This window comes from Kitasatospora sp. NPDC059160, assembly GCF_042755465.1.
Lineage (GTDB): Bacteria > Actinomycetota > Actinomycetes > Streptomycetales > Streptomycetaceae > Kitasatospora.
Window position 1 is genome coordinate 1 of the sequence record NZ_JBHZCN010000070.1, and the last position, 50,829, is coordinate 50,829.

58 protein-coding genes and 2 pseudogenes are annotated in these 50,829 nt (G+C 74.9%); 28 read left to right on the forward strand and 32 right to left on the reverse strand.

All coding sequences use genetic code 11. The annotated features are described in order from the left end of the window. Positions 1 to 425: 425 nt before the first annotated feature. A complete protein-coding gene (locus ACFXOZ_RS27035) occupies positions 426 to 1,688 on the reverse strand; it encodes an MFS transporter (protein ID WP_380593085.1) in 1,263 nt (420 codons plus the stop codon). 158 nt (positions 1,689 to 1,846) lie between these two features. Further along, complete coding sequence (locus ACFXOZ_RS27040; protein ID WP_380593086.1) at positions 1,847 to 2,632, reverse strand: NAD(P)-dependent oxidoreductase; 786 nt, start codon at positions 2,630 to 2,632, stop codon at positions 1,847 to 1,849. 65 nt (positions 2,633 to 2,697) lie between these two features. On the opposite strand from ACFXOZ_RS27040, the gene ACFXOZ_RS27045 reads away from it, so the two are divergent. Both ACFXOZ_RS27045 and ACFXOZ_RS27050 read left to right on the forward strand, forming a co-directional pair. Then, a complete protein-coding gene (locus tag ACFXOZ_RS27045) occupies positions 2,698 to 3,606 on the forward strand; it encodes a LysR family transcriptional regulator (RefSeq protein ID WP_375896789.1) in 909 nt (302 codons plus the stop codon). 198 nt (positions 3,607 to 3,804) lie between these two features. Continuing rightward, positions 3,805 to 4,365 carry a DinB family protein gene (locus ACFXOZ_RS27050; RefSeq protein WP_380593087.1) on the forward strand — a complete coding sequence of 187 codons (561 nt, stop codon included), beginning with the start codon at positions 3,805 to 3,807 and terminating at the stop codon, positions 4,363 to 4,365. A gap of 61 nt (positions 4,366 to 4,426) precedes the next feature. Here the strand turns inward: ACFXOZ_RS27050 and ACFXOZ_RS27055 are convergent, their stop codons facing one another. Then, a complete protein-coding gene (locus ACFXOZ_RS27055; RefSeq protein WP_380593088.1) occupies positions 4,427 to 5,944 on the reverse strand; it encodes an alpha/beta hydrolase in 1,518 nt (505 codons plus the stop codon). 156 nt (positions 5,945 to 6,100) lie between these two features. On the opposite strand from ACFXOZ_RS27055, the gene ACFXOZ_RS27060 reads away from it, so the two are divergent. Next, the gene (locus tag ACFXOZ_RS27060; protein WP_380593089.1) at positions 6,101 to 6,622 is read left to right on the forward strand and encodes a cupin domain-containing protein; all 522 of its coding nucleotides are present in this window, start codon (positions 6,101 to 6,103) and stop codon (positions 6,620 to 6,622) included. 335 nt (positions 6,623 to 6,957) lie between these two features. On the opposite strand, the gene ACFXOZ_RS27065 is transcribed toward ACFXOZ_RS27060, so the two are convergent. From ACFXOZ_RS27065 to ACFXOZ_RS27080, 4 genes are all read right to left on the reverse strand, one after another. Beyond that, positions 6,958 to 8,271: an RNA polymerase sigma factor gene (locus ACFXOZ_RS27065; protein ID WP_380593090.1), complete on the reverse strand. Its 1,314-nt coding sequence runs from the start codon at positions 8,269 to 8,271 to the stop codon at positions 6,958 to 6,960. Beyond that, positions 8,271 to 8,690 (reverse strand): YciI family protein, encoded by a 420-nt coding sequence (locus tag ACFXOZ_RS27070; protein ID WP_375896843.1) that lies wholly within the window; start codon positions 8,688 to 8,690, stop codon positions 8,271 to 8,273. Before ACFXOZ_RS27070 ends, ACFXOZ_RS27065 begins: the two co-directional genes overlap by 1 nt. A gap of 244 nt (positions 8,691 to 8,934) precedes the next feature. Next, positions 8,935 to 9,144, reverse strand: a complete 210-nt coding sequence (locus ACFXOZ_RS27075; RefSeq protein WP_380593091.1) for a DUF397 domain-containing protein — start codon at positions 9,142 to 9,144, stop codon at positions 8,935 to 8,937. After that, on the reverse strand, positions 9,141 to 10,025 hold the full coding sequence (locus tag ACFXOZ_RS27080) for a helix-turn-helix domain-containing protein (protein WP_380593092.1): 885 nt from the start codon (positions 10,023 to 10,025) through the stop codon (positions 9,141 to 9,143). Before ACFXOZ_RS27080 ends, ACFXOZ_RS27075 begins: the two co-directional genes overlap by 4 nt. A gap of 246 nt (positions 10,026 to 10,271) precedes the next feature. Between ACFXOZ_RS27080 and ACFXOZ_RS27085 the strand changes: the two genes are divergently transcribed. Then, complete coding sequence (locus ACFXOZ_RS27085; protein WP_380593093.1) at positions 10,272 to 10,712, forward strand: ATP-binding protein; 441 nt, start codon at positions 10,272 to 10,274, stop codon at positions 10,710 to 10,712. Positions 10,713 to 10,736: 24 nt separating this feature from the next. Here ACFXOZ_RS27085 and ACFXOZ_RS27090 read toward each other — a convergent pair whose 3' ends face one another. Beyond that, positions 10,737 to 11,084, reverse strand: coding sequence for a transcriptional regulator (locus ACFXOZ_RS27090; protein ID WP_380593094.1), 348 nt, complete (start codon positions 11,082 to 11,084; stop codon positions 10,737 to 10,739). Further along, positions 11,081 to 11,548, reverse strand: coding sequence for a hypothetical protein (locus tag ACFXOZ_RS27095; RefSeq protein ID WP_380593095.1), 468 nt, complete (start codon positions 11,546 to 11,548; stop codon positions 11,081 to 11,083). Before ACFXOZ_RS27095 ends, ACFXOZ_RS27090 begins: the two co-directional genes overlap by 4 nt. A gap of 117 nt (positions 11,549 to 11,665) precedes the next feature. Here ACFXOZ_RS27095 and ACFXOZ_RS27100 point away from each other — a divergent pair, with 117 nt between their 5' ends. Genes ACFXOZ_RS27100 through ACFXOZ_RS27110 form a run of 3 tightly spaced genes read left to right on the forward strand, consistent with a single transcriptional unit; the run spans position 11,666 to position 13,803 of the window. Continuing rightward, the gene (locus ACFXOZ_RS27100) at positions 11,666 to 12,610 is read left to right on the forward strand and encodes an ABC transporter ATP-binding protein (protein WP_380525850.1); all 945 of its coding nucleotides are present in this window, start codon (positions 11,666 to 11,668) and stop codon (positions 12,608 to 12,610) included. Next, entirely contained in the window at positions 12,607 to 13,461 is an 855-nt protein-coding gene (locus ACFXOZ_RS27105) for an ABC transporter permease (RefSeq protein ID WP_375896853.1), read from the forward strand. Before ACFXOZ_RS27100 ends, ACFXOZ_RS27105 begins: the two co-directional genes overlap by 4 nt. Positions 13,462 to 13,491: 30 nt before the next feature. After that, positions 13,492 to 13,803 (forward strand): hypothetical protein, encoded by a 312-nt coding sequence (locus ACFXOZ_RS27110; protein ID WP_375896856.1) that lies wholly within the window; start codon positions 13,492 to 13,494, stop codon positions 13,801 to 13,803. Positions 13,804 to 13,925: 122 nt separating this feature from the next. Here ACFXOZ_RS27110 and ACFXOZ_RS27115 read toward each other — a convergent pair whose 3' ends face one another. Continuing rightward, positions 13,926 to 14,435, reverse strand: a complete 510-nt coding sequence (locus ACFXOZ_RS27115; protein ID WP_380593096.1) for a hypothetical protein — start codon at positions 14,433 to 14,435, stop codon at positions 13,926 to 13,928. Positions 14,436 to 14,596: 161 nt separating this feature from the next. Here ACFXOZ_RS27115 and ACFXOZ_RS27120 point away from each other — a divergent pair, with 161 nt between their 5' ends. Together ACFXOZ_RS27120 and ACFXOZ_RS27125 are read left to right on the forward strand one after the other, a co-directional pair. Further along, positions 14,597 to 15,439: a DUF4253 domain-containing protein gene (locus ACFXOZ_RS27120; RefSeq protein WP_380593097.1), complete on the forward strand. Its 843-nt coding sequence runs from the start codon at positions 14,597 to 14,599 to the stop codon at positions 15,437 to 15,439. A 112-nt stretch (positions 15,440 to 15,551) separates the two neighbouring features. Then, on the forward strand, positions 15,552 to 16,013 hold the full coding sequence (locus ACFXOZ_RS27125) for a hypothetical protein (RefSeq protein ID WP_380593098.1): 462 nt from the start codon (positions 15,552 to 15,554) through the stop codon (positions 16,011 to 16,013). A 25-nt stretch (positions 16,014 to 16,038) separates the two neighbouring features. Here ACFXOZ_RS27125 and ACFXOZ_RS27130 read toward each other — a convergent pair whose 3' ends face one another. The 4 genes from ACFXOZ_RS27130 to ACFXOZ_RS27145 form a co-directional block, all read right to left on the reverse strand. Further along, positions 16,039 to 16,227: a hypothetical protein gene (locus ACFXOZ_RS27130; RefSeq protein WP_375896868.1), complete on the reverse strand. Its 189-nt coding sequence runs from the start codon at positions 16,225 to 16,227 to the stop codon at positions 16,039 to 16,041. A 71-nt stretch (positions 16,228 to 16,298) separates the two neighbouring features. Then, the gene (locus ACFXOZ_RS27135; RefSeq protein ID WP_380593099.1) at positions 16,299 to 17,627 is read right to left on the reverse strand and encodes an MAB_1171c family putative transporter; all 1,329 of its coding nucleotides are present in this window, start codon (positions 17,625 to 17,627) and stop codon (positions 16,299 to 16,301) included. Continuing rightward, positions 17,624 to 18,202, reverse strand: coding sequence for a ParH-like protein (locus ACFXOZ_RS27140; RefSeq protein ID WP_380593100.1), 579 nt, complete (start codon positions 18,200 to 18,202; stop codon positions 17,624 to 17,626). The genes ACFXOZ_RS27135 and ACFXOZ_RS27140 overlap by 4 nt, the downstream gene beginning before the upstream one ends. A gap of 196 nt (positions 18,203 to 18,398) precedes the next feature. After that, on the reverse strand, positions 18,399 to 19,004 hold the full coding sequence (locus ACFXOZ_RS27145) for an XRE family transcriptional regulator (protein ID WP_380593101.1): 606 nt from the start codon (positions 19,002 to 19,004) through the stop codon (positions 18,399 to 18,401). 449 nt (positions 19,005 to 19,453) lie between these two features. On the opposite strand from ACFXOZ_RS27145, the gene ACFXOZ_RS27150 reads away from it, so the two are divergent. The 5 genes from ACFXOZ_RS27150 to ACFXOZ_RS27170 all read left to right on the forward strand — a co-directional run bounded on the left by ACFXOZ_RS27150 (position 19,454) and on the right by ACFXOZ_RS27170 (position 23,248). Beyond that, positions 19,454 to 20,272 (forward strand): hypothetical protein, encoded by an 819-nt coding sequence (locus ACFXOZ_RS27150; RefSeq protein ID WP_380593102.1) that lies wholly within the window; start codon positions 19,454 to 19,456, stop codon positions 20,270 to 20,272. 77 nt (positions 20,273 to 20,349) lie between these two features. Then, positions 20,350 to 20,781: a hypothetical protein gene (locus tag ACFXOZ_RS27155; protein WP_380525833.1), complete on the forward strand. Its 432-nt coding sequence runs from the start codon at positions 20,350 to 20,352 to the stop codon at positions 20,779 to 20,781. Positions 20,782 to 20,823: 42 nt separating this feature from the next. Then, positions 20,824 to 21,822 (forward strand): aldo/keto reductase, encoded by a 999-nt coding sequence (locus ACFXOZ_RS27160; protein ID WP_380593103.1) that lies wholly within the window; start codon positions 20,824 to 20,826, stop codon positions 21,820 to 21,822. 198 nt (positions 21,823 to 22,020) lie between these two features. Further along, positions 22,021 to 22,884, forward strand: coding sequence for an alpha/beta fold hydrolase (locus ACFXOZ_RS27165; RefSeq protein WP_380593104.1), 864 nt, complete (start codon positions 22,021 to 22,023; stop codon positions 22,882 to 22,884). A 142-nt stretch (positions 22,885 to 23,026) separates the two neighbouring features. Next, positions 23,027 to 23,248, forward strand: coding sequence for a hypothetical protein (locus ACFXOZ_RS27170; protein ID WP_380525828.1), 222 nt, complete (start codon positions 23,027 to 23,029; stop codon positions 23,246 to 23,248). Between the two features lie 184 nt (positions 23,249 to 23,432). On the opposite strand, the gene ACFXOZ_RS27175 is transcribed toward ACFXOZ_RS27170, so the two are convergent. The 6 genes and pseudogenes from ACFXOZ_RS27175 to ACFXOZ_RS27200 form a co-directional block, all read right to left on the reverse strand. Next, the gene (locus ACFXOZ_RS27175; RefSeq protein WP_380525826.1) at positions 23,433 to 24,365 is read right to left on the reverse strand and encodes a ribosome-inactivating family protein; all 933 of its coding nucleotides are present in this window, start codon (positions 24,363 to 24,365) and stop codon (positions 23,433 to 23,435) included. A gap of 342 nt (positions 24,366 to 24,707) precedes the next feature. Then, a pseudogene (locus ACFXOZ_RS27180) lies at positions 24,708 to 25,164 on the reverse strand (NUDIX hydrolase); the annotation flags it as partial. A 123-nt stretch (positions 25,165 to 25,287) separates the two neighbouring features. Beyond that, positions 25,288 to 25,722 (reverse strand): annotated as a pseudogene (locus ACFXOZ_RS27185) (XRE family transcriptional regulator); the annotation flags it as partial. Positions 25,723 to 25,765: 43 nt separating this feature from the next. Next, a complete protein-coding gene (locus ACFXOZ_RS27190) occupies positions 25,766 to 25,963 on the reverse strand; it encodes a DUF397 domain-containing protein (RefSeq protein ID WP_380593105.1) in 198 nt (65 codons plus the stop codon). Positions 25,964 to 26,008: 45 nt separating this feature from the next. Then, positions 26,009 to 26,605 (reverse strand): DUF5919 domain-containing protein, encoded by a 597-nt coding sequence (locus ACFXOZ_RS27195; protein WP_380593106.1) that lies wholly within the window; start codon positions 26,603 to 26,605, stop codon positions 26,009 to 26,011. A gap of 110 nt (positions 26,606 to 26,715) precedes the next feature. Continuing rightward, entirely contained in the window at positions 26,716 to 27,489 is a 774-nt protein-coding gene (locus ACFXOZ_RS27200) for a helix-turn-helix domain-containing protein (protein ID WP_380593107.1), read from the reverse strand. Between the two features lie 189 nt (positions 27,490 to 27,678). On the opposite strand from ACFXOZ_RS27200, the gene ACFXOZ_RS27205 reads away from it, so the two are divergent. The 5 genes from ACFXOZ_RS27205 to ACFXOZ_RS27225 all read left to right on the forward strand — a co-directional run bounded on the left by ACFXOZ_RS27205 (position 27,679) and on the right by ACFXOZ_RS27225 (position 30,085). After that, a complete protein-coding gene (locus ACFXOZ_RS27205; RefSeq protein ID WP_380400220.1) occupies positions 27,679 to 27,879 on the forward strand; it encodes a hypothetical protein in 201 nt (66 codons plus the stop codon). Further along, positions 27,876 to 28,115: a hypothetical protein gene (locus tag ACFXOZ_RS27210; protein WP_380593108.1), complete on the forward strand. Its 240-nt coding sequence runs from the start codon at positions 27,876 to 27,878 to the stop codon at positions 28,113 to 28,115. Before ACFXOZ_RS27205 ends, ACFXOZ_RS27210 begins: the two co-directional genes overlap by 4 nt. A 72-nt stretch (positions 28,116 to 28,187) precedes the next feature. Then, positions 28,188 to 28,655, forward strand: a complete 468-nt coding sequence (locus ACFXOZ_RS27215) for an NUDIX domain-containing protein (RefSeq protein WP_380400224.1) — start codon at positions 28,188 to 28,190, stop codon at positions 28,653 to 28,655. A 48-nt stretch (positions 28,656 to 28,703) separates the two neighbouring features. After that, complete coding sequence (locus ACFXOZ_RS27220) at positions 28,704 to 29,510, forward strand: DUF4253 domain-containing protein (RefSeq protein WP_380593109.1); 807 nt, start codon at positions 28,704 to 28,706, stop codon at positions 29,508 to 29,510. 50 nt (positions 29,511 to 29,560) lie between these two features. Next, the gene (locus tag ACFXOZ_RS27225; RefSeq protein WP_380525814.1) at positions 29,561 to 30,085 is read left to right on the forward strand and encodes an SMI1/KNR4 family protein; all 525 of its coding nucleotides are present in this window, start codon (positions 29,561 to 29,563) and stop codon (positions 30,083 to 30,085) included. A 33-nt stretch (positions 30,086 to 30,118) separates the two neighbouring features. Here the strand turns inward: ACFXOZ_RS27225 and ACFXOZ_RS27230 are convergent, their stop codons facing one another. The 3 genes from ACFXOZ_RS27230 to ACFXOZ_RS27240 all read right to left on the reverse strand — a co-directional run bounded on the left by ACFXOZ_RS27230 (position 30,119) and on the right by ACFXOZ_RS27240 (position 33,055). Continuing rightward, positions 30,119 to 30,784, reverse strand: coding sequence for a hypothetical protein (locus tag ACFXOZ_RS27230; protein ID WP_380593110.1), 666 nt, complete (start codon positions 30,782 to 30,784; stop codon positions 30,119 to 30,121). 83 nt (positions 30,785 to 30,867) lie between these two features. Then, complete coding sequence (locus ACFXOZ_RS27235; RefSeq protein ID WP_380525810.1) at positions 30,868 to 31,950, reverse strand: response regulator transcription factor; 1,083 nt, start codon at positions 31,948 to 31,950, stop codon at positions 30,868 to 30,870. Between the two features lie 154 nt (positions 31,951 to 32,104). Next, positions 32,105 to 33,055: a hypothetical protein gene (locus ACFXOZ_RS27240; RefSeq protein ID WP_380525808.1), complete on the reverse strand. Its 951-nt coding sequence runs from the start codon at positions 33,053 to 33,055 to the stop codon at positions 32,105 to 32,107. Positions 33,056 to 33,339: 284 nt separating this feature from the next. Here ACFXOZ_RS27240 and ACFXOZ_RS27245 point away from each other — a divergent pair, with 284 nt between their 5' ends. Then, positions 33,340 to 33,669, forward strand: a complete 330-nt coding sequence (locus ACFXOZ_RS27245; protein WP_380400657.1) for a DUF1330 domain-containing protein — start codon at positions 33,340 to 33,342, stop codon at positions 33,667 to 33,669. Positions 33,670 to 33,727: 58 nt separating this feature from the next. Here the strand turns inward: ACFXOZ_RS27245 and ACFXOZ_RS27250 are convergent, their stop codons facing one another. Together ACFXOZ_RS27250 and ACFXOZ_RS27255 are read right to left on the reverse strand one after the other, a co-directional pair. Then, positions 33,728 to 34,546: a hypothetical protein gene (locus tag ACFXOZ_RS27250; protein WP_380593111.1), complete on the reverse strand. Its 819-nt coding sequence runs from the start codon at positions 34,544 to 34,546 to the stop codon at positions 33,728 to 33,730. Between the two features lie 179 nt (positions 34,547 to 34,725). Beyond that, a complete protein-coding gene (locus ACFXOZ_RS27255) occupies positions 34,726 to 35,661 on the reverse strand; it encodes an NAD-dependent epimerase/dehydratase family protein (RefSeq protein WP_380525805.1) in 936 nt (311 codons plus the stop codon). Positions 35,662 to 35,810: 149 nt separating this feature from the next. On the opposite strand from ACFXOZ_RS27255, the gene ACFXOZ_RS27260 reads away from it, so the two are divergent. Further along, on the forward strand, positions 35,811 to 37,169 hold the full coding sequence (locus ACFXOZ_RS27260) for a hypothetical protein (protein ID WP_380525803.1): 1,359 nt from the start codon (positions 35,811 to 35,813) through the stop codon (positions 37,167 to 37,169). Between the two features lie 69 nt (positions 37,170 to 37,238). On the opposite strand, the gene ACFXOZ_RS27265 is transcribed toward ACFXOZ_RS27260, so the two are convergent. Both ACFXOZ_RS27265 and ACFXOZ_RS27270 read right to left on the reverse strand, forming a co-directional pair. Next, the gene (locus tag ACFXOZ_RS27265) at positions 37,239 to 37,520 is read right to left on the reverse strand and encodes a hypothetical protein (RefSeq protein ID WP_380525801.1); all 282 of its coding nucleotides are present in this window, start codon (positions 37,518 to 37,520) and stop codon (positions 37,239 to 37,241) included. A 4-nt stretch (positions 37,521 to 37,524) separates the two neighbouring features. Further along, positions 37,525 to 37,764, reverse strand: coding sequence for a hypothetical protein (locus ACFXOZ_RS27270; RefSeq protein WP_380525799.1), 240 nt, complete (start codon positions 37,762 to 37,764; stop codon positions 37,525 to 37,527). A gap of 106 nt (positions 37,765 to 37,870) precedes the next feature. Between ACFXOZ_RS27270 and ACFXOZ_RS27275 the strand changes: the two genes are divergently transcribed. Then, on the forward strand, positions 37,871 to 38,392 hold the full coding sequence (locus ACFXOZ_RS27275; RefSeq protein WP_380525798.1) for a peptidylprolyl isomerase: 522 nt from the start codon (positions 37,871 to 37,873) through the stop codon (positions 38,390 to 38,392). Next, entirely contained in the window at positions 38,389 to 38,829 is a 441-nt protein-coding gene (locus tag ACFXOZ_RS27280) for a hypothetical protein (RefSeq protein ID WP_380593112.1), read from the forward strand. Before ACFXOZ_RS27275 ends, ACFXOZ_RS27280 begins: the two co-directional genes overlap by 4 nt. A 25-nt stretch (positions 38,830 to 38,854) precedes the next feature. Here ACFXOZ_RS27280 and ACFXOZ_RS27285 read toward each other — a convergent pair whose 3' ends face one another. From ACFXOZ_RS27285 to ACFXOZ_RS27295, 3 genes are all read right to left on the reverse strand, one after another. After that, positions 38,855 to 41,620, reverse strand: coding sequence for a M4 family metallopeptidase (locus ACFXOZ_RS27285; RefSeq protein ID WP_380593113.1), 2,766 nt, complete (start codon positions 41,618 to 41,620; stop codon positions 38,855 to 38,857). Positions 41,621 to 41,781: 161 nt separating this feature from the next. After that, on the reverse strand, positions 41,782 to 42,399 hold the full coding sequence (locus ACFXOZ_RS27290; RefSeq protein ID WP_380593114.1) for a hypothetical protein: 618 nt from the start codon (positions 42,397 to 42,399) through the stop codon (positions 41,782 to 41,784). A 208-nt stretch (positions 42,400 to 42,607) separates the two neighbouring features. After that, entirely contained in the window at positions 42,608 to 43,243 is a 636-nt protein-coding gene (locus ACFXOZ_RS27295; protein ID WP_375896917.1) for a TetR/AcrR family transcriptional regulator C-terminal domain-containing protein, read from the reverse strand. Between the two features lie 62 nt (positions 43,244 to 43,305). On the opposite strand from ACFXOZ_RS27295, the gene ACFXOZ_RS27300 reads away from it, so the two are divergent. Next, positions 43,306 to 44,784: an FAD-dependent monooxygenase gene (locus ACFXOZ_RS27300; RefSeq protein ID WP_380593115.1), complete on the forward strand. Its 1,479-nt coding sequence runs from the start codon at positions 43,306 to 43,308 to the stop codon at positions 44,782 to 44,784. 57 nt (positions 44,785 to 44,841) lie between these two features. Here ACFXOZ_RS27300 and ACFXOZ_RS27305 read toward each other — a convergent pair whose 3' ends face one another. Together ACFXOZ_RS27305 and ACFXOZ_RS27310 are read right to left on the reverse strand one after the other, a co-directional pair. Next, positions 44,842 to 45,807: an ADP-ribosylglycohydrolase family protein gene (locus ACFXOZ_RS27305; RefSeq protein WP_380593116.1), complete on the reverse strand. Its 966-nt coding sequence runs from the start codon at positions 45,805 to 45,807 to the stop codon at positions 44,842 to 44,844. 48 nt (positions 45,808 to 45,855) lie between these two features. Continuing rightward, a complete protein-coding gene (locus ACFXOZ_RS27310; protein ID WP_380525787.1) occupies positions 45,856 to 46,278 on the reverse strand; it encodes a carboxymuconolactone decarboxylase family protein in 423 nt (140 codons plus the stop codon). 362 nt (positions 46,279 to 46,640) lie between these two features. Here ACFXOZ_RS27310 and ACFXOZ_RS27315 point away from each other — a divergent pair, with 362 nt between their 5' ends. The 4 genes from ACFXOZ_RS27315 to ACFXOZ_RS27330 all read left to right on the forward strand — a co-directional run bounded on the left by ACFXOZ_RS27315 (position 46,641) and on the right by ACFXOZ_RS27330 (position 50,630). Beyond that, the gene (locus tag ACFXOZ_RS27315; RefSeq protein WP_380593117.1) at positions 46,641 to 47,561 is read left to right on the forward strand and encodes a hypothetical protein; all 921 of its coding nucleotides are present in this window, start codon (positions 46,641 to 46,643) and stop codon (positions 47,559 to 47,561) included. A 62-nt stretch (positions 47,562 to 47,623) separates the two neighbouring features. Continuing rightward, complete coding sequence (locus tag ACFXOZ_RS27320) at positions 47,624 to 48,616, forward strand: hypothetical protein (protein ID WP_380593118.1); 993 nt, start codon at positions 47,624 to 47,626, stop codon at positions 48,614 to 48,616. Beyond that, positions 48,613 to 49,530: a hypothetical protein gene (locus ACFXOZ_RS27325; RefSeq protein ID WP_380593119.1), complete on the forward strand. Its 918-nt coding sequence runs from the start codon at positions 48,613 to 48,615 to the stop codon at positions 49,528 to 49,530. The genes ACFXOZ_RS27320 and ACFXOZ_RS27325 overlap by 4 nt, the downstream gene beginning before the upstream one ends. Next, complete coding sequence (locus tag ACFXOZ_RS27330; protein ID WP_380593120.1) at positions 49,527 to 50,630, forward strand: hypothetical protein; 1,104 nt, start codon at positions 49,527 to 49,529, stop codon at positions 50,628 to 50,630. The genes ACFXOZ_RS27325 and ACFXOZ_RS27330 overlap by 4 nt, the downstream gene beginning before the upstream one ends. The last annotated feature ends 199 nt before the right edge of the window (positions 50,631 to 50,829 follow it).

The following is a 50,829-nucleotide window of genomic DNA, read 5'->3' on the forward strand; positions in this document are numbered from 1 at the left end:
AAACCCCTACCCCCAAAACTCATTTTACCCCTGTGCTGGGGGGCTGTTTTTTGTTTATCTGCCCCGGGGCCCACCCCCCGGGCCCGCGGGACCGGGGGGGGCGCCGGGCCGGCGGGGGGGGCGCCGTCCGGGCCGCCCCCGGAGGGGGGAGCCCCGCACGCCGACGCCGCCAGCACCACCGCCGCCAGCGCCAGCGCCGCCGCGCCCCGCCCAACCCTCATGACCTGCACGCGTGCCGCCTCCCCGGGCCGTTGCCGTCCGCCGCCACGACGCTACGGCCCACGCCCCCGGGCCCGCACACCAGCCCCCCTGATCGGGTGAACGGGGAGGCGGTGGTTGACCGGCCCCCGGGTGGAACCGGGGGAGGCCCGCGGTTGACGGCCCCGGGGACTCGGGAGCGTTCGGGCGTCAGGAGGCCCCGGGCCTCAGGAGGACGCGGCCGCCGCCGCGAGCGCCGGGACCGGCGCCGGCCGGGCCGGCGGGAACCGCCGCAGCCGCACCAGCGCCAGCACCAGCAGCAGGGCCAGCGCCCCGGCCGCACAGGCCGGCGCGAACGCCGCGAGGGGCCCGTGCGCGCCGACCAGCGGCCCCACCCCCGTCACCGCCAGCCCCTGCCCCGCGATCAGCCCGCTGCCCAGCAGCGTCATCGCCTCCGCCATCCGGCCCGCCGGCGCGACCCGCTCCACCAGGCCGAACACCGCGATCAGCGCCGGCGCCACCGCGAACCCCACCGCCCCCACCGCCACCGCCGCACCCGCCACCCCGTCCACCGGCAGCAGCCCCAGCAGCAGCACCGCCTGCGCCGCCACCGCCGTGCGCAGCCGCGCGGTGAGGTCGAAACGCTCCGCGAACGAGGCCAGCAGGACCCCGGCCGCCGCGCTGCTCACCCCCATCGCCGACCAGACCAGGCCGCCGACGCCCGCGTCCCCCCGGGCCAGGTACTGCACCCCGGTGTTGGCGGCGCCGAACACCACGCCCTGCAGCACCGTCACGGCGATCAGCACCAGCAGCGGCCCCGACAGCACCCGCCCCGCCGCCGCCGTGCGCCCCGCCGCCGTGGGCGCCGCTGCCGCCACCGCGGGCGCCGGCGCCGGGGCCGTCGGGTGCAGCGCGAACACCGTGCCGAACACCGCCATCAGCACCGCCGCGCACACCAGGCCCGCCGCCGGGTGCACCGCCCAGGCCAGCACCCCGACCAGGGCGGGGCCGGCCACGAAACTCGTCTCGTCCACCACCGCGTCGAAGGCCAGCGCCGGGCCGACCAGTTCGTGGCCGTCACGGCGCCCGCCCGCCAGCGCGATCCAGCGGGTCCGCGACAGCGGCCCGATCTGCGGCACGGTGAAACCCGCCAGCGCCGCGCACCCGGCCTGCACCGCCGGCGCCAGGGCGCCGACCGAGGCCACCACCAGGGCGGCCGTCAGCAGCGCGTTGGCCAGCGACGCCGCCAGGATCACCGGACGGTGGCCGCGCCGGTCGGCCAGCCGGCCCAGCAGCGGCCCGCCCACCGCCTGCCCGCCCCACAGCAGGCCCGCCACCACCCCGCCGCGGCCCACCCCGTCCAGCGCGGTCACCATCAGCAGCGTCCCGGTCGGGCACAGCGCGGCGGGCAGCCGGGCGAGGAAGGACACCAGGGGCAGCCGGGGCCCGGCGAGTCGGACGACGCCTTGCACGGCGGTGCGAGCGGACAAGGGGCGCCCTTCATCGGTGGTCGCGGCGGACGCCCCCCACTACACCGGACGGCGCGCGCGCCCGGCCATCGGCGGCGGCACCAAGCGGGCCGCGCCGCGGGCGGGGCGGCGCTGGACGTTCCTCCGAGCCGCAGGCCCGCCCTCCACGGCGGCGGGCGTCAGTCCTCCCGCAGCGCCCGCACCACCGCCGACAGGTCCCGGTCCGCGATCGACGGGTCCGCCAGCAGCGCCTGACGGGCCGCCGCCAGCAGCGGGCCGCCGCCCGCCAGGGCGAGGTCCTTGGCGGCCAGCCGCACCGGGAAGTCCGACTCCGCGCTGCGCGCCCGGGCCACCACCCCCGCGAGCGGCCCGGCCGCCAGCACCTCCAGCGCCTGCTCCTGCGGCACACCCAACTCGCCCGCCACCGACAGCACTTCGTCCAGGACGGCGACCGAGGTGACGATCGCGCCCATCACCACCACCTTCAACGCCGCCCCCGCACCGGGGCCCCCGCAGCGCCGCACCCGGCCCAGGCGGGACAGCACCGGCTCGGCGCGCTCCAGGTCGGCGTCCTCGCCGCCCGCGTAGACGGTCAGCTCGCCGCGGGCGGCCGGGCCGACGCTGCCCAGCACCGGGGCGTCCACCAGGGCCACGCCCTCCGGCAGTCGCTCCCGCAGCCCGGCGAGGGCGCGCGGGCCGATCGAGGACATGTCGATCCACAGGGTGCCGGGGGCCAGCGCGGCGGTGAAGCGCCCGGCGACCTCGGCGGCGGCCTGCGGGTCGGAGAGCATCGTGACGACGATGCCGGCCCCGGCCACCGCCCCGGCCGGGTCGGCGGCCTCGGTCAGGCCGTCGGCGCGGCCGGGAGTGCGGTTCCACACCGTCAACGGGTAGCCGGCGGCGGCCAGGCGACGGGCCATCGGCAGCCCCATCCGGCCCAGGCCCAGAAAGGCGATCTTTTCCATGGCCCCCACGCTAGGCAGCCCCGACCCAGGCGACAAACGAATGTCTCGCATGGTACTCATGCGCAATGGACATGGCTTGGCTGGACGTCTTCCGCACCGTCGCCCACCTGGGCTCCTTCACCGCCGCCGGCGAGCGCCTGGGCTTCACCCAGTCCGCGGTCTCCCGCCAGATCGCCACCCTGGAAGCCGAGTTGGGTGCCCCGCTGTTCGACCGCCTGGCCCGCGGGGTCCGGCTGACCGAACACGGCCGCGCCCTGCTCCCGCACGCCGAGGCCCTGCTGGAACGCCTCGACACCACCCGCCGCGACCTCGTCGCCCTCACCGAACTCGACGCCGGACGCCTGCGGGCGGGCGCCTTCGACAGCGCCAACGCCGAACTCGTCCCCGCCGCCCTCGCCGCCTTCCGCACCGCCCACCCGCAGGTCGAGACCACCCTCACCGAAGGCCTCAGCGCCCAGCTGCTGGAGCGCCTCGCCGAGGCCACCATCGACCTCGCCGTGGTCGCCTCCTACGCCGAGGACCCCCAGGACGCCTACGACACCGACCAGTTCGAGCTGCACCCGCTGCTCGCCGACCCCGTCCTGGTCGCCCTCCCGCGCGGCCACCGGCTCGCCGGCCGGCGCCGCCTGCGGCTGGCCGAACTCGCCGACGAACCCTGGATCGCGGCCCGCCGCGACCCCGGATCCACCCTGCTCGCCGCCTGCCTGCGCAGCGGCTTCCAGCCCCGCATCGAGTACGCCGTCGGCGCCTGGGCCGCCAAACTCGGCCTGGTCGCCGCGGGGTTGGGCCCCACCCTCATCCCCGCCCTGGCCGCCCGCGCCGCCCGCCCCGACATCGCCCTGGTCCCCCTCCACCCCCAGGACACCCCCGTGCGCCACGTCTGCACCGCCACCCGCCGGGGGCAGCGGGTGCCGCCCGCGGTGGCCGGCTTCCTCGGCTTCCTGCGGGCGGCAGCCGACGCCCACCGGGGCTGACGCCCACCGGGGCTGGCGCTCGCCGGAGTTGGCTCCCACCGGGGCCGGCGCTTGGCCGGAGTCGGCGCTCCGCCGCCTCCACCGTCCGGGCCGGCGGCACCGCGATCGTCAACCGGGCAGGGCGGCAGGGTGGCAGGGTGGCCGGGTGGCGCGTTAACTCGGTTGAAGGGCGAGGTGGTTGCGGGCGATCATGCGGGGATGAGCGAGCGACCCGAGCGATGGACCCAGGCCACCGTCTACCCCGACATGTGGGCCGACCCGGCCGACGATCCGCGCAACAGTGAAGGCCCCGCCCCGGATGGCGAGGCCGCCACCCTCGAGGACTACCTGGTCAACTACCGCCTCACCCTGCGGATGAAGTGCGAGGGCCTGGACGCCGAGCAGCTCGCCCGGCGCTCGGTGCCGCCCTCGACCATGTCGCTGCTCGGCCTGGTGCGCCACCTGGCCGAGGTGGAACGCGACTGGCGCAACTGGATCCGCGAGGGCGAGCCGCAGCCCAAGCTCTACGGCGCCCGCGACGCCGACTTCGACGGGGCGCTCCCCGACCCGGCCCTGGTCGAGGCCGCCTGGCGCGACCTGGAGCGCGAACAGGCCGCCCTGGACGCCGCGTTGGCCGCCCATCCGGACCTCGGCGAGCGCCTCGGCAAGCAGCGGCTGTCGGTCCGGGAGGTCCAGGTGCACCGCATCGAGGAGTACGCCCGCCACTGCGGCCACGCCGACCTGCTGCGCGAGTGCGTGGACGGCCGCGTGGGCCAGTGACGTGAGGGCTGCCGGGGCGGCCGGCGCCCCGGCGGCCCGGCGGCCCCGGCGCCCCTTGCCGTCAGCAGGTGGCGTCGGCCGGCGGCAGTACGCCGGTGGACAGGTAGGCGTCCACGGCGCGTTGGGCGCAGGGGCTGTAGCCGTTGAGGAGGACGGTGTGGATCCGGCCGGGGACGGTCAGCAGCCGGGAGGCGGACAGCCGGGCGTGCAGGGCCAGGGCGCCGGCGTAGGGGGCGTGGGTGTCGCCGGTGGACTGGATCTGCAGGGCGGGCACCGCGTTGCGCACCTGGACGAACGGCTCCTGCGGGTCGGTCGGCCAACTCGCGCACGGCGTCGGCCCGTTGAACACCGGTCCGAAGAGGGGCCGGGTGGCGCGGGAGCGTTCGACGGCGGCCGCGTACCACCCGGGGGAGCGCGGCATCGCCACGTCGTCGCACAGGTAGCCGATCGCGGCGGCGAGGTCGGCGCCGGCCTGCGGGTCGGGCGCCAGGACGGCCGTCAGCAGCGCGTGCAGGGTCGGGCTCGCCTGCACCGGCCTGCCGTCGGCGGCGTCCAGCAACTGGCGCAGCACGTCCGCGTAGTCGGCGCTGTCGCGGTCGTCGCCCTGGCAGACGGTGAGCAGGAACGGCAGCAGGGCGCCGTCGAGGCGGAACCCGTCGATGCCGATCGGCGCCGCCTCGGCGCGCCGGACCAGGCCCTGCACGGTGGCGCGCACCGCCGCCGCCGTCGCGCCCAGCCGGTACCGGCCGTCGCGGGGCGCGGCCCAGGCGGCGAAGTCGTCCAGCGCCCGCTCGTTGGCGGCCCCCATGTCCCGGAGCGTCCGGACCCCGTACCGGTCCGGGTCCGGCGCGCTGTCCAGCACCAGGCGGTCCACCCGGCCCGGGTACAGCTGCGCGTACACCGCGCCCAGCAGCGCGCCGTAGGACTGGCCGAAGAAGGAGGCGCGCGGCTCGCCCAGGGCCGATCGCAGCACGTCCAGGTCGCGCGCGGTGTTGCGGGTGGTCAGGTGCGGCAGCAGGTCCGGGTACTTGTCCAGGCAGGCGTCGGCGTCCGCCTTCGCCAGGCGCCAGCTCTCCCGGAAGCCGGCCGCGCCGCTGCCCGCCGAGCGCAGCCAAGTGCCGTGGTTCAGGCCGCAGTCGAGGCCACCGCTGGCACCCACCCCGCGCGGGTCCATCCCGATCAGGTCGTAGGCGGCGGCCGTGGCCGGGGCCAGCCGGTCGCGCAGCGCGACCGGCAGGGCCAGAGCGCGCTCGCCGGGGCCGCCCGGGTTGGACAGCAGGACGCCGTGCCGGGCGGCGGGGTCGGCGGAGCGGATCCGGGAGACGGCGAGGGGCAGGGTGCGGCCCTCGGGCGCGCGGTAGTCCAGCGGGACGGTGAGCGTGGCGCACTCGGCGCCGGCGGCGGCCAACTCCGGATCCTGGCACGGGCCCCAGGCGAGGGCCTGGTGCCGGAAGCGCTCCGGCGGATCGGCGGCGGTGGCGGCCTTGTCGGCCGGTGCGGCCGGGGTGGCGGCGGTGGCGGTGGGAGCGGCGGCCGCGGACAGGGCCAGGGCGGCGGCGAGTACCAGGGCGGGCTTCATGGCGTCCACCCTAAAGTCCCCGTGCCGTAGGGGGGTTGGCGGCCCGAGGAGGGCCCCGTGCCGTCGCGCGGGCGCACCTGCCGGATCCGATTGACCCATGGAAACGGTGCTTGATTGCCCCATGATCGTGGGTCTTTCCGCTCCTAGGCTGGTCCCATGACGACGACGGAGAACACCGCCCCCGCTGCCATCCCCGCCACCGCCCCGGTCCTGGCCCGCCACGGTGAGGCCGAGACCTGCGCCGACCCGAGCGCCACCATGACCCTGCTCGCCGAGACGGCCCCCGGCGAGGGCGGCTTCACCGTCTACCGCTCCGCCTTCGCCCGGGGCGCGGTCGGGGCCCCGGCGCACTTCCACACCCGGGCGACGGAGCTGTTCTTCGTGATCAGCGGCTCGCTGCGGGTCCTGGTCGGCGAGGAGGTCACCGTCCTGGACGCGGGCGACTTCCTGGCCGTGCCCCCGCACACCCCGCACGCCTTCGCCGCCGCCCCGGGCTCCGAGGCCGACGTGCTGTTCGTGTTCGCCCCCGGCATGGACCGCTTCGACTACCTGCGCCTGCTGGGGACCGTCATGCGCGGCGAGGCCGACCCGGGGGCGATCGCCGCCTCCGCCGAGCGCTTCGACAACCACTACGTGGACAGCCCCGCCTGGCGCGCCGCCCTGGCGGGCCGGGCCTGACCCGGTCCCGGGGCGCGGGGCCCGGGGCGTCGGGCTCCTTCGACGGGCCGGGGCGGCCCGGGTGTGGAACGGTGGAAGGCCGGGGGATCAGGGGGCCGGTTGCGAGAGGAGTCGCCATGTCGTCGAAGCGCCGCCGCAAGAAGAAGGCCCGGGCCAAGCGCGGGGCCAACCACGGCCGCCGGCCCCAGTGCTGAACGGCTGAACGGCCGGTCCGTACGGCCCCGCGTCCGCAGCTCGGACGCCGGGCCGTACGTCCGGTCACCCTGCGCAGTCAGCCGGTGCAGTCACCCGCGGAGTCAGCCCGCAGAGTCAACCCGCAGAGTCGGCCTGCGGAGTCAGCCCGCGCCGTCGAGCGCGGCCGCCTTGCGCAGCAGCACCGCCCGCTCGCGGGCGTTGCGGCACAGCCGGGCCGCGAGCTCCAGCTCCGCCCGGGCCTCGCCGGTGCGCCCCAGGCGGGTCAGCAGTTCGCCGCGCACGCCCGGCAGCAGGTGGGAGCCGGCCAGGCGCCCGGAGACGGCCAGGTCGTCGACCAGGGCGAGCGCGGGCCCCGGCCCCTCGGCCATCGCGACGGCCACCGCCCGGTTGAGTTCGACCACCGGGGACGGCGCCACCCGGCCGAGCGCCTCGTAGAGCAGCACGATCCGTTCCCAGTCGGTGTCGGCCACGCCGGGCGCCGCCGCGTGGCAGGCGGCGATCGCCGCCTGGAGGCCGTACGGGCCCAGGCCCCGCCCGAGGGCGGCGGCCCGGCCCAGGGCCGCCAGGCCGCGGCGGATCGCCGAGTGGTCCCAGCGGCGCCGGTCCTGGTCCTCCAGGAGCACCGCCTCCCCGTCCGGGCCGGTGCGGGCCGGGAAGCGCGAGGCGGTGAGCTCGAACAGGGCGAGCTGCCCGTGCACCTCGGGTTCGTCGGGCAGCAGGGCGGCCAGGGTCCGGGCCAGCCGCAGCGCCTCGTAGGCGAGGTCGGGGCGCAGCAGGTCGGTGCCGGAGGTGGCCGTCGAGCCCTCGGTGAAGACCACGTACAGGACGCTCAGGACGGCGCCCAGGCGCTCGCGCCGCTGCCGCCGTGGCGGCAGCTCGAAGGGCACGTGCGCGGCGGCGATGGTCTTCTTGGCGCGGGTGATCCGGGCCTGCACGGTGGGCACCGGCACCAGGAACGCCCGGGCGATCTCCTCGCTGGACAGGCCGCCGACCACCCGCAGGGTGAGCGCCACCCGGGCCTCGGGGGAGAGCACCGGGTGGCAGGCGGTGAACATCAGGGCGAGGACGTCGTCGTCGACCCGGTCCGGGTCGAACGGCAGCTCCGGCGCCGGTGCGGGCCCGGCCGCCGAGCCGGCGCTGAACTGGCCCTCGGCCAGGCCGCCGGCGAGCGCGGTGTAGCGCTCGTCCAGGGCCGAGGCGCGGCGGAAGGCGTCGATGGCCCGGCGCCGGGCGCAGGCCAGCAGCCAGCCCACCGGGTCGGCCGGGGCGCCGTCGCGTGCCCAGGAGACCAGGGCCTCGGCCAGCGCCTCCTGGGCGACGTCCTCGGCCAGGGCGAAGTCCCCGGTGTAGCGGGCCAGCGCGCCCACGATCCGGGCGGACTCGATCCGCCACACGGCCTCGACGGCCCGCCGGGCGTCCTCGGTGCCCGGCGGGCCGTCGGTGGCTGCGGGCATCAGAGCTGGCCGGTCCGCTCGCGCCAGGCCCGCTCCTTGACGATCCACTCGTTGTCCTGCGGGAACTCCTCGATGCCGGGCACCCGGCGCACCTCGCACTTGGAACCGGGGAGGGCCGGCAGCCGCTTGGCCCACTCCACGGCCTCCTCCTTCGAGGCCACGTCGATCAGGTAGAAGCCGCCGAACAGCTCCTTCGTCTCCCCGTACGGGCCGTCGGTGACCACCGGCGCCTCCCCGTCGAAGTCGACCACCACGCCCTGCGACGGGTCGTCCAGCCCCTCGGCGGCCACCAGCACGCCGGCCCGGATCAGCTCCTCGTTGAAGCGCCCCACGGTCTCCAGCATCTCCTCGAAGGGCGTCTCCATCATCTTGGCCATGGACTCGTCCGTGCCCCGCATGATCAGCATGTACTTCGCCATCACAAACCTCCTTCGACGGGGGCCGCCTTTCCGACCCTCTCCACCCCAAGGTCGAACGGCGCCCGCGCGGATCGACACCCTCGACGAAGACGGACGATATTCCCTCCCACCGACAGCCCCCGGCCGCCCCGCCGCCCGGGCCGCCGGACAGTACCCACCCCTGTGCCCCGTCGCTGCTTCGGCCGGCCGAAGCAGCGACGGCATCGTCCGGCCCTCTGCACAGGAAGTCGGCCCGGCCGACTTCCTACGCCGGGAAGTCTCCTGCGCGGACAGCGCCGATGAAGGCGGTCCAGGCGTCGGCGGTGAAGAGGAGGGAAGGCCCCTGGGGGTCCTTGGAGTCACGGACGGGAAGCACCCCCGGGAACCCGTCGGCGACTTCGACGCACTCGTTGTCGGGGCCGCTGAACGAGCTCTTCCGCCAAGCGGCGGTGGAGAAGTCGGGTATGTGCCTCATGTGCCGAGATCCTTGACAGAGGTGATCAGTTGCAGGGATTCCGCAGCTGGTAGTGCCTTGGTGCAGACATCGTCCCAAAGCTCCGAATACCCCTCCACCTCCGTCGCGCCCTCGAGCCACATGGATCCCGAAGGGTTGTCCAGCAGGACGACGTCCATGGCGGCCTCGGAGGGGAATCCGAGGATCACATAGGGCCCCGCCATGCTGGCGTGCGCGCCGACGCTGAACGGAACCACCCGGATCGTCACATTGGGCATGGACGCCGCATTCGCCAAGTGTGCGAGCTGCTCCCGCAGGACGGCGGGTCCGCCGACCTGTTGGCGCAGAGCGCCCTCGGCCAGCGCGACCGACAGGGACAGTGGCGGATCGGCGGTCAATCGCTCCTGTCGCTTCAATCGAACGGTCACGAATTGCTCGACTTCCTCCGGCCGCTTCCAGCGGCGACCTGCCGAAGTGAGCGCGCGTGCGTAGTCCGGAGTCTGCAACAGCGCCGGGATCATCTGGCTTTGGAAGGTGCGCACCGAGGACGCCACGGCCTCCAGCGCAATGAAGTCACGGTAGGTGTCCGCGAGCACGTCGCCGTACTCGTTCCACCAGCCGCTCCCGCGCCGCCGCTTGTTGGCTGTGCGAGCAAGCTCGGCAAGGCGCTCGTGAACGGTCGGCTCATCGACGCGGTACAGCCGGAGCATCGCAGTGAGATCCGGAATCCGAACGGGGCTGCGACCGTTCTCGATTCGCGAAATCTTGCCTTTGGTGCAATCCAGCGCCTCGGCAACCGCGTTGGTGCTCAGGCCCGCACGCTCCCGCATGCCTCGCAGTTCCTCGCCCAACTGCCGTCCCAGCACGGTGGACGGCGCGCTCGCCACGCGATCCGGTTGCACGCAGCCTCCTCTGATCAGCAGTCATCTGCGCTCACAGTAGCCGCGCAGGCAACCCCAGCTTCTCGCATCTTTTCTTCAAGCAACGTTGCGGATGATCTTAAGGTCGATGCATGCTACCTGGCGTAGCTAATCGCGATACAGAGAGTGATCATTGCGAGCTTGCTGCCGGGCATCCCCATGCCTCGATCCGTTACCGGGTGTTCCCGCCCGATCTCGACCCCCAACCCCACCGGAGGTGGCTCCGCCATGCCTGAAACCGACGAGCCCGTCAGCCCGCCCGCCGGCCGCGGCTGCTGGTTCCCGCGTTCGCGCCGCTCGCCGATGCTCGCGCGGCGGATGCTGCGCGAGCTGCTCGCCACGGCGCCGGACGGCGACCGCTACCGCGAGGTCGGGGAGCTGCTCACCTCGGAGCTGGTGGGCAACGCCGTCCTCCACTCGGGCATGCCGGGGCGGCTGATCTGGGTGTCCTTCGACGTGAACGCCACCCGGCTGCGCATCGAGGTGCACGACGCCGGTGACCGGCCTCCGGTGCCTCAGCAGTCCGACCCCGGTGCTGTGGGCGGGCGCGGGCTGCTGCTCGTGGCGGCCCTGGCCGCCGAGTGGGGGCACTTCCCGCGCCCGGGCGGGGTGGGGAAGGCGGTGTGGTGCGAGTGCGCGCCCGCCGCCGCGCACGACATGAAGCCGTGAGCCGGATGCGCGGGCCCTCCCGGGCTACCCCTCGGCCGCCGCCTGCTCCAGGGCGGCGCCGAGGGCGGTGGCGGAGGCGGCGATGCGCTGGAGTTCGGCGAGGTGGGCGGCCAGGGCGCGGCGGCCCTCGGGGGTCAGGCGCAGCCAGGTGCGGGGGCGCTTGCCGACGTAGCCGCGGCGCAGCCTGACGTAGGAGGCGGCCTCCAGGGTGGCGGCCACCTTGCTCAGCGCCGACTCCGAGACCCCGCAGCCCTCCCGTACGGCGCGGAACTCCGCCTCGGCGCAGCCGGACAGGAAGGCGACCACGGCGAGCCGGGTGGGCTGGTGGATCAGCTCGTCGAAGGCCTGTTCCGGCGGCGGGTCGGTGCTCACGCGGCGCCCGCCGCGGCTGTTCCGGTCGCCCCGGTCGCCCGCTTGCGGCGCAGCAGCAGGAAGTGGGTCGGGCCGCCGGTGAGGCCGAGGGCGAGCAGGAACCCGGGCAGGCCGAACGGCAGGGCCAGCGCCCCGGCCGCGAGCAGCGGCAGCAGCTGGAGCGCCGCGCCCGGGTACGACAGGGTGGGGACGATGCCCGGCCGGTGCTCGACCCGGTGGCTGACCACCACGTGGCCCACCAGCAGCAGCGCCGCGGCCAGCTGCACGAGGGCGGTGGCGAGCCACAGCCGCTCCGGCAGCAGGGCCGAGACGCCGGTCCCGGCGAACCCCGCCCCGAACAGGCCCGCGGCCGTGGCCGGGTACCAGGGGGGCAGCGGATTGGGCCGCCGGGCCGCCGCCCGGGCCCGGTGCGCGGTGCGCAAGGACGCGAGGGCGTCCTCGGGGGCGATGCCGTGAACGCTCACCTTGTGCTCCAACTCCCCGTTCCCGAAAGGCTCCTGACAGCACCGGAGATCCTGGCATTTACTTTCCCGCCAGGCAAGTACTAGCGTGGCGGGCATGTGCACGGGGGAGGCAAGGACATGACCGGGACGACGACGCCACGGGCGGGCACGGCCGACCGCTCCGGAGACGAACGGCCCGGGGGAGAAGCAGCGATCCTGACGTCCGGACTGCGGATGCGCTACGGCAGCCGGGACGTCCTGGACGGCCTGGACCTCAGAGTGGAACGCTCCGAACTCTTCGCCCTGCTCGGCCCCAACGGCGCCGGCAAGAGCACCACCATCGAGATCCTGGAGGGCTACCGCCGCCGCTCCGCCGGCCAGGTCACCGTCCTCGGACAGGACCCGGCCCGCGACGACCCCGCCTGGCGCGCCCGGATCGGGATCGTCCTGCAGTCCAGCCGCGACCACGGCCGCTGGCGCGTCGGCGAACTGCTCGGCCACCTGGCCCGCTACTACCCCGACCCCTACGCGCCCGCCGAACTGCTGGCCCGGGTCGGCCTCACCGACCAGGCCGACCGCACCGCCGCCACCCTCTCCGGCGGACAGCGCCGCCGCCTGGACGTGGCCCTCGGCCTGGTCGGGCGCCCCGACCTGCTCTTCCTCGACGAACCCACCGCCGGCTTCGACCCTGAGGCCCGCCGCGACTTCCACGCCCTGCTGCGCGAACTGCGCGACGAACGCGCCACCACCATCCTGCTCACCACCCACGACCTCACCGAGGCCCAGCAACTGGCCGACCGGATCGGCATCCTGCAGGCCGGCCGCCTCACCGCCTGCGGCACCCTCGCCGAACTCGCCGAAGCCGCCCGGGCCGAGTCCGAGGTGCGCTGGAGCGACCCCGACGGCACCCCGCGCAGCCTGCGCACCGCCGACCCCTCCCGGGCGGTCTGGGACCTGCACCGGCGGCTCGGCGGACCGATCCCCGACCTGGAAGTGCGCCGCCCCAGCCTGGAGGACACCTACCTCGGCATGGTCGGCGACGCCCGACCCGCCGAACCCGCCGAACCCGCGGAGACGCCGTGACCCCCGTGAACCCCTACGTCCTCGGCCTGCGCCGCGGCGCCGTCGAACTGCGCCAACTCCTGCGCAGCCGCAAGGACTTCTACTCCTACCTGACCACCCCGCTGGTCTTCCTCGCCATCTCCTACTGGCGCTCCGGCTCCGGCGGCACCGGCTCCGGAGACGCTTTGACCCAGCTCAGCCTGGCCGGCGGCATCGCCTCCACCGTCTTCATGTTCGGCCTCATGACCGTCCCCCAGTTCCTCTCCGGCGACCGGGAGGACGGCACCCTGCTGCGCCTGCGCGGCGTCCCCGGCGCGATGCCCGCCTACCTGGTCGCCAAGGCGCTCTTCGTCCTGGTGACCATGGGCGCCTCCATCCTCCTGCTGCTGGTCGGCGGCGCCCTGCTGCTGCACGCCGACCTGCCCGCCACCCCCGGACAGTGGCTCACCCTGGCCCTCACCCTGCTGCTGGGCACCGCCGCCGTCGTCCCGATGGGCGCCGCGATCGGCGCCCTGCTGCCCCCGGCCCGCGAGGCCCTCGCGCTGTACATGATGCCCATGCTCGGGCTGATGTTCATCTCCGGCGCCTTCGCCCCGCTGCGCAACCTGCCCACCGCCCTCCAGACCGTCGGCTCCCTCTTCCCGCTGCGCTGGATCGCCCAGGGCGTGCGCTCCGCCCTGCTGCCCGACAGCGCCAAGGCCCTTGAAGTGTCTGGCAGTTGGCAACACCTGCCGATCGCCGGCGTGCTGCTGTGCTGGGCGGTGGCGGGCTTCCTGCTGGCCCCCGGCCTGCTGCGCCGGATGGCCCGCAAGGAGTCCGGCTCCGTCCTGTCCGAACGCGAGCGCAAGCGGCTGGCCAAGAGCGCCTACTGACCCCGAATGAAGGAAGAAAGAGGTACCACCATGCTCGTCCCCCTCCCCGGCCCCTCGCAGCCGGCCGGCCTCGACCCGCTCAAGGCCGCCCTGCGCGCCGCCCTGGACACCGCCGACCAGGTCGAACAGCCGGGCCTGCGCCGGGCCCTGCGGATCGTCGAGGACTTCGTCCCGGCCGCCGCCCCCACCCCGGTGGACTGGGCCCGCAACGTCCTGGCCCACGCCGGGATCGACCCCCGCACGGCCGAGGTCAAGGCCGTCCGGGAACTGCGCCGCGCGCACCCCGGCCTCAGCCTCCGGGACGCCGTCGCGCTGGTGCGGCTGGTCGTCGGGCACTCCTGAGCGTCACCGGTCCTCACCGGCAGGCCCCGCGCGTCACCGCACGCCCGACCGTCTGCGGCCGTCCGCCGTCCGCCGTCCGGTCGGCAGACGGCAGACGGCAGACGGCAGACGGCCGCAGGCGGTCAGCGGTCGAGGTCGATCGTGAAGCGCCTCGTGCCCGGGGCGATCGTGTCGGCGTGGATCGAGCCGCGGGCGCGGTCGAAGTCCCCGGTTCCGCCGGTGATCGCGTTGTCGAAGGAGGGCGGCGGGCCCGGGTTGAGCTGGCCGAAGACCATCCCCTGGGCGGTGATCTGGCCGCCCGGGAGGGTGTAGGTCACGGTGCACTCCTCCGCGCCGCCGTTGTCGGTGCGGGTGGTGGTGCACGTGCCGCCGGTCTCGCCGATCTGGTTGCCGTCCAGATCGGAGAGCACCGAGCGGAAGACGGTCCGGTCGCCCTGGGCGGGGGCCCCTCCTGGGTTGACGGGGAAGGACGACTGCTGCGCGAGCTTGCCGATGAGCGTGATGACCCGGTCCCGGGCGACGGGTCCGGCGGATCCGGTGGTCGGCGCGGCGGTCGAGGCGGGGGCGGCGGTGAGAAGGGTGATCAGCGCGGCGGCCGTGCCGAGACCGGCCCTGGCGATGCGGTGCGTCATGTCTCTCCTGAGGTCGATGTCCTGAGGGGTCGGGCGACCCATTCATAGCCTCGGCCTATGGCCGCCCGGGCCGTCCGGGAACGGCCCGCCAACAGATTCGATCGAACGGCCCCACGGCGGCCCCCGGGGACGTTGTCGGTGCGTACCCCTACCGTGGGCGCATGATCGATTCCCAGCTGCTCCGCGACCTGCGCCGACGCTTCCCCGACCGCAGTGCCGAACGCCGTACGGCGCCACTGCTGCCGGGGCGTCAGGTCGTACCGTCGCTGTGGGTGAGCGACGGGCCGGCGCCCGAGGGCGTGTGGGAGCGGCTGTGCCGGGAGCACGCGGAGTCGGGGCGGTGGCCGCTGCTGCTGGCGCCCGGCAGCGACGCCACGCAGTTGGAGGTGTCGGACCTGAGGCTCGAACCCGGCGAGCCCGGCGAACCCGGTGGGCCGGGGGAGTTCCGGTCGGACCGGTACGAGGTGGCGGCCCTGCTGCGTGGGTGGTGGGAGAAGTCGGTGCTGTGGTGCCCCAGCGGGGACCCGCAGGACCGGGCCGACCTGCTGGAGACGCTGGCCCCCTACGTTGACACCTGGCCCGGCCCCGCCCCCGCCCCCGCACCGGCGCCGCGGCGCGACCCGCAGGAGTGCGCCGGCCGCCTGGCCCGCCAACTGCTGCGCGCCCGCCCCTCGCTGCGGATCGGCCTGGTCCGCGCGGACGACGGCGCCCACGCGCTGGCCGCCTGCGGCTGGAACGGCACCAACGGCCACGGTGACACCGGCGAGATCGCCGCCGTGCTGCACAGCTGGCAGCACCGCTTCGGCGCCCGCCTCGTCGGAGTGGGCGCCGCCTTACTGGAGTTGAGCGTCGCGGCGCCGCCGACGAGCCGGGAGGAGGCGCTGCTGGTGGCGGCCGAGCACGCCGCGTTCTGCCCGGACAACCTCTTCCAGGCCGAGGAGGGCCTGGCCGGCTACGCCGAGGAACTGGTCGATGCCGTCCACTGGGGCTTCTGGTGGGACTGACGCACGGGCCGGTGCTGCGTCCGGGAAGGTTCACCGAGGAGGTGGAAGGGGATTCACCGAGAGGTTTACGTCAGATTGACGATAACAGGTGCGCCGGGCTAGCGTGCCGGGCATGCGAGTGATCCTGACGCGCGACAGCGTGCACCCGGGAGACGACCCACCCCACCACTGGGACTTCACCGTCGACGGCGCGAGCACCTTGGGCGAGCTCGTCGACGAGGCCGTCAACTACCCGTACCAGATGGAGGGTTCCAGCTGGTCGATAGCCCCCCGGGGCGCCCCGGCGAACGAGACTCCGATCGCCACGGTGTCCATGCACTGGGCGGCGCCGCGCTTCACGAACGAGGCGGACCGGCGGCTGCGCCTGGACTCGATGGCCACCGCTCCGGGCGAGCTCAGGCTGCACTTCCGGTGGCACCCGGGAACCGTCCCGGTGGAGGAGTCCGAGCCCGTCCCGGCGGAGGAAAGCGAGCCTGTCCCGGTGGAGGGGGCCGGGCCCGGCCCGCTCGCCATGGTCCCGCTCCTGCTCGTGTGGCTGCTGTTCGAAATGCTCCGGTGGGGCTGGGGCCGGTGACGGGAGCGGGGTTGACGGTGGGCTGCTAACGCTTCTGGGCCCGGTACCGCTTGAGGAGGGCGGTGAGCCTCTCCGGGGCGGCCCCGCCGTTCAGTTCGGCGGTGAGGTCGTCGGGGCAGAGCTCGTAGAGGTCGCCCCACCACCGGCGCCCCCGGTTGTCCCAGATGCGGTAGCCACCGGGCACGCCCCTGGCCACGTAGCGACGCCTACTCACGAAGCCCCCGCCGGGAGCAGGGCCCACGCCCGTCGCCCACTTCCCCTCCCTCGCTCTCCACGGACGGCAGGCTACGGCAGGGCCGTCGTGGCACGGGCGCGTTCGGCGCGGGCGCGGGTGCGGACCTCGGCGACGGCCGGGCAGGTGGCGTAGACCCGGGCCAGGTGGGCGAGGTGGTCGGCCTCCCCGTCCATGGTGTCCGTCGTGGTCGTGGCGGGTGCGGTGGCCGTGGCGGGTGCGGCGGTCTCCGGCGCGGCGGCGGGCCCGGGCAGGGTGCCGGCCGCGGCCAGTTCCAGGGCGGCGGCCAGCGAGGCGGCCTCGGCGGTGGCGGCGGCGTGGTCGGAGGGCGGCGGGAAGCGGCGGGTGGCGCGGTCGAGCCACTGCGCGGTGCGCGGGTCCAGGTGCTGGCGCAGGATCAGGCGGGCGTCGTGGATCTCGATGATCCGCCGGTAGAGCGCGAACCGGGGGTCGCGCGGGGGCAGCGGCAGCCGGCGGGCCGGGTCCAGGGCGATCTCCGGCAGCACGGTGTGCAGGTCGCGCCAGAGCGGGGTGAGCGCCCGGTAGCGGCGGTGGGCGCGCAGCCAGCCGCGCACCGCCCCGGTCGCCGCGGGCCACAGGGTGCTGCCCAGGCCGGCCGCGATCAGTGCCGCGCACAGCCCGCCCAGCACCGCGCACAGGAGGTCCTCGGGGCCGTCCTGGCTGCCGGTGACGGCCGCGCGCAGCACGTCGTCCATGCTCCAGGCGTTCCACAGCAGCCCGGCCACCAGCCCGCCGGCCAGCAGCCGCAGCCCGGTGCCCAGCCGCCCGGGGCCGGCCGCGCGGGCACGCCGGGCCAGCTCGCGCAGCAGCACCGTCAGGCACACCGCGGTGTGCAGCATGCCCACGGCGGTGTACCCGGCCAGCGCCAGCCGGGCGGACAGCTCGGGGCCGACGGTCAGGTCCTCGCCCGCCAGGCCCGGCGCGGCGGCGGTGATCAACGCCAGCCGCAGCCCCAGCACCCCGGCCAGCAGGGCCAGTCCGCCCCGCACCTCCCGTCGTACGGGCTCGGCGGCGGGCTCGGCGGCGGCCGTACCGGCGGCGGGCTCAGCGGCGGTGTCGGCACCGGCCGTGCTCGCGGCATCGGCCGCCCGCAGCGCCGGCACGAGCAGCCGCATCGCCGCGGCCGCGCCGTCGCGCAGCCCGTCGCCCAGCACGATCACCAGCACCGCCAGCACCGGAACCCCCGTGCCCTGCACCGCCCGTACGGTCGGCGGGGCGAGCACCAGCAGGGCGGTGCCGAGCAGGGCCGTGCCGTAGCAGGTGAAGCGGGCGGCGGCGCGGGAGTCGATCCGGCTGCGGGAGAAGTGGGCGGAGCTGAGGACGAAGAACAACCCGACGGGGTAGAGGGCGAGTTCGCTCACGGCCGGCGCCCCTGGGGCCCGGCGTTCGTCGGCCTGTCGTCCCCCGGCCCGCCGTCGGACTCCCGGGCGGGTTCGGCTTCCCGGGCGGTGCCGCCGTGCCGCCGGGCGGCCAGCAGGACGCCCAGCGCGTCCAGCGACCCGCCGGCCGGCGTCGGCCCGGTCCCCGACTGGTCGGCGGCGTCGGCCCGTTCCGCCCGGCTCAGGATCAGCGAGGCCAGCAGCTCCGCCTCCCGCTCCTGCGGCTCGTCGTAGCTGGTGCGCCCCAGCACCCGCTGCACCAGCGCGGGGGAGAGGTTGGGCAGCAGCGCGGCGGCCGGGGCCAGCGGCGCGGAGCCGGCGTGGTCGAGCAGCAGGTGCGCGATCTCGTGCACCAGGATGTGCCGCTGGTGCAGCACGCCGGTGTCCGCCGCGTACAGGATGTAGTCCGCCTCCACGGTGGAGACCAGCAGCCCGCAGGGGGCGTGCGGCCGGGCGGGCACCGGCAGCAGCTCGATCGGCCGCCCGCGCCGCACCGCCAGCTGCTCCAGCAGCACCACCGGGTCGAACGGGCGCGGCAGCTCCAGCTGTTCGGCCATCCGGCGACAGCGCCGCAGCGTGGACCGGTAGCCCCGGCCGCCCCACAAGTCACCCCACAACCCGAGCTCCCCTCACCGCTCCACCCCTACGGTTCCTCCGCCGGCGCCTCCGCACGGGCGTCCGACGCTCCTGCGCCCGCCCCGCGGCCCGCCCGCCCCGTGCTCCGACGGCCCTGCGGGGTTGCGCGGCCCGCGCTCAGGGCGAGGGGCGTTTGCGCGCCGCGTCCCGGCGGGCGATCACGTCGACCAGCTCACTGACGGTGTCCAGGCCCTCCGGCGACAGGCCCACCGCCCGCAGCGCCAGGCTGCGCACGCCCGCGTCGCGCAGCGCGCCGAGCAGGGCCAGCTCCTTGGCGATCTCGGCGCCCTGCTGCTCGTCGAAGAAGTACGCGGGCGGGACCTGGAAGAACTGGGCCAGTGCCTCCAGGTGGCGCTTGGTCGGGTTGTCCCGGCGCCCGGTGCGCAGCTGCCACAGGTAGGTGGTGGAGAAGGACTCCCCGGTCGCCTCGCGGCAGGCCCGGGCCACCTCCTCGTTGGTGTACTGCTCGCGGTCGGGGCGGCGCACGGTGTGGAACAGGGCCTCGATCCGGACCGACAGCCCGCCGGCCTCCGTGCTCGCGGGGCCGTCCGTCTCCGTGCCGGCGCCCGCGTCCGGGTCCGTGCCCGGGTCCGTGCCTGCATTCGTTCCCGGGTCCGTTCCCGTATCCGCTCCCGTGTCCGCGTTCCCGGTGCCGTCCTGGGCGGGCTCCGGTGGAGCGCCCTCCGGTCCCGCCTGAACGCCGTCCCCCGTCGACTCCGTCATGCCCCACCTTTCTCACGCCCGGGCCCTCCGGCCGCGACCTCGGCGGACGGACAGGGCCGGCCAGGTCACGATAGCCGAACGGCATCAGCTGGCATGGATCAGAAGATACCCGCAGTCAACGCCAGTTGACCCGCGTAGCGTCGGCTGACATCCTGGACGAACAGGCCCACAGGTGCTGCCGACCAGAGCTGACGAATCCTCACATCAGCCCGTAACGATGGCACTTGACGTCTCCACCGGACCGCCCGACCGGCCTCGGCGCCCCGGCCGGGAAGGGCCGACTCCCGCGAGACCGCACGGCGTCGACACACCGGACCCGGGCACCCGCACCACGCCCGCCCCACCCCGACGTGCCGCAGCCCGCCGTGCCGCACCGCCGTACCGCCGCCCGGCGGGGGACAGCCCGACCGGCCCGACCCCCGACGGCACGACGCGAGAAGGGGGCACCCGTGGACACCACGCCGCGCGGGCAGACCGCACCGCCAGCACAGCCGCAGGCACAGCCACTACCGCAGGCACGGGCGCAGGCACAGGCGCAGTCACAGGCGCTGCCGCGGCCGCGACGTCGACCGCAGACCGTCCGACTGGCCTTCCTGTGGCGGGCCGCCGGAGCACCCGTCGGTTGCGTCCTCGCCCTCGCCATGGGCATCGTCCTCGCCCGGACCGGCGTCGCCGCCCGCCTCGGCGCCGTCCCCGCCCTGCTGCTCTCCGGCACCGCCGTCCTCGGCGTCGCCCTGCCCGTCCCCTACGGCTTCTGGCTGCGCGCCGACACCGAAGGCCTCACCCTGGTACGGGCCTTCCTCCCGCGCCACTACCGCTGGCAGGACATCGTCGCCCTCACCATGGAGACCGACGAGGACCCCGACTCCGGCGCCGCCCGGCTCGTCCTCCTGCTGCGCCTGGTCCCCGCCCGGACCGTCCGGACCGCCCGCACGGCCCGGACGGTCCGGACGGCCACCGCTTCCTCGACCGCCGCCGCCGTGACCGCCGCCTCCCGGGCGGACCGCGTCCACGGCCCCGTCCTCGGCGTCCTCGGCACCACCCCCGACGGACTGCCGCGCGGCACCGAACCCCGCCACCTGGCCCAGCTGTTCGACCTGCTGCGCCGCCACGGCGTCCCGCTGGAGGACCCGCGCTACGCCGACCTCGTCCTCACCGCCCACGGCTACCCGCCGCTCGCCCACACCGCCCACAGCACCCGCACCGCCCACGCCGCCCGCACCGCCCCGCCGACACGCCCGGCAGCCGTCCGGTCACCCTCCGTTTGATCCTCCGCACGCCCCGCATCCGTTGACCCCGACGGAGGCGTGTCGCCGACGGCGCGCCGCGAGGGCGGGAGGCGAACGTGCTCAGGTTCCACGGCGCTTGGCGCATCACCGTGGTCGGCTGCAACGCCGACTTCGCCCAACGGGCGGTCGTCCGCGGCCCGTACGGCACCCGGGTGCTGCCCGGGCGCCCCGGCGCCGTCCTGGAGGTGGACGGGGAGCACTGGACCCTCACCCTCGAACACCGCCCGCGCGGCCGCGACTGGCAACCCAACCTGCGCACCACCCCCGGACCGCTCACCGAACGCGACGGCGTGCGCAGCCGGCTGCTCACCAGCAACGACCGGCACTGGCCGGGCAAACCGCGGGACTACGTCAACGTCGTGCTGCGCCTGGACCAGCCGACGGTCCCGGCCGCGACCCCGGCCGCAGCCTGCCCGACCCCGGCCTGCCCGGTCGCGCCCCACCCGGCCCCGGCCCCGCTGCCGACGGCCCTGCGGGCGGTCCCCTAAAGTCCCAGGTGAGCACCGTCGCGCCACCCGAGGAGAGCCAGCATGCCGACCGAACCCGCCCCCGCTCCCACCCCCAGTACCCCGGCCCGCGCCCGGCTGGGCCTGGGCACCGCGGCGGTCGGCCGGCCCGGCTACATCACCCTCGGGCGCGCGGCCGACCTGCCCGCCGAACGCACCGTCGAGGCCCTGCGCGAGCGCACCCACACCCTCCTGGACGCCGCCTACGCCGCCGGGGTGCGCTACCTCGACACCGCCCGCTCCTACGGCCGCGCCGAGGAGTTCCTCGCCCAGTGGCTCACCGAACACCCCGAGGCCGCCGCCGAGGTGACGGTCGGCAGCAAGTGGGGCTACACCTACACGGCCGACTGGCGCACCACCGGCGTCACCGCCCACGAGGTCAAGGAGCACTCCACGGCGGTGTACGACCGGCAGATCCGCGAGACCCGCGCCCTGCTCGGCCCCCGCCTGGACGTCTACCTGGTCCACTCGGTCACCACCGACAGCCCCGCCCTCACCGACCCCGCCCTGCACCGGCGCCTGGACGCCCTCGCCGCCGAGGGCGTCCGGGTCGGCCTGTCCACCAGCGGCCCCGCCCAGGCCGAGGCCATCCGCCGGGCCCTGGCCGTCACCGTCGACGGCCGGCCGCTGTTCAGCGCCGTCCAGGCCACCTGGAACCTGCTGGAGACCTCCGCCGCCCCCGCCCTCGCCGAAGCCCACCGGGCCGGCTGGCTGGTCGTGGTCAAGGAGGGCATGGCCAACGGCCGCCTGGCCGGCCGCAACGCCACCGGGGACGACACCGCCGCCCTGCGCGCCCTCGCCACCCGCACCGCCACCACCCCCGACGCCCTCGCCCTGGCGGCCGCCGCCGCCCAGCCCTGGGCCGACGTCGTCCTGTCCGGCGCCGCCACCCCCGCCCAACTCGCCTCCAACCTCGCCGCCGCCCACCTCACCCCCACCCCGGACGACCTCGCCACCCTCGCCACCATGCCCGAACCCGCCGAGGCCTACTGGCACACCCGCTCCTCCCTGCCCTGGACCTGACGACCCTGGACCTGACGGCCGGCCCCGCCCGGCCTGCCGGCCCTGCCCGCCCTGTCCGGTCGGGGCTAGTGCGGATGATCTTCGCCGAGTAGGGTGAACCCCCGGCAGCGGGCGGCCGTTCGCACACCACCCCGGTGGCTGCGCCCCGCCCCGTCCCGCCGACACCGCCGCAGCCCCGGAAAGGCAGTCGTAGCCCAGATGCAGCCGACGTTCGTCCTGGTCCATGGAGCGTTCGCCAACTCCTTCTCCTTCGCCCCGCTCCAGGCCGAAATCGGCCTCCTCGGGCACCGCTCGGTCGCCGTCGACCTCCCCGGACACGGCTTCGCCGCGACCTACCCGCGCGCCTACCAGGCGCCGCAGGACCTCACCGAGCTCGCCGCGACGCCCGGCGTCATCAAGGGCGTCACGCTCGCCGACAACGCCGCGCACCTCATCGCGGTCCTGAAGCGGGCCAAGCGCAACGGCCCCGTCGTCCTGGTCTCGCACAGCCGCGGCGGCCTGACGGCCACCGTCGCCGCCAACCGGCGGCCCGACCTGATCGACCACCTCGTCTACGTCTCCTCCTGGTGCCCCGTCGACCTCGACGTCAGCGCCTACTACGCCGAGCCCGAGATGGCCGCGGTCGACCCCGCCGCGCTGGCCGCCGCGCTGGTCGGCAACCCCGCCGAACTCGGGCTGCTGCGCTCCAACTTCCGCACCGCCGACCCCGCCGCCCTCGCGGCCTTCAAGGCGGCCCTGTTCGCCGACGGGACGGACGAGGAGTTCCTGGTCCTCCTCAACACCCTCCAGCCCGACGAGAACCTCGACGCCGGCACCGCCGACGACCGGGCCGGCGCCGACACCTGGGGCCGGATCCCCAGGACGTACGTCCGCCTCACCGAGGACGCCAGCATCCCGCTCGCCATGCAGGACCGGATGATCCGCGAGGCCGACGCCCTGACGCCCGGGAACCCCTACACCGTCCGCACCCTCACCGGCAGCCACCTCAAGTGGCTGGCCACCCCGGAACCGGCCGCCCAGGTCCTGGCCGAGGTCGCCGCCCACCTGCCCACCGGATCCTGACCGGAGCGGGAAGTCGACGGGGCCGACTTCCCGTGCGCCCACCGGGGCGGTGCGGAGGTCCCGGCCCCGGGGCCTGGCGTGTTCCCCATCCGGTAGCCGTAGCCGTAGCCACCGTCATCGGAACGTCCCTAGGGTCGCCGGCATGCCACACAACACCGTCGACCCAGCGACGATCACGCCGGAGATGGCCGCTCGGATCCGCACGTGGCGATGCGACGAGGACTACTCCTGGCGCGCCGTGGCCCAGGCCGCGTCCGACCTGTGGGGCTCCGCATGGGGCAGCAATCAGCTCTTCGGCGAAGACCTCTGCGCGGCCGCGGCCACGCTGCTGGGCGAGAACCCCTACCGGGACCCGTGTCACTGACGCCCGTCAGCGGGTGGGGCGGATCGAAGAGGCCCGTGATGGGGCGTCCGGCCCGGTGGACGTCCGTACTCGGCGGGCAGGCGCGTCCACTGCGAGCCGGTCCGGACCAGCTGACCCGGCCGTGTCCGAGAGCGACGGCGGGCGGCCCCGCACGGGCCGCCCGCCGTGGTGTTGCGGGGTCAGTTCACCGGGAGGAACCGAGCGCGAGGAGGTAGCCGATCCGGTTCGGGTAGCCCGGAATGGGGCTGCCGAGCAACAGCTGCGGGGTCCGGTAGGAGGTGCCGTTGATCTCGAACGGCGGGGTCGACGGGTCCTGCATGACCTGGTGGAGCCAGCGGGAGACCGCCGACCACTGGTTCTCCCAGCTGATCAGGGCGGCGGGGACCGGCTGGTTCGCCCTGGTGCGCAGGTTGTTGCTGACGTGCGCCCGGATCTCCTCGAAGCGGGCCGCCTCCGCGAGGGCCTGGATCAGGACGAGGTAGCTCTGGTTGCGCAGCGTGGCCGAGGTGGCCGTCGAGTGGCTGTCGTAGAAGTGGATCAGCCCGGTGGCGAAGGCGATCTCGGTGGCGCCCATGCGCACGGTCGCGCGGGCGGCGCTCCCCAGGGCCATGTAGCTGGACCCCACGTTGAGGTTCCCGACGGCCCGCTGGTACCCGGCCCGCGCGAGGATCTGCTGCAACGCCACCCGCTGGTCGGAGAAGCCGAGGATCCCGCTCACCGAGCCGGAGTTCTGGCTGGGGGTCCAGATCCCCATGATGTACAGGTTGTCCGAGCGGAAGTAGACCGAGCCGATGTGCTGGCCGCCCTGCTGGAGCCGGACCTCGATGAGGTGCCGGTCGTCGTCGGGCCGGATCTCGGTGTCGTCCATCCGCCCCATGAGGACGGAGTTGCCGCGGGCGGCACCCCGCAGCTCGGTGATCACGCTGTCGTAGTCCGCAGCGGCCTGGGAGGGGTTGTTCTGGACGATCCCGTCGAGGCTCCAGTCGATCTGGAAGAGCCGGTTCGTCCCGGTGTTCGCCTGGGCTGCCGTCGTCGACGACGCCGCGAACAGACAGGTCAACAACGCCAGGACGACGGCGAACAGGGTACTGCGGTGGATCGGGCCGGGCGACTGCATCGTGCTCCTTGGACTTGCCGGGTCCCGCGGGCGGTTCAGGAGGCCTCGGAGCACGCGGAGAGAAGGCTGATTCACCAGGTCGAGGACCGGGTGACGTGGCGGGCGCGGCGTCAGGTCACCCGGAAGTCCTCGGTAGGGCGGGGTGGCGGAACTGCCCGCCAGTCGCTCCGAGTTAAGCATCCCCGCGATGACCAACGCCGCGTCGGGAACGGCAGCACGAACCGTCGGCGAGCCGGATCGGTCAGGACGCGCTCTTGCGCCAGGTGATGGGGGAGTCGGGGTCCATGGCGGTTCCCCCTGGAGGAGTGGGAAGTCGGCGGGGCCGACTTCCCACGCGAGGTGGCCAGGGCCGGTGAGACGGTGGCCGTCGTGGGAGCGGATGTGCGGAGGGCAGGGCGTCGAGGATGCGGACGGCATAGACCTCGCTCATGCGGGCGACGACCTCATCAGGGGTGAACCAGGTGATGGCGGTGGACTCGGGGGAGAGCCGTTCGGCGCCGTCCTCCGGGTGGCAGCGGAAGACCAGGGCGACGATGCCGCGCGTCAAGTTCTTGTAGACGCCGGTCAGTCGGTCGACTCCGACCTTGAGGCCGGTCTCCTCGTGGATCTCGCGGCGCAGGCCGTCCTCGATGGTCTCGGTGAGTTCGAGGACGCCGCCCGGAGGCTCCCAGGTGCCGTTGTCGGCACGGCGGATCGCCAGCACGCGCCCGTCCTCGCGGACGACCGCTCCGGCGACTGACACGGAGTGGAGTGGCGTTGATGGGGGCTTCCTGGCGCTGTTGCTCACGCGCAGGAGGATAGGAGGCATGAAGGACCATGGCGAGTGGTGACGTGGTGTCGTCGGCCAAGGCGACGTACCTGCAGGAGGGTTGGGGGCGCCGCTGCCCCGGGGGCCGGGGCAGCGGCCGCGTGAGCAGGCCGGTCAGGTGCGGGGGAGCGGGTCTTCCGCGGGGGGTGCGCTGTACTTGGCCAGGACTTCGTCGGTCGCGGACCCGTCGAGCAGCCTGAGAGCCCACGGGCCGGTGTTCACGTCGAATTCCTTGCCGAACCCGACCCACTTGCCGGCCATACGCCGCCCGGTCGGATCGACCAGCAGTTGGATGGCGCCGTGGTAGCGGGCGCCCCGGTAGTAGCCGTCCTGCGCGGTCTGTTCGACCCAGGTGCCGGTGACGACGGTGCCGTCGACGGTCAGGTCGAAGGACAGCGGGGAATCGGGGTTGGAGGAAGCGGAAGGGAGCGAGTGCCCGGTGATGCGGTTGCCGTTCTGCGTCAGGACCACGTGGTGCAGCCCGGTGAAGGTGTCGTCGCGGCTGCTGCTGAAGAACTCGTAGCGGCTCAGCCAGATCCCGGAGTGGTTCACGGTGCCCGGCTCCCGTCGGCCATGTCGGGTCCTCCCGGTTTCAGGGAGTGGGGAGTTCGCCGGTGCGCACGGCGGTGACGAAGGACTGCCAGGCGGTCGGCGAGAACTCGAGACGGGGACCGTCCGGGTCCTTGCTGTCCCGCACGCGCACTGGACGGGCATCCGCCACCTCGACGCACTGACCGCCGCTGCCGCTGTGGGTGCTCTTGCGCCAGGTGATGGGGGAGTCGGGGTGCATGGCGGTTCCCTCCTGGAGGAGTGGGAAGTCGGCGGGGCCGACTTCCTATGCGCGGGCCGGGGCAGGGCGGATGTCGCGGCCCCGGGACCAGAGTTCCTCGATGTGCTCGGCGAAGCGGTCGAACATGCCGTTCTCCCCGCTGCGCCGCAGGTGCATCAGGGGCGAGTCGTGGCCGACCGTGCGGGCGAGGTGGGGGGTGACGAGGGCGTGCTCGTCGAAGCGGAAGACGGACAGGCCGACGTGGTTCGGGCCGTCCTGCGGGGCGCTGAAACGGGCCTCGACCCCCTCGACGCTGGAGAGCTTGGCCAAGCTCTCCAGCGTGACCCTGATGCGGGTGGACACGGTGAGGGTCACGTCCTCGATCTGCTCGCGCTCGCGCGTCGTGTCGGAATCCGGATCGCCGAGCAGGAAGCGGATCCGGCACCCGCTCTCGGCCTTGCGGCGGAGGGTCTGCAGCAACTCGGGCTGCTCCAGCCAGACGAAGTAGTTGGTGTACCCGGCGAGGAAGACCTCGGACCGCGCCTCGGCGATCAGCTGCGCCCAGACCGATCGAGGGCAGGACGAGCGGTGCGGATAGACGGCGAGGACTTCCCTGTCGTGCCCGGTCTTGACGTTCGCCCTGAGGATGTTCGGCAGGGTCACGGTTCATCACCCCGAGGTCTCGGTGTGGTGGGCGTGGAGCCGGTGTTGTGGCGGGAGGGGTTGGGGCCCCGCCGCCCCGAGGCCGGGGCGGCGGGGCGTGGGCAGGCCGGTCAGTTGTGGGAGGCCGGGTCTTCTGCGGGGGGTGCGCTGTACTTGGCCGTGATTTCGTCGGCCGTGGACTTGTCGAGCAGCCTGAGGTCCCATGGGCCGGTGTTCACGTCGAATTCCTTGCCGAATCCGACCCACTTGCCGGTCATACGCCGCCCGGTCGGATCGACCAGCAGTTGGATGGCACCGTGATAGCGGGCGCCTTGGTAGTAACCGTCCTGGGCGGTCTGTTCGACCCAGGTGCCGGTGACGATGTTCCGGTCGATAGTCAGGTCGAAGGACAGCGGGGAATCGGGGTTGGAGGAAGCGGAAGGGAGCGAGTGCCCGGTGATGCGGTTGCCGTTCTGCGTCAGGACGACGTGGTGCAGCCCGGTGAAGGTGTTGTCGCGGCTGCTGCTGAAGAACTCATAGCGGCTCAGCCAGATCCCGGAGTGGTCGTCACCAGTCGGAGTGGGAAGTACCTGCACCGGTATACCTGGCTTGCCGTTGACCATGTCGTGCCCTCCTGTGCCGTCCAGGGTCACCCTGGGAGGTAGCTGCGGCGTCTCGAACCCGAGGCGGTCGACAGGAAGATTCGTGACAGCCTCAAGAGCACGAACGTACACCGGGCGGGGGGCGCGCACCTCCCCGGATTCCCAACGCTGGACCAGGCGTTTGCTCGCCTCGTTGGGCTCACCCTGTTTCGTCCCTGCCGCCCGTAGGCGCTTTGCGAACTCATCCTGACTCAGACGCAGCCCGTGGCGCACGGCCCGCAGAGTCTCGTTCGGCGTCGTCACGACAACAGATTAGATCCAAGCAGCGCTACATGACGCCGAAATGACGTCTTGTCAGCGTGCCGAAGAGACGCCTTCCCGTCGTCGCGGTGGTTCTGCGTCAGCAGGCACGATCGGATTGCGCTCGCGGCACGAGATCGCCGCGCTGCGTGTTCGATCGACATGGGAAATTTCGACTGTGGAGGGTATCTCATGGCTCAAGATCAAGTCCCCCGTCTTCACGGGTACGGTGTCCGTTGGGACACCGAGGCCCGGTGCTACCGGGTGCGCAACGAGTGCACCGGGGCGTGGCTGTGCAAGCCGAACGGTGAGCGCAGCGGTTTCTCCTCCTTCACCGAGGCGTTCTCGGCCTGGCGGCTCTTCGAAGTCCACAAGCGGCCGGGGGAGTTGTGACCCTCTCCCGCGTCACGGCCGAGCAGCGCCGGCAGGCCGCCGTCGTCCTGGACGACCTGACCACCGTCCTCGCCCTGGGCCGGGTCAACCTGCCCACCCTGGAAGTCGACTGGGACACGGGCCAGATGACGTGCGAGTACCTGTTGCACCTCACGGCCCGCCCGCTCGATCTGCTGCGGATCGTGGACCTGCTGCGCAAGGGCCTGCGCTACGAGCGCCTCACGTATGACGACTGAACTCCTCGCCCGCCTGCTCTGGTGGGCCTGTTTCTCCGCTGTCCTGCTGTACGTCCTCAGGAAGTGAACCCCGTGCACGACCCCCGCCTCCTCGCCAAGCCCCCGATCTGTCGGCTCGGCTGCCTTGTCCTGGTCCGCAACCAGCACGGCGACGTCCTGCTCGTCGACCCCGACTACCTCGACGGCATGATCCTGCCCGGCGGCCCCGGCAAGGCCAACGAGCCCCCGCACCGCGCCGCCGCCCGCCACCTGCACGCTCAGACCGGCATCATCCTGCGCCTGACCCACGCCGTCGCCCTCGACTACACCCCCTCCGACCGCTACCTGGAACGCTTCAACCTCGTCTTCGACGGCGGCACCCTGCGCGACGAACACCCCCTCACCGTCCCCCCGCAGAAGCGAAGCCGCCTGCACGGCGCCCGCTTCGTCCCCGTCCACGAACTCCCCAACCACATGGCCCCCTCCCAGGCCGCCCGCACCGCCGAAGCCCTCACCGGCCGCGCCCTCCCCCTCCTCCTCCACGGCCAGCGCCCCGACTGACCGACACCGGCCGGCCCGCTGTCAGTGCCCGCCCCTACCGTTCACCGCATGACCTGGCCTTTCGACACCGCCCCGCCCGTCCCCCTGCCGCCCGGCCGTCCCGTCGTCGGGGACGAGGGGGCGGGCACGCAGCCGTTGCTGTGGATCAGTGACGGGCCCGCGCCCGCCGGCCTGTGGGCCGAGCTGCACCGCGCCCACCCGCGCAGCGGACTGTGGCCGCTGCTGCTGAGCCCGCTGAGCGCCGGCGACCCGGACTTCCGCCCCTGGCTGTCCGGCGAGCTGTTCCCCGAGCACGTCTCCGACTTCGGGTCGTACGACTCGGCCGCCCTGCTGCGCACCTGGTGGGAGGCGGGTAGCGAGGAGGACGAGGACGAGGTCGGCGGCGACGACGGGGAACTCGCCGAGGTCCTCGCTCCCTACGGCCGGACCTGGCCCGGGCCCGCCCCCGCCGTCACCGTCCCGGCGGGTGTGGCCGACGCCGAGGCGCGCGGCCTGGCCGAGGTCCTGGCGTCCTTCAAGGACGTACGGCTGGGCCTGGTGCCCGCCCGCAGCGGCGCCGAGGCGCTGGCCGCGTGCGGGTGGAGCGGGCCGCTGAACCACGAGAACGACACCGCCAGGATCGCCGCCGTCCTCGCCGACTGGGAACGCCGCTTCGGCGCGCAGCTCGTCGAAGTCGGCTTCGACACCCTCCACTTGAGCGTCCCCGTCCCGCCCGCCACCGTCGCCGAGGCGCTCCCGCTCGCCGCCGAGCACGCCGCCTTCTGCCCCGACCAGGTCCACCAGGGCGCCGGCACCCTCACCGCCTACGCCGAGCAGCTCGTCGACTCCCACCAGTGGAGCTTCTGGTGGGACTGAGCGCTGTGCGGGGTGACATGACGAGCGGTATCGACAGGCTCGTACAGATCATGGGTGATTCCGGCCGGGAGCGCGCCGAGGTGGACTGGGAGGGGTCGATCGACCGGCTCGGGGTCCGGCTGCCCTCGGACTACCGCGAGCTCGTGGAACGGTACGGCTATCTCGAGTTCGGCGGGGACATCAGGTTCGCGTCGCCGGTGCTCGAACCCGGAGGCCCGGAGGAGGAGACCTTCAACAGCCTCTACTACTTCAACAAGGACGTCGGGGAGATGCTGGCGGAGTGGTACACCTGGGACGGGGTGTCCGGCCGCCCGTACGAGCCGTTCCCGGCGAAGGGGTGCCTGCTCGCGTGGGCCAACAACACCGGCTGTGACTACTTCTGCTGGGACACCTCGGCCGGCGACCCCGACGAGTGGCCGGTCGTGGTGTGGCGTTTCAGCATCAGTGAGATGGTCCGCTTCGACGGCGGCATGGCCGAGTTCCTCGCGGCCGTCATCGAGGGTGGGTTCCCCGACGCCGACGAGTACCTGGACCGGTCGATGGGCCCCGACCTGTGGCGCTCGCGCCAGCCGTGATCCCCACCGCCCCGACGGCCGGACCCGGGTCGCTCAGCCGTGCGGGGTGGTCGGGCCCAGGGTGATGACCGGGCCGAGCAGCGGGCGGCAGCCGTCCCAGGTGATGGCCTGGCCGGGCGGGCAGGGGGTGTCGGTGCGGACCGGCTTGGGGGCCGGCGGGACCGGCCGGGGCGGAACGGTCGGTTCGAACATCGGGTTCCCAGTGTGGGCCGGGGCCGGGGCCGGGGCCGGCTCGGGGGCGGGCGGCTGCTCGGCCGCGGGCTGCTTCTTCGCCGGGGCGGCCGGGGCGTGGGCGGCCGGGGCCTGGGTGGTGCGGGGGCGGGCCGGGGCCGGCTTGGTGGCGGCGGGCTCGGGCGCGGCCTCGGCCCCGTCCTCGGCCTGGTCGGCCGCGGGGACGACAGTGGGGACGGCCGTGGGCGTCCCGGTCTCCCCCGGCACCGGGGCCGTCGTCGGCGCCTCGACCGAGGCCGAGGGGGAGGCCGACAGCGAGGCCGAGGGCGTGCCGGACGGCGTGGCCGCGGGGGAGGGGCTGGACGTGGCCGCCGCGTCCTGCGCCGCCGGGGCGGTGGTGCCGTGCGAGCCGGTGAGCAGCAGCGCCCCGCCGAGCCCGGCCGCGCCGAGGACGCACGCCCCCGCCGCGACGGCCAGGGCCTGCCGGCGCCGCTTCGTCGTCCCGCTGCTGTCGTCTTCCTGCGGCATCCGGCCCACCCCGTTCGCGTGATCATGTGTTCGAGCTGGGCGGATGCTACACGAACCGTCAGGGCGTACGTACCGCAACCCCGTCACTGCGGCGGCAGGCCCAGGGTGGGGAGGTGGCCGGCCATCAGGAGGGTGACGAGTTCGCGGCGGGTGCGGGTGCCGGTCTTGTCGAGGATGGCGCCCACGTGCTGCTGGACGGTGGGGACGGTCAGGTGCAGGAGGGCGGCGATGTCCTTGGTGCTGGTGCCGCGCACCGCGTGGAGGGCGACCTGCTGTTCGCGCGGGGACAGGCCGTGGGCGAGGACGGCGAGCGGCAGGTGCTGGACGGGGGAGACGGGGGAGGCGATGACGGCGACACCGTCGGCCGGGCCGTCGAGCGGGGTGGCGTGCAGGGCGAGCCACTGGCCGTCGGGGGTGCACACCCGGACCTCGGCGGGGCGGCCGGTGCGGGCGGCCTGGCGGGCGACGGTGAGGAAGCCGCTGGGCACGCCCGGGACGAGGCCGCCGGGTTCGGCCATCCGGGCGATGAGGTCGCGGGCCGCCGCGTCGGCGGAGCGCAGCCGGCCGTGGACGTCGAGGACGGCGACGGCCGGGGCCGGGGCGGGGAGTGCGGTGGTGGTGCGGGTGGGGCACAGCGAGGCGCGGTGGGCGGCGCGCAGGGCGGTGCCCACGGGGGTGACCAGGCGGGCGGCCAGGCGCAGTTCGGGCAGCTCGTAGGGGCCGCGGCCGTTCTCGCGCATGAACGCGGCGCTGCCCCAGCGGCCGCCGCCGAGGTCGAAGTTGATCCGCAGTTCGTCGCCGTAGCCGCAGGGCTGGAGCAACTCCCGGTAGCGGAGGCTGCGTTCGGGCTGGCCGTCGGTGGCGCGGCCGATGCTCTGCACCCGGTGCCCGGCGGCGCGGATGGCCTCGAAGGTGGTGGCGTCCTCGCCCTGGAGCTCCAGGCGGACGGCCTGTTCGAAGCGGGCGGGGTCGAGGCCGGAGGCGACGGTGGAGGTGGGGAACCCGGTGACCGGGTCGGTGCCGTGCCAGCACCCGCCGTCGAAGCCGAGGGGGCCCTGGAGCAGGGCGTGCAGTTCCCGGAACAGCTCGGCCGTGGGCAGCCGGGCGGCCGCCAGTTCGCCGATGGTGCCCAGCACTTCCCGCTCGATGTCACGTCGTTTGGCCACGGACCGAAGGCTAGGGAAGCGGGCCCCCGTTGTCGGTGGACGTACGAACGAATGGCCGGGAGCAGGCCGAGGGTGACCGAAAAATTCGGGGGCGGGTGCCACTGCTCGGCACCCGCCCCCGCCCCCGATCACCCGTGACGCGCCGCCGTGGCGGTCAGCTCCACGGGTTGGCCGGTTGGTCGTCGATCGCGGTCCAGAACCTGGTCTGGGTCGGCAGGGTGCCGTTGGCCCACAGGCCCCAGCCCGACGCGTCGTGGAACTCCGCCATCCGGAAGCCCGCCCCGAAGGAGGCCGCGCACAGCTGGTCGGCGGTGGCCCGGCTGCTCAGCTGGGTGCCGGGCACCGGCGCGGTGGCCTTCACCTCGCCGCCGGCCCAGCTGTGGAAGCCGCTGGTGGGCACGCCCGCCGGGGCCGGGCGGCCGTCCTTGCGCAGGCACAGCACCGGCAGCTGGGTGCCGGCCGGGGTGTCGCCCTGGTACGGGTTGCTGGCCGTGTCGTAGCCGACGTGCACCACGTTGTCGGCGCGCTGCTCCAGGTTGGCCCAGGTCATGCCCTTGTGGGCGCCGACCGGGCCGAACAGGGCCTCGTAGCTGCTGCGGTAGATGTCCCACTGCTGGTAGGCGCCGTCGTTGCAGCCGAACATGTAGAGCTTCCAGCCGCCGAAGTTCTTCTCGGTGTTGTCCAGGCACAGCGAGCTGGAGACGTTCTGGATCCGCACCCCGACCATGTCGTACTTCGCGGTCTGGCCGGCCGCCGTGTACGGGGTGATCCTCCACATCTGGCTGGTCACGTTCGTGTAGCACTGGGTGCCGCTCGGGCGGCTGTCGGAGGCGGTCAGGCAGGAGCGCTTGTCGACCTCGTTGTTGATCGTGTAGACGCCGTTCCAGCCCGGGACCGGGGTGAACACCCACTTGCCCGGGTTGTTCGAGGGCGCGCAGGGGTGCATGTCCTGGGTGTCCCACACCGCGCCGTCGGGACAGCGTTCGGAGGCCTGGTTGAACAGGACCGTCGCAGGGGTGTCGGCCGAGGCCGCGCCGGGGGCGAGCGCCAGGCCGCCCAGGGCGAGCGCGGCCGAGAGGACGATGCGTCGGATGAGCGAGCGCAAGGGATCTCCAGATCGAGGAGGCAGGGGCAGGGGAGCGAGGGCGGTACGGCCGGCCGACCGACTCCCACCCTGTCAGGAACCCGTCACCCGCCGGTATCCGAGCTTTCTCGGACCCGCCCGGCACCCCCGAGGGCGTCCGTACGTCACCCCTGCCGACCTACCGACCTACCGACCTACCGACCCACCGACCTACCGATACGCGACCGATTCGCCCGCCACCCCCCACGCCCTACCGTCGGGGACGTCAGCAGGAACCACCCACGGCGAACCCCCAGGAGCACCCCATGACCGCCTACGCGATCGCCCAGGTCCACTCGGTCGAGTTCGGCCCCGACATCGTGGAGTACCTGGAGCGCATCGACGCCACCCTCGACCCCTTCGGTGGCCGCTTCGTCGTCCACGGCGGCACGTACGAGACGGTGGAGGGGAGTTGGGGCACCGGCGGCACGATCGTCATCGAGTTCCCCGACCTGGAGCGGGCCCGCGCCTGGTGGGACTCGCCCGCCTACCGGGAGATCCTGCCGCTGCGCACCCGGCACATGAACGCCGACATCATCCTGATCGAGGGCGTGCCGGCCGGCTACCGGGGCGCGGACAGCCTCCAGGCGCACTGAGGACGCCGAGGACGCCGGGGGTGTCGAGGGTGTCGAGTGCGCCGCCGGGCCCCGGGTCTCAGGGACTGACCTGCTGGATGTGCTGGACGATGGGGACGGCGAGGTCCTTGATGTGCGGCAGCCGGTCCACGATGTTGTCGCCGTCCAGGAGGAGGACCTTGTCGCCGATCCGGACGGCGAGCACGTCCCGGGTCGCGTACGGGCCCGTCGGGGAGTTCTTCACCTCGATGGCCTCGTCGCCGAGGTTGGGCACCGAGGTGACCGTCACGGTGTGCGGGACGGGCTTCTTGTCCCAGTCCTGGCCGGTGTAGGTCTTGCACTTGTCGGCGTAGGCGCGGATCAGGGCGAGCTGCTTGGTGGCGGTGCCGGGGAAGTAGGAACCCAGGTGGATCCCGGCCTCGTTGACGTCCTCGGACACGAGTTCCTCGGCGTGCGCGGTCTGGTAGCCCATCGCGAGGCTGTTCCCGCCCGCGGTGGTCAGCCAGTTGCAGGGGTTGTCCGTCAGCGTCGGGTACGGATCGTCCTCGAAGTTGTCGCCGGTGTCGGTCTCGCTGTTGTCCTTCATCGTCCAGCCGGCCGGCAGGGTCGCCGAGGTGGGCAGCAGCGGCTTCAACTGGCGCCCGCTCAGCGGCTTCGGGCCGCTCGCCGTGGGGCTCGGGGAGCTGACGACGGGCGGGGCGGTGGGCGGGGCGGCGTCGATCGTCGGCGTGGTGCCGACGGGCGGGGCGGCCGTGACGGCGGGTCCGGACGGCGAGGCGCTGCCCGCCGACAGCGGGCTGGGCAGGTCGAGATTGTTGGCCGCGCACCCGGTCAGGGCGACGGCCGCGGCGACGGCGACCACCGCACCGGCGGCGACTGGAGTTCTGGTCGTGGACACAAGGATCCCCCCGATCCTGGGCAGGCGAACTGCGCACGGACGTACGACGATTCGCGTACGTGCGGTGGTCATCCTGCCACGCGCCGCTACCGCCCCGTACGCCGGTCCGTCACCTGCCGCCCCGGTGCCCCTGCCGCCCCCCGGGCCCCTGCGGCCGCCCGCCGCTGGGGCCCGCCCGGCTACGACCGCTCGCGCCACCAGGCGACGGTGGCCGCGAGCTGCTCCTCCAGCGGGGTCGCGCGGACGGCGAAGGCGGCCTCGTAGGCGCTGGAGTCCACGACGAAGGGGCGGTCGAACTGGTAGCGGGTCTCGCGCAGTTCGCGCAGCAGCGGGGAGAACAGGCCGCCCGCGGCGAGCAGGACGGGGGAGAGGCGGCGCACCGGGACGGGGTCGGTGCCGGCCTCGGCGGTGAGGCGCTCGACCATGGTGCGCACGGGCAGGGCGGGGCCGGTGGGGACGTGCCAGGGGCGGCCCCAGGCGCGCTCCTCGCCGGCGACCTCGACCATGGCGCGGGCGACGTCGGGCAGGTAGGTCCAGCTGTGCGGGGCGTCCGGGTCGCCGAGGACGGCGACCGGGCGGCCCCTGAGCAGGGCGGGCACGGCGCGCGAGGCGAGGTGGCCGCCCTCGGTGACGCCGGGGCCGAAGAAGTCGGAGGCCCGCACCTCGACCGCGCGGATCCGCCCGGCCTCGTGCAGGGCCCGGGCCTGCTCCCAGGCCGCGGCGCGGACCCGGCCCTTGGGGCCGGTGGCGGCGAGCGGGAGGTCCTCGGTCATCGGCCGCTCCACCGGGCCGTAGCCGTACAGGTTGCCGAGCATCACCAGGACGGCCCCGCTGTCCTCGGCGGCCGCGCACAGCGCGGCGGCGAGCGCGGGCCAGTGCCCGGCCCACTGCGGCAGCGGCGGCGCGGCGCAGCCGTGGATCGCGACGGCCCCGCGCGCGGCCTCGGCCAGCCGCGCCGGGTCGCTCGCGTCCAGGGCGAGGTGCTCGACGCCGTCGGCGGGGGCGGCGGGGCGCCCGGTACGGGTGACGACCCGGACCTCGTGGCCCTGTTCGGCCAGCAGGCGGGTGGTGGCGGCCCCGGCGGGCCCGTGTCCGACGACGAGGTGAAAGCTCACGCGCCCACCTTAGGGGCCGTCGCCGACAGGCGCTGACGGTTTGTTCCGGTCTGGGAGAGCTCGACAAATACCTGGTATGGCAATAGCAAAAAAGGACCTATGCTGTCGGGCGTTCAAGATCTCTTCACAGGAAAAACAGGTCTGCCCGCATGAAGCTGCCCCGGGTGTCCACCGTCGTCGCCGCCGCGGTCCTGGCGCCCGCCGTCCTCTTCCCCTCCTCGGCCTCCGCCGCCGACGCCCCCCAGCCCACCGGGCTCACCGGCCCTGACACCGCCTCCGGCTCCACGCCGGACGTCACCCCCGGCGACGACGGCGTCAACGGCGGCCCGGGCACCAGCAGCCGCCCCCAGGCCCCCGAGGGGCAGGAGCAGCGCGACCGCGCCGAGATCCAGAAGCTCCTGGACGACAAGAACACCGGCCCCGGTGTGCGCGAGGCCGCCGAGCAGGCCCTCAAGGGCAACGCCGCCCAGCTGCGGCACTTCCTGGAGATCGACTTCCCCAAGAACCGCCTGGACGACCTGCGGGTGAAGGTCTCCCAGTACATGCACCGCGGCGGCCCGGCCGTGCGCGCGGCCGGCGGCAAGGTGCTGCAGGGCAGCGAGGCGGAGCTGCTGAAGTTCCTCTCGGAGGGCCTGCCGGCCGCCCAGGCCGAGGACGCGGACCGCGCCGAGATCCAGAAGCTCCTGGCCGACCCGGACACCGGCCGCGGCGTGCGCGAGGCGGGGGAGAAGGCCCTCAAGGGCGGCGCCGCCGAGCTGCGGCACTTCCTCGACGTCGAGCTGCCCAGGCAGCGCGCCGACGACAACCGCGTCAAGGTCTCCCAGCTGCTCGCCACCGGCGGCCGCGAGGTGCGCGAGGGCGCCAACAAGGCGCTGGACGGCAGCGACGCGGACGTCGCGAAGTGGCTGGCGGAGGGCTACCCCAAGGCCAAGGCCTCGGACGACCGCGTCGCGCTCTTCGTCGCGCTGTCCGACAAGAACACCGGCCCGCACACCACCGAGGCCGCCAAGAAGGCCCTCGCCGGCACCCCCGCCGACGTCGCCCAGTTCCTGAGCGACCTGCCCAAGCTGCGCGCCACCGACAACCGCGTCAAGGTCTCCCAGCTCATGGAGACCGGCGGCCCGGCCGTGCGCGCGGCGGCCGGCAAGGCGCTGGAGGGCAGCTACGACGACATCGTCAAGTTCCTCGCCGAGGGCTGGGCCACGGCCCGCGCCGCGGACGAGGCCGCCGCCGGCAAGCCCGCCGAGAAGCCGGCCGACAAGCCCGCCGGGCAGCAGGACCAGGGCGCCCAGCAGCCGCAGACCGTCCAGCCGGCCGCCCTGACCGGGACCGGCAGCACCGGCACCACCGGGACCACGGTCACCGGCGCCACCAGCACCACCGGCAGCGGCTCGCTCGCCGCCACCGGCACCGAGGGCCTCGGCTGGGAGGCCGGCGGCGCCGCCGCGGCCCTCGCCGCGGGCGCGGCCCTGGTCGCGCTCTCGCGCCGCCGCTCCGCCGAGAGCTGACACGCCGGGACTGACACGCCGGGACCGACACACCGAGGGCTGACCCCCGCTCGCGTCCGGCCCCCGAGCTCAGCGCCCGCCTTCGGTGAACCTGCGCGCGAGCCGCTCACGCCAACGCGCCGCGTCGGAGCCGTCCAACTGCCCCTCGAAGGCCCGGCGGGCGGCCGCCACCAGCTCCTCGACCGTCCCCGCCCCGGGCCCGGCGCAGTGCCCGGTCGCGGCGCCGTACACCGCCCACAGCGCCCCCTCGGTCGGGTCGTCCAGACCCAGGCAGGTCGCCACCCCGCGCCCGGCCAGCGCCTCGGCCGGCACCGCCTCGAAGACCCGCCGCAGCCGCTGCCCGTCCGGCACCCCCTCAGCTCCCGTCCCCGCCACCCTCGCCGCTGCCGCTGCCGTTGCTGCTGCCCAGGAGCCACCGCTCCCGCTGCCTGCGCCGCCGCCGGCGCTGCTCCGCGCCGCGCAGCAGGTCGCCCGCACCGAGCGTCACCGCCGCCACCGCGCGCACCCACCCCGGCCCGCCGCGCGAGGCCCACACCACGCACCCGCACCCGGCGAGCACCAGCACCAGCACCCCGACCAGCACCGCTCCGACCATCTCGGTGTCACCCCTCTTCTTCCTTCACCGGTTCGGCCACGAATCCTCGCATGTGCCAGGATGCCCATCCGAACACCGAACAGGACCGACGACGAAGGAGACACCCGTGGCCAACGCCCGGTTCGCCACCCTGCACACCACGGCGGGCCCGATCCGGCTGGAACTGTTCCCGTTCCACGCGCCGAAGACGGTCCGCAACTTCGTCGAACTCGCCGAGGGCGCCCGGGAGTACACCGACCCGCGCACCGGGGAGCCGGGCAGCGGCCCGTACTACGACGGCACGACCTTCCACCGGGTGGTCAAGGGCTTCATGATCCAGGGCGGCGACCCGACCGGCACCGGCACCGGCGGGCCCGGCTACGCCTTCCCGGACGAGTTCCACCCGGAGCTGTTCTTCACCAGGCCGTACCTGCTGGCGATGGCCAACTCCGGCCCGGGCACGAACGGTTCGCAGTTCTTCATCACGGTGGGCACCCCCACCCACCTCAACCGCAAGCACACCATCTTCGGCCAGGTCGCCGACGCCGCCTCCAAGGCCGTGGTGGACGCGATCGCCGCCGCGGAGACCGACGGCGAGCGCCCGGTCCAGGACGTGGTGATCACCGAGGTCGAGATCACCCACGCGTGAGCCCGGAGCGCGTGAGCCCGGAGCCGGCGGCCTTCCCGCCCCGCCCGGTACGCGGCGTGCGCGCCCGCTACGTGTTCCAGGGCGGCTGCCCGAGCGCCGTCGCCGACGCCACGGTCGACTTCGAGCCGTGGGAGGAGGGCGTGCACATGGAGGTCGCCGACGGCGCCACCGTGCGCGGGACCCCCGGGCCCGGAGACCTCGACCGCTGCCACGCCGCCCTGGTCGAGGGTGTGCGTGCCGAGCTGGCCGAGCAACTGCCCGGCACCGTAACGGCGTTGGCGCTGGTCGTGCACCACACCACGGTGCACGACGTGGACACCGGCGAGTACGCGTACCGCAGGGCCGGGCGGGTGGCGGTGCGCGAGGTGCTCGCCCTCCTGGACGCCGAACGGCCGAGCCGCCGCCCGGAGAAGTACGGGCGGCGGCAGGGGAGTTGACGCGGGCGGGAGTCCAGGCCGGAGCTCAGCAGCCGCCCGCCGGGCGCTCCCGGGTCACCAGGTCGGCGCGCCCCGCCGTGGCGTCCAGCCACACCACCCGGGTGCCCCGGTCGGCGGCCACCGCGTACTGGCCGCCGCGGTCGCAGGAGACCCGCTGCGCCGGGCCGCCCGCCAGCGGCACCTGCCACAGCTTGGGCAGCGCCGCGTTGGTCCAGCCGCCGGCCGGCTTCGCCGACGTCAGCTGGTAGCTGACGGCCTGGTCGGAGGCGGTCAGCGTGGCGAACCGGGGGGCCTGCGGGGAGCTCGCGGCCAGCACGTCCACGATCCCCGAGCCGTCCACCGCGCCCGAGCGGATGGTGCTGCGCCCGGCCGGGTCGACGGGGGTGTCCAGCCAGACCAGGCGCCCGCCCGCCAGCAGGGTGGAGGAGGTGCGGCTGGGCCCGGAGCCGGCCGGGGCGTGCGCGGTGTACTGGGCGGTGACCTTGCCCGCCGCGATGGAGTAGACGGTCGGGGCGGTCACCGTCCGGTCGCCGTCCTGCCAGGTCTCGGTCCAGCCGATCAGGCCGTCGCGCAGGGTCAGGCCGAAGAGGCCGTGCCCCTCGGGCAGCGGGATCCCGACCGCCGGGGCCCCGTCGTGGACGAGGTAGGCCCGGGTGCGGCCGGTGGTGTGGTCGGTGAGCGCGTAGGCGGTGTCCGGGCCGGAGACCTGGAGCCCGTCGAGGCTGTCGGTGGTGCGCAGCAGGCTGCGCACCGGGCCGGTGCCGGTGAGCGGGGCGGTGAGGATCTCCTTGCCGGGGCCGCCGGTTCCGCCCTGGGCCTCCCAGACGGCGGTGGTGCCGTCGGTGGCGGCCCAGCTGTGGAAGCGGCCGTCCTGGGGGCTGAGTCGTACGGGCTTGCCGCGGCCGTCGGTGGTGCCGGTGTACAGCCCGTTGCCGTCGGGGCCGTCGGCCAGGAGTACCCAGTGGCCGTTGGCGGCGACGGGGGTGGCCTGGCCGTTGGGGGCGGCGGGCAGCAGGGTGCGGGCGTCCATGCCGAGCCGCTGCTGCCAGCCGGCGCGGATCCCGTGGGCGTCGAAGGCGGTGGCGACGGCGCGCAGTTGGCGCTTGTCCAGGCCCTGGTCGCGGCCGGCGGCGAGGACGGCGTCGCGTCCGGCGAGGAAGTCGTCGGAGGGGGTGAGGTAGTCGGCGAGGGCGTGGTAGACGACCCGGTCGGCGGTGAGCGGGTCGAGGGTGCGCCGCACGTCCCACAGGGCGCCGCCGAAGATGGTGGAGTTCAGGTGCACCCCGCCGGTGTCGACGTCCAGGGTGCCCAGGTAGTCGTCGACGGTGGTGCGGTGGTCGTCCAGGCGGCGGTTCGCGCAGTCCTGCGGGGTGCCGGTGCGGCACAGCGACTCGCCGAGCAGCGCGGCGGTGGGGTCGTCCATGGCCAGGCCGCGGGCGGTGACCTCGATGGCGTTGCCGAAGTAGTCGGCGAGGGCCTCGTTCATGGCGCCGGACTGGCCGAAGTAGGTCAGGTTGGCGGTGTGGTCGATGACGGCGTGGGTCATCTCGTGGCCGGAGACGTCCAGGGCGGCGGAGAAGGGGTAGTGGCCCGGGAGGGCGCCGTAGACCATCTTGCCGCCGTCCCAGAAGGCGTTCGGGAACGGGGCGCCGTGGTCGCTGACGTTGACCACGGAGACGATGGGGCCGCCCTGGCCGTCCAGGCCGTTGCGGCCGAGGCGGTCGCGGTAGAAGTCGTACACGATCCCGGCGTTGACGTGGGCGTCGGTGGCGCCGTCGTCCCCGGTGGCGGCGGGGAAGGCGGGGGTGGGGGAGGAGGCGGGGACGGCGTCGGCGGGCATGACGTGGTCGAAGTCGCCCGCGTCGCGGCCCCCGGCGTCGTAGGTGGTGACGGCGGCGGGGCGGGTGAGGTCGGTGAGCTGGTAGCCGCCGTCGGGGCGCTGGGCGATGTTGACGGCGGCGGGGCGCCCGTGGGCGTCGGGGGCGGTGCCGGTGGCGGGGCGCAGGCCGTCGGCGGTGGCGGCACCGGGGGCCGGGGCCGTGGTCGCGGCCGCCGGGCGGGGCGCGCGGGCGTCGTGGGCGAGGGCGACGGTGCCGGTGGTGGCGTCGACGTACACCTCGCGGGCGGTGGCGCCGGTGCCGCCGGTTCCGCCGGAGCCGGGGCGCACGGTGTAGTGCTCGGTCAGGCGGCCCGGGCCGCCGGGCAGGACGACGGCGCCCAGGTCCTCGGCGGTGGCGCCGGTGCGCTGCTGCGGGTCGCTCAGCGCGTCGAGCGCGGCGGCGCGCAGGGCCTCGGCCGGGACGGCGGGGGTGGTGGGGGCGGTCAGGCCGGTGAAGTAGCGTCCGCCCACCGACTCGACCTTCTGGGCGTCGCCCTGTCCGGTGAGGTGCACCAGGTACTGGCCGCCGAGGACGGGGATCCCGCCGTGGCGCTGCTCGAACCTGACGGTGCGCCGGCCGTCGGGGCCGGGGGTGGAGGCGAGTTCGGTCAGCTCGCCGGTGTCGACGCGGTAGCGCTCGGGGTGGGCGGCCAGGTGGTCCCGGGCGGCCCGGACCGGGTCGCCGGGGGCGGGTTCGGCCAGGCCGGTCACCAGCTGCGGGGCGGCGGTGTCCCGGCCCTCGACCAGGGCGGGCACCGGGTCGGCGCCGCCGGCGCTCGGCGCGGACGCCGGTGCGGGTGCCGGCGCGGCCAGGGCGGTCGGCGCGGCCAGGGCGGTCGGTGCGGTCAGGGCCAGCGCCACGGTGGCGGCGGCGACGGCCAAGGTACGGGCGGTGCGCGGGTGTTGGGGCACGGCGGTCCTCTCGCGTGCGGATGCGGGGGCGCGACGGCACGGCGGTGCGGTCGCGCCCACCCACCATATGCAGTCCAGCGACATATGTCGATTGAATGCTCATCACGTGCGGTCCCGCGCGCTTCCCCGCTCCCCTCAACGTCCCCGTGCGGGAGGTGCGTTCACGCACCTCCCGCACGGTGCCACCGCTCCCTCAGGTCCTCGGCCGTCCAGCGGCCCAGGAACACCGCGCCGTAGACGGTGAACGGGAGGGGCAGGGCGAACAGCGGCACCGACAGCCAGCTCGGCCGGCCGGTGCTCATCCGCCCCCGCTCGTCCAGCCGCACCGTGATCTCGTGGCCCCGCGGATACGGCCCCTGCGGCCGCTCCGCGCTGAACTCCCGCCCGTCGACGCTCCAGCGGAACGTGCAGGCGTAGGTCTTCGCACCCAGGCCGCCGCCGTCCCCGCCCGGCTCCTGGCCGCTCACCCGGCAGCCCGTCACCCAGGCCGTCGTACGGCGCGGATGGCCCAGCCGCTCCCGCACGGTGCCGGCGACCTGCGCGGCCAGGAACACCGTGAGCAGTGCCAGCAGCAGGAACCCCACCGCCCGGGTGCCCGTCCCGCGCTCCCGCTCCGGGGCGCGGCGGCGCACCGGGAGCCAGGCCGCCGGGAGCGCCACGGCCGCCGCGGCGCACAGCCACCACGGCCACCCGGGCACCGGATCGTCCTGCGACCACGGCCACAGCGCGGCCGAGCCCGCGAGCGCCGACGTCACCGTCGCCGCCGCGGTCACCGCCACGCACCGTCGTTCGAACCCCGTCCCGGTCACACCCGCCCCCGACGCCGCAGTCCCGCCACCGCTCCCGATCCTGGGCCCGCCCGGCCCCCGTGGCCAGGCTTCTCCCGCGACGGTGACAGGGCTGCGACATCGCCACGGCCGCACCGGCCGCGCCCTCCTCGCCGGCCCGGCGGTCGCGGACCGCCCCGCCGCGCCCGGTGGTCGCGAACTAGCCCGCCGCGCCAGGCTGTTCGAGGAGCCGGTCGAGGGCGAAGGCGAACCGCGCGTCGAAGTCGTCGCCCTCCAGGTGCCGCGCGACCCGGCCCAGCGCCGGGTGGGCGCCGTCGGCCAGCGCCCCGGCCAGGGAGTGCTCGCCGCTCTGGGCGGCCAGGGCCTGCTGCTCCTGGGTCAGGCCGAGCGCCAGGTACTGGATGCTCCAGAACGTCCAGGCCGCGCGCTGCTCGTCCAGCCCGCCCTCCAGCAGCGCGGCCAGTACGGCGTCGGCGTGGCGCAGGGTGGCCGGCTCGGCCGCGTACGTCCCGGCGACGATCAGCGCCCCGTCGCGGTGGGCCAGCAGGGCGCGCCGGTAGCGGTGGGACAGCTCGCGCACCCGCTCCCGCCAGGGCCCGGGCAGGCCGTCCGGGTCGACCCCGGCGACGATCGCGTCGGCCATCAGTTCCAGCAGCCGGCCCTTGGTCTTGGCGTGCCACAGCACGGTGTTCATCCGGACGCCCAGGCGCTCGGCGACGCCGCGCACCGACACCGCGCCGGCGCCCTTGTCGTCGAGCAGGTCGAGGGCCGCGCGCACCACGGCGGCGGTGTCCAGCCGGGGCTGCCCGGCGGGCGGAGCTTGCTTCTTGGTCACTGACCTAGTGTACTGGGGCCAACGCCATTGGTCACTGACCAAGAACCGTGGAGGGGACACCCATGACCACACCCACCCACCAGGTCGTCATCGCCGGAGCCGGCCCCGTCGGCCTCTGGCTCGCCGCCGAACTGCGCCTGCACGGCGTCGAGGTGACACTCCTGGAGACCCGCACCGAACCCGACCCGCACTCCCGGGCCACCTCCCTGCACCCGCGCACCCTGGAGATGCTCGACTCCCGCGGCCTGCTCGAACCCTTCCTCGCCGAAGGCGTCCGCATCCCCGCCGGACACTTCGCCGCCCTGCCCGCCCGCCTCGACTACACCCGCCTCGACACCCCCCACCGCTACACCCTCGCCCTGCCCCAGGCCCGCACCGAACACCTGCTCGCCGAGCACGCCGTCGCCGCCGGCGCCGACCTGCGCCGCGGCCACCGCGTCACCGGCCTCACCCAGGACGACGAAGCCGTCACCGTCCACGTCGAAGGCCCCGACGGCCCCTACCGCCTGCGCACCGCCCACCTGGTCGGCTGCGACGGCTCCCGCAGCACCGTGCGCCGCGCCGCCGGCATCGACTTCCCCGGCACCCCCGCCACCTTCTGGGCCTGGATGGGCGACGTCGTCCTCGACACCCCGCCCCGCACCCCCGCCCTCGCCAACGAGCGCGGCGCCCTCATGGTCTTCCCGCTGCCCGGCGGCATCCACCGCGTCGTCGGCAACGACGCCGCCACCAACCGCACCCGCCCCGACGGCCCGCCCACCTTCGACCAACTGCGCACCAAGGTCCGCCACATCGCCGGCACCGACTACGGCATGCGCGACCCCGGCCGGCTCTCCACCTTCGGCAACGCCGCCCGCCAGGCCGCCCACTACCGCCACGGCCGCGTCCTCCTGGCCGGCGACGCCGCCCACAGCCACTTCCCGGCCGGCGGCCCCGGCCTCAACGTCGGCCTCCAGGACGCCTTCAACCTCGGCTGGAAACTCGCCCGCGTCCTGCACGGCACCGCCGACGACACCCTCCTCGACAGCTACCACGCCGAACGCCACCCCGTCGGCGCCGAACTGCTGCGCAGCACCCGCGCCCAGAGCGGCCTGATGGCCGACCACAGCCCCGAGACCCTCGCCCTGCGCGACCTGCTCGGCGAACTCATCGACGGCGTCCCCACCTTCTCCGACACCCTGGCCGCCCGCTCCGCCGGCCTCGCCGTCCGCTACCCCGCCGCCCCCGACGGACCCGAGGCCCACCCGCTCACCGGCACCCGCGCCCCCGACCTCCACCTCGGCGCCACCACCCTGTTCACCCTGCTGCGCCCCGGCCGCCCCGTCCTGCTCGACCTCACCGGCTCCACCCGCCCGGACCACCTCGCCCGCCCCGGCCTGACCCTGCACAGCGCCCCGCTCACCCGCCCCCACCCCGGCTGGGACACCGCCACCGCCGCCCTGCTGCGCCCCGACGGCCACCTCGCCTGGCGCACCGACGCCCCCGACGGCCCCGGCCCCGCCGCAGCCGCCGCCCTCACCGCCTCGGGCCTGGCCCCCTGAGGGGCGCGCGGCCGGGGCCGCGGGGAGCCTCCCCGCCGCCCCGGTCCGCCCGGGGCCTCAGCCCGTGCGGCGTGCGGGGGTCTCGTCCTCGGCGCCGGCCACCCAGGCCGGCAGGGGCTCGCGCCGGGCGAGCCAGCCGGCGGCCGGACCGCCCAGGCCGGTGCGGGCGGCGACCACGCCGCCGGTGATCGCGCAGGTGGTGTCCACGTCGCCCAGGCCCTCGGCGGTGCTCCACAGGGCGTCGGTCAGGCTGTCGAGGTGGTGGGCGGCCGACCACAGGGCGAAGGGCACGGTGTCGCCGGCCCGCACCCGCTGCCCGTTGCCCAGCAGGTCCGCCGCGCGCCAGGGCTCGGTGTCCGGGGCGAGTTCGGCGGCCCGGGACAGGCCCTCGCGCACCGGGCCGGCCGGGGTGCGCCCGGCCACCTCGGCGAGGAAGGCGGCCCCGGCCGGTGCCGGTGCCGGTGCCGGAGCCCCGACGCCGCCGCGTCCGCGTGCGGCCAGCGCGGCCGCCAGCGCCACGGCCACCGCGCCGGCGATCCCCTCGGGGTGGGCGTGCGTCACCTCGGCCGACAGCGCGGCCTGTTCCGCGGCCTCGTCCAGGTCCGCGTGGAACCAGGCGCCCAGCGGCGCCACCCGCATCGCCGCCCCGTTGCCCAGGCTGCCCTGGCCGTCGAACAGCTTGCGCGACTCCTCGCGCCACGCCGACGGCCGCGCGGCCAGCCGGGGCAGCAGCAGGCTCATGCCGTTGCCGTAGCCGCGGTAGGCGTCGGCCAGGTACGTCGCCCCGAAGGCCTGGGCCAGGCGCTCCTGGTGCACCGCCTCGTACGCGGTGAGGATCCCGTACACCGACAGCGCCATCGCCGTGTCGTCGGTCCAGTGCCACGGGGTCTCCGGCGGCACCCGCCGGGCCCGGACCTGTGCGAACGCCGCCTTCGGTGTGCGGAAGAGCGGGAACCACCGCTCGCCGAAGCCGTCCCCGAGCGCCAGGCCCTCCAACGCGTCACGTGCTGCCGAATACGTCATGGCCGCATGATGGCACCGGCCGCGCCCCGGTGGCAGGGTGGTCCGGCGTCAGGCGGCCGTGACCGGCAGCAGGCCGCGCTCGCCGAAGACCTTCTTGGCGACGAAGGTCGCGTTCAGCGCCTTGGGGAACCCGCAGTACACGGCCGAGTGCAGCAGCGCCTCGGTGATCTCGACGGGGGAGAGGCCGACGTTGAGCGAGGCGTTGATGTGGACCTCCAGCTGCGGCTCGCAGCCGCCGAGCGCGGTGAGCATCCCCAGCGTCACCAACTGCCGGTCACGCGGGGCGAGTTCGGGGCGGCTGTAGACGTCGCCGAAGCCCCAGGCGACGACCTGGTGGGCCAGCTCCGGGCTGATGTCGGCCAGCGCGTCCACCACCCGCTGCCCGCCCTCCCCGTCGACCCGGGTGAGCACCTCCATGCCCCGCTCGAACCGCTCCCGCCGCTGCCCGGCCCCCTGCTCCGAAGCACCCATCGCGCCTGTCCTCTCCTCGTACCCGTTCCCGTGCCGCGGCCCCGGCCGACCGGCCCTGACCACGGAAGGAACCGTAGGACTTGGAGTGCACTCCAACTCAAGCCGGGCGCGGAACCACGGCCTCCACGACACCCGGACGCACGACACCCCGTCAGGGCGCCTGTTGCGGTTGGGTCACGGAGTGTCCGATTCATCGGGCATTGCACGGGAGTGCGGTGATTGATTTTGTTGGCGAGAATGTCATCGGACTCTCATACTGCCTGGTGAGAGACGTGATGGCCGGTCCGGGAAGGCCGCGGGGGAGCGGATTTCCGACGGTGGCCCACGTGCGACATTTCCGATCATTCCCATGGGGGAGTCCTTTGCCCGCGCCCGAGAACGAGAGCGCCGCGTTCACCGATCCGCCGCCGGAGCAGCAGCCGCAGCCGGCCGGCGTCGCGCCCGAGCCCGCAGCCACGCCGGAAGCGGCTGCCGTGCCCGTGCCCGCCGCCGACCCGGCCCCGGCGACCGCGGCCCCGCGCCGGCTGCCGCGCGCCGTCGGCGTCGCGCTGGCCACCGCCGGACTGCTCGCCGTCACGGCGGCCAGCGCCGCGGTGACCGTCGCCGTCGGCAAGCCGGACGGCCACCGGGCCGCCGCACCCGCGCCGCGTGCCACCGCCACCGCCGCCCCGGCGAGCGCCGGCGCGAGTGCCTCCGCGAGCGCCACGCCCTCCGCCGTACCCGTCCCGGTGCCGACGGCCGTCCCGACCGAGCCCGCCCCGGCCAGCACCGTCAAGGGCACCGTCAGCGGCGGCAAGCACGACGGCGACCTGCGCTACTTCCTGCTCCCGATCCCGGCCGGCGGCGAGTCCTACGGGCCCGCCGACGGGATGGCGATGACCCGCGACGACGTCTCCGAGATGTTCGGCAAGCCGGACGACATCGACACCATCCTCAGCCGCCTCGGCTACCGCGACGGCGCCACCCGCACCTACCGCACCGCCGACGGCACGGCCGAAGTCACCGTCACCCTGCTGCACTTCGGCTCCGCCGACCTGGCGAGCCGGTTCGTCCAGGGCTACACCGTCAAGTCGCAGGAAGCGATCGACATCGACGGCGACCCCAACGCCCACGGCTTCCGCCGCAAGCCCAAGAACGAGGCCTACACCGGCTCGATGACCGGCATCTCCAGCCAGGGCGACGTCCAGTACACCGTCGACGTCGAGGTCAAGGGCACGCCGGACAAGGCGCTGCTGAACGACCTGATGAAGCGCCAGCGCGAGTGGCTCGCCTCCGGGGGCTGAGCCCGCGCCCGCGCGCCCGCCCCACGACGTCCTCCCGCCCCTCCTCCTCTGGAGTCGCTTCCGTGACCACCGAACCCGAGCAGCCGCCGGCCGCAGCCGCCGACCCGTCCGCGTCGGCCGAACCGCCGACGCCGCCGCTGCCGCCCGTACCACCAGTGCCGCCCGTACCGCCCGTGCCACCGGTCCCGCCGGTGCCGCCCGTCCCGGCCCCGTCCCCCTGGTCGGCCGAAGGCGAGGCGATGGCACACCGGACGGCGCACCAGGCCCCGGCCGCGCCGGAGCCCGCCGCCCCGGAGCCCGCCGCCCCGGAGCCCGCCGCTCCGGCCCCGGCCGTGGACGTCTACGCCGACTTCCTGTCGGCCGGCCCCGAGACCGCCCCGCGCCCGTCGCGCCGCCCCCGCCCGGTGCTGCTGTCCGTCTGCGCCCTGGTCGTGGGCGTGCTGGCCGGCGGCAGCGTCGGCTACGCGATCCAGGCCCAGCGCCCGCCCACGCCACTGCCGCCGCTCCAGGTCGCCCTGCCCGCCTACCCGGCCGAGACGGTCGACCCGGCCGCCCTCGCCGCCGCCCAGCCCCCGCCGCCCGCCATCGAGGGCGACCTGCGCAAGCTGCTGGTCAGCGCCCCCGACGGCAGCACCGCCTGGGGCGACTACCCGGACAAGCCCGGCTGGATGTCGATCGGCGAGCTCGCCGAACGTAAGGGCGACGCGGCCGTCGTCTTCAAGGACCTCGCCACGTCCGGCTTCCGGCGCGCCGCCGAGGTGGACTGGATGAAGGGCGACATCCGCTACCGGGTCACGCTCACCCAGTACACGCCCGAGCACATCGACGAGGCCGCGGCCTTCCACGGGCAGGCCTTCGCCGACGACACCGACGGCGGCTACCGGGTGGACCCGGAACCCAGGCAGTGGTCCGACACCAAGGAGCAGTACTACTACGGCCACGCCGCCGCCCAGCGCGGCACGGTGCTGATGACCGTGGAGGTCTTCAGCCCCAAGCCGGTGGAATCCGGGGACCTCAAGGCCCTCGCCAAGCAGCAGTGGGAGCGGCTGACATGACCGACGACTCCGTGAGCGCCGTGCCGGCCACCCCGGCCGAGCCCCATGCCCCGGCCACCCCGGCCACCCCGGCCGTCCCGGCCGAGCACACCCCCGAACCGGCCGCGCCCGCAGGCGAGTTCGCCCCGGCGGGCGCGCCCGCCACGCCGGACCCGACCCCGGATTCGCCCCCGAACCCCGCCTCCCGCCGCCTGCTGCGCGCGGGCGCCGCCACCGTCGCCGCCGCCCTGGTCGGCGTGGTCATCGGCGTCGGCATCATCAAGACCCGGTACGACGACCCCGCCCCGGTCGCCGCCGCCGGCCCCACCGGCACCCCGGCCCCGGCCGCCACCCCCACGCCCTTCGGCGCCAAGTCCAACGGCAGCCACTTCGGCTCGCTGCGCGACCTGCTGCTGCCCGTCCCGGCCGGCTACGCGCCGGGCCCCGACGAGGGCGGCTACGGCAACGACACCGAGCTCGGCGCCGGGCAGCTCTCCGACGAGATGGACGCCGAACTCCAGCAGGTCCCCAAGGACAAGCGCGACAAGCTCCGCTCCTACTGGCAGGGCCTGCACGTCAAGGGCACCGGCGTGCGGACCTACCGCAACGACGGCGGCAACCTGGTGGTCGGCCTGCGGCTGCGCCAGTTCAACCAGCAGGAGGTGCAACGGATCAACGAGTACACCGCGGTGTTCACCGGTGACACCGGCATCTTCCGCTCCGGCCCGCAGGTCCCCGGCCACCCCGAGGCGCACTGCTACCTGATGCCCGCGCCGCCCTCCGCGCCGATCGACTACCTGGAGTGCTCGGCCGCCGAGGGCGACCTCCTGGTGATCATGAGCGCCGAGGGTGTGGCACCGCTCCCCAAGGACAGGATCGTGGCCCTCTTCACCATGCAGCTCGACCGCCTCGCCAGCCCCGGAGCCTCCGTATGACCGACCACGCCGCCACCCCGCAGCCCGGGCCCGGGTCCGAGCCCACCCCGCAGCCCGCCCCGGAGTCCGGGCCCGCCCCGCAGCCCGCCGCCGACCCGGCCCCCACCACGGCGCCGACCGTCGAGGAGCCGACCGCCGAGGAGCCGACCGCCGAGGAGCAGGCCCTCGCGGCGCAGGCCGCCGAGGAGCAGGCCGCCCACCGCACCCGCCGCCGCAAGGCCGCGGTGCGCTGGGGCTGCGCCGTCCTGGTGTTCGCCCTGGCCGGTACCGGCACCGCGCTGGCCGTCACCGCGCCCGAGCGCACCGACATCCCCGGCCTGGCCACCGCCGGAGACGGCCGCTACACCTTCCCGCCGCTGGCCCTGCCGCCGCTGCCCTCGGGCAAGGCCGCGCCCAACCTCAAGGACAAGGCCAAGGACAAGGGCGCGGCCGTGCACCTGGCGGACCTGCGCCACCTGCTGCTGCCCGTGCCCAAGGAGGCCGGCGGCTCGGTGAACCCGCCGGTCTTCCCGGCCCCGACGGCCCCGACGCTCCCGGCGGGCTCGGCCTCGCCCACGGCCTCGCCCTCCGACACCCCGTCGGGGACCCCCTCGGCCACGGCGGGCCCGAGCGCCTCCGGCACGGCCACCGCGGGCCCCGAGGGGGCGGCCCCGGCGAACTGGGTGTCCTGCGACGCGCTGCTCGGCGACCTGCAGAACCCGGCCCGGATGCGGACCCTGCTGCGGCAGAACGTGTGCCGCGCGGCCACCGTCCGGGAGTGGACCGCCTCCGACGGCACCAGCACCCGGATCCGGCTGATGCGCTTCGGCACCTCCGCCGAGGCCTGGGACACCTTCTCCCGGACGCGCTCGGAGATCCAGCTCAAGGCCGCGCCCGACGCGAGGACCGCGCCCTCCTCGGCCGACGGCGAGCTGCCGGACGGCGTCGAGGTGACCCGCAAGGAGTCCCGGGAGACCGCCGGCAAGGACGTGCCGACGACCCGTCTGGCGTTCGTGTCGGCCTCCGACGTGGTGGCCGTGATCACCATGACCAACCCGCGCGGCGTGCCCGCCGCGGCCTTCCGCCAGGTGGTCGACCTCCAGTCCGACCTGCTCGCCTGAGCCCGGCGCCCGCCCGAAGGCCCGAGGGCCCCGCACCCCCCGTTTCCATGCGGGGGGGTGCGGGGCCCCTAGGGTCCGTCTTCGGGCTCCCGCCTGCGGGGCGCCGCCGGGGCACGCACCTCGCCGCGTTGTCGTCGGTCGCCAATGCTCCGCAGTGGCTCCCTCCTCCGCCTTGCGATGCACGCACCCCAACGCCGCC

Bases quoted from the DNA above. Each gene is read 5' to 3' on its own strand.
- ACFXOZ_RS27125 (WP_380593098.1), top strand. From the start codon at position 15,552: ATGCGAGTGATCCTGACGCGCGACAGCGTGCACCCGGGAGACGACCCA.
- ACFXOZ_RS27225 (WP_380525814.1), top strand. From the start codon at position 29,561: ATGGGTGATTCCGGCCGGGAGCGCGCCGAGGTGGACTGGGAGGGGTCG.
- ACFXOZ_RS27045 (WP_375896789.1), top strand. From the start codon at position 2,698: ATGGACATGGCTTGGCTGGACGTCTTCCGCACCGTCGCCCACCTGGGC.
- ACFXOZ_RS27170 (WP_380525828.1), top strand. From the start codon at position 23,027: ATGCCACACAACACCGTCGACCCAGCGACGATCACGCCGGAGATGGCC.
- ACFXOZ_RS27310 (WP_380525787.1), bottom strand. From the start codon at position 46,278: ATGGGTGCTTCGGAGCAGGGGGCCGGGCAGCGGCGGGAGCGGTTCGAG.
- ACFXOZ_RS27270 (WP_380525799.1), bottom strand. From the start codon at position 37,764: ATGGTCGGAGCGGTGCTGGTCGGGGTGCTGGTGCTGGTGCTCGCCGGG.
- ACFXOZ_RS27100 (WP_380525850.1), top strand. From the start codon at position 11,666: ATGACCGGGACGACGACGCCACGGGCGGGCACGGCCGACCGCTCCGGA.
- ACFXOZ_RS27160 (WP_380593103.1), top strand. From the start codon at position 20,824: ATGCCGACCGAACCCGCCCCCGCTCCCACCCCCAGTACCCCGGCCCGC.
- ACFXOZ_RS27055 (WP_380593088.1), bottom strand. From the start codon at position 5,944: ATGAAGCCCGCCCTGGTACTCGCCGCCGCCCTGGCCCTGTCCGCGGCC.
- ACFXOZ_RS27050 (WP_380593087.1), top strand. From the start codon at position 3,805: ATGAGCGAGCGACCCGAGCGATGGACCCAGGCCACCGTCTACCCCGAC.
- ACFXOZ_RS27305 (WP_380593116.1), bottom strand. From the start codon at position 45,807: ATGACGTATTCGGCAGCACGTGACGCGTTGGAGGGCCTGGCGCTCGGG.
- ACFXOZ_RS27085 (WP_380593093.1), top strand. From the start codon at position 10,272: ATGCCTGAAACCGACGAGCCCGTCAGCCCGCCCGCCGGCCGCGGCTGC.
- ACFXOZ_RS27205 (WP_380400220.1), top strand. From the start codon at position 27,679: ATGGCTCAAGATCAAGTCCCCCGTCTTCACGGGTACGGTGTCCGTTGG.
- ACFXOZ_RS27175 (WP_380525826.1), bottom strand. From the start codon at position 24,365: ATGCAGTCGCCCGGCCCGATCCACCGCAGTACCCTGTTCGCCGTCGTC.
- ACFXOZ_RS27140 (WP_380593100.1), bottom strand. From the start codon at position 18,202: ATGGCCGAACAGCTGGAGCTGCCGCGCCCGTTCGACCCGGTGGTGCTG.
- ACFXOZ_RS27075 (WP_380593091.1), bottom strand. From the start codon at position 9,144: ATGAGGCACATACCCGACTTCTCCACCGCCGCTTGGCGGAAGAGCTCG.
- ACFXOZ_RS27120 (WP_380593097.1), top strand. From the start codon at position 14,597: ATGATCGATTCCCAGCTGCTCCGCGACCTGCGCCGACGCTTCCCCGAC.
- ACFXOZ_RS27165 (WP_380593104.1), top strand. From the start codon at position 22,021: ATGCAGCCGACGTTCGTCCTGGTCCATGGAGCGTTCGCCAACTCCTTC.
- ACFXOZ_RS27115 (WP_380593096.1), bottom strand. From the start codon at position 14,435: ATGACGCACCGCATCGCCAGGGCCGGTCTCGGCACGGCCGCCGCGCTG.
- ACFXOZ_RS27190 (WP_380593105.1), bottom strand. From the start codon at position 25,963: ATGCACCCCGACTCCCCCATCACCTGGCGCAAGAGCACCCACAGCGGC.
- ACFXOZ_RS27040 (WP_380593086.1), bottom strand. From the start codon at position 2,632: ATGGAAAAGATCGCCTTTCTGGGCCTGGGCCGGATGGGGCTGCCGATG.
- ACFXOZ_RS27145 (WP_380593101.1), bottom strand. From the start codon at position 19,004: ATGACGGAGTCGACGGGGGACGGCGTTCAGGCGGGACCGGAGGGCGCT.
- ACFXOZ_RS27325 (WP_380593119.1), top strand. From the start codon at position 48,613: ATGACCGACGACTCCGTGAGCGCCGTGCCGGCCACCCCGGCCGAGCCC.
- ACFXOZ_RS27330 (WP_380593120.1), top strand. From the start codon at position 49,527: ATGACCGACCACGCCGCCACCCCGCAGCCCGGGCCCGGGTCCGAGCCC.
- ACFXOZ_RS27245 (WP_380400657.1), top strand. From the start codon at position 33,340: ATGACCGCCTACGCGATCGCCCAGGTCCACTCGGTCGAGTTCGGCCCC.
- ACFXOZ_RS27060 (WP_380593089.1), top strand. From the start codon at position 6,101: ATGACGACGACGGAGAACACCGCCCCCGCTGCCATCCCCGCCACCGCC.
- ACFXOZ_RS27230 (WP_380593110.1), bottom strand. From the start codon at position 30,784: ATGCCGCAGGAAGACGACAGCAGCGGGACGACGAAGCGGCGCCGGCAG.
- ACFXOZ_RS27260 (WP_380525803.1), top strand. From the start codon at position 35,811: ATGAAGCTGCCCCGGGTGTCCACCGTCGTCGCCGCCGCGGTCCTGGCG.
- ACFXOZ_RS27065 (WP_380593090.1), bottom strand. From the start codon at position 8,271: ATGCCCGCAGCCACCGACGGCCCGCCGGGCACCGAGGACGCCCGGCGG.
- ACFXOZ_RS27110 (WP_375896856.1), top strand. From the start codon at position 13,492: ATGCTCGTCCCCCTCCCCGGCCCCTCGCAGCCGGCCGGCCTCGACCCG.
- ACFXOZ_RS27220 (WP_380593109.1), top strand. From the start codon at position 28,704: ATGACCTGGCCTTTCGACACCGCCCCGCCCGTCCCCCTGCCGCCCGGC.
- ACFXOZ_RS27300 (WP_380593115.1), top strand. From the start codon at position 43,306: ATGACCACACCCACCCACCAGGTCGTCATCGCCGGAGCCGGCCCCGTC.
- ACFXOZ_RS27070 (WP_375896843.1), bottom strand. From the start codon at position 8,690: ATGGCGAAGTACATGCTGATCATGCGGGGCACGGACGAGTCCATGGCC.